We start from the raw sequence: 57,671 nt of genomic DNA, 5'->3' as shown, positions 1-57,671 counted from the left end.
TCACGCCCACCACGAACCACGTGAGCCCGATTGTCATCGAGGCGGTCACACTCTTCATCATTGATCCAGGGGCTGGGCGACAAAAGACACCAGACCAGAAACGTGTCGATGAAGTGGATCTGCTGCTCATCAATGCCCAACGGCGTAAACGGGTTGAGATCCAGACAGCGCACTTCAATATATTCAACGCCACGTGACTCCATGGCCTGAGTTGGCGTTTCATCGTGGCGCGCCACACGCTTGGGACGAATATCGCTGTAATACTCGTTTTCAATCTGCAGCATGTTGGCATTGAGCTGACGCCACTGCCCATCCACTTCAACGCCTTCGCGCTCATAGGCAGGCCATGGCGTCACAATGGCATGGCGCAGGGTACCAATGTAGTTCTCAAGCGAGTTGAAACAGATGCGCAGCTGCGACTGCACCTTGTTCTGATAGCCCAGATCGCTCATGCGAAGCGTGGATGCCGTATCCGAAAGCTCCGTTTGCTCACCATGGGGCAGCAGTCCGGCATCACGTCCTTCAAGAAAGCTGCGATCCACAGCGGGGGAGGCGCCAAACAGATACATCAGCACCCAGCTGTTACGCCGGAAGTTGCGAATCAGGTCAAAATAGCCGCGCGAGCGAAACGCCTGAGCCGACACCGCCTGCTGACCGTCAATCTCCTGCAGATGCGTCCAGAGCTCATCGGGCAGTGAGAAGTTGTAGTGAATACCGGCAATCGACTGCATGATGCGCCCATAGCGCATATCCAGACCGTTACGGTAGACCCGCTTCATCGTCCCCACGTTGGAATTGCCGTAATCGGCAATCGGCACGCTGTCGTTGCCATCGAGCTCTGCTGGCATGCTCGAAGGCCAGATAAGCTCCTGACCCAGATAGCGATAGCTGTAGCGATGCAGATCTCCCAGAAAGGCGAGCGCATCCGATGGCCGGGAGAATACCGGCGTGATGTATTCAAGCAACGACTCGGAGTAATCGGTCGTGATATAGGGATGGGTCAGCTTCGAGCCCAGAGCATGCGGATGGGGCGTTGACACAATATGCCCCCGAGAATCCACGCGCAGACCTTCCTTTTCAATGCCCCGGCGAATGCGGCCAAAAAGGCCCTGCTGCGCCGGTGCGCTCAATCCATCGATGCGGCGAGTGAATTGCTCGGACAAGGTTGAACACCTTCTCTTGCGGGAGCCCGCGCGCAGTAACCTTGTTGCGCGCATGCCGGCAGGTGGCCGGGACAGGCTCCGGAACTGTTTTCGTCGACCAACACCTGCTGACACTGCATCAGTCAGGCGTCGGCATCTGCCAATAGTGTGCTCATTATGAAGCGCGACTCGGCCCTTTCAAGCGCCAAAGTGTGCATGCTAACGAGTTTATCATGTCAACGGTTTCGATCGCGTGGCTTGCCGGCACCCGCCTTCAGCAGTGCCGCTCCCAGCGCCCCGACCGGCTCCGGTGACGAGGCAGCCTCACTGCGACGCTTTTGAGGTCTGCCCTGCTCACGGCGGCCGGCCCCTTCTGTCCTGCTGCCCTGCTCGGCCTCCGGGGTATCATCAAGGCGCATGGACAACGCAATACGCTGGCGCGCCAGATCGACGCTCATGACCTTGACCCTGACCACGTCACCGGCCTTGACCACCGAGCGCGGGTCCTGCACGAACTGGTGCGACAGTGCCGAAATATGCACCAGACCATCCTGATGAACACCGACATCTACGAAGGCGCCAAAATGCGTCACATTGGTGATGACGCCTTCCAGCACCATCCCGGCGACCAGATCGCTGACCTTCTCGACGCCTTCCTGAAACTGTGCCGCACGAAACTCGGGGCGCGGATCACGACCGGGCTTTTGCAGCTCCTTTAATAGATCGCTCACCGTCGGCAGACCGAAGCGCTCATCGACGTACTCCGCCGCGCGAACACCGCGCAGAAAATCGCTATCGCCGATCAGCGTCTGCAGGTTGCGGCGCCCGGCTTTTGCGATGCGTTCTGCCAGCGGATAGGCCTCGGGGTGGACGGCCGATGCGTCCAACGCATTGCTGCCGCCGTTGATACGCAAAAAGCCTGCGCACTGCTCAAAGGTCTTGGGCCCCAGACGGGTGACCTCAAGAATCTGGCGACGATTGTCAAAGGCGCCATGACGGTCACGCCAGGCGACGATGTTGTCGGCCAGGGTGTTGTTAAGCCCCGACACGCGGGCCAGCAGCGCCGAAGAGGCCGTATTGAGATCCACCCCTACAGCATTGACGCAGTCCTCGACCACGGCGTCCAGCGAGCGCGCCAGCATCAGCTGTGAAACGTCATGCTGATACTGGCCCACGCCAATCGATTTCGGATCGATCTTGACCAGCTCGGCCAGCGGGTCCTGCAGCCGTCGAGCGATCGACACGGCGCCGCGGATGGTGACGTCCAGCTCCGGCAGCTCGCGCGAGGCGAACTCGGAGGCGGAATACACCGAGGCGCCGGCCTCGCTGACCATGACCCGGGCAATGTCCTGCCCCTTGAGTCGATCCAGCAGGTCGGCGGCCAGCCGGTCGGTTTCACGACTGGCCGTGCCGTTACCAATGGCCACCAGCCCGACATCATGTTTTTTACACAGCTCGGTCAGCGTGACCAGCGAGGCTTCCCACTGGTTGCGCGGGGCATGGGGATAAATGGCCGTGTGATCCACCACCTTGCCGGTGGCATCCACCACCGCCACCTTGACGCCGGTACGAAGGCCCGGATCAAGCCCCAGCGTGGCACGCGCGCCGGCAGGCGCTGCCAGCAGCAGGTCTTTCAGATTATCGGCAAACACGCCAATGGCTGTAGCTTCTGCCTGCTCACGCAGCTGACCCAGCAGCTCGGTTTCCAGGTGCGTATAGAGCTTGACCCGCCAGGTCCAGCGCACCACCTCCTTCAGCCAGCGATCGGCAGGCCTGGCATGGTCACTGATGCCAAACTCGCGCGCGATCTCGACTTCGCAGGGATGAACAAGGGCCTCATCTTCATCGGGCAGCTTGAGGGCCAGACCCAGCACCCCCTCCTGGCGACCCCGAAACATGGCCAATGCTCGATGCGAGGGCGTTCTGGAAAGTTTTTCACGATGATCAAAATAGTCCGAGAACTTGGCCCCGCTGTTTTCCTGACCGGCGAGCATCGTGGACACCAGCTCGGCCTCCTGCCACAGGCGCTCCCGCAGCCGGCCGACCAGCGCCGGGGACTCGGCAAAGCGTTCCATCAGGATCTGCCGGGCGCCATCCAGTGCAGCGCGGGCATCCGTAATGCCCTGCGCCTCATCGAGATAATCGGTCGCCAGCGCTTCGGGCACCAGGGAGGGATCGTTCAACAGCGCATCGGCCAGCGGCTCGAGCCCCGCCTCTCGAGCGATCTGTGCCTTGGTGCGCCGCTTCTTGCGATAGGGCAGATAAAGATCTTCCAGCCGCTGCTTGGTATCAGCCGCCAGAATATTGGCCCGCAGCGCATCATCGAGCTTGCCCTGCTCCTCGATCGAGGACAGTACCGTTTCGCGGCGCTCATCGAGCTCGCGCAGATAACGCAGCCGGGTTTCAAGAAGGCGTAGCTGGCTGTCGTCAAGGCCGCCGGTGGCTTCCTTTCGATAGCGCGAGATGAATGGCACGGTGGCCCCTTCATCGAGCAGGGCGATGGTGGCCTCGATCTGGGCAGGACGAACCGCCGCCGCACCGGGCGCCGCACCAAGCTCTGCCGCCAGACGCGTGGCCATTGAAGAAATCTGTGTCATGAAAACGCCTTCCCTTCCGAACAGGGCGCCAGGGTATCACAAACCATGAACCGACGGGATAACGCCTGAATCAGGTCAGCCCCTGTAAAAAAATGGCGACAGCTCGAAAGCTGTCGCCATGAGGGCCTGTATATCAGCAGAAGGGGCGAGAGATACCCGAGGCGATATTCAAGCCAGACGCGTTTTAAACCGGAAGCCCTTCAAACCAGGCCCGGCCCGGCCTGGGTAATGGCCTCATCTACCCCGTCAAAGCGGCTGAAATTATCGATAAATTTCTCGACCAGAAGCCGCGACTGCTCCTCGAAGGCCGCCTGATCCTGCCAGGCCTTGCGCGGGTCCAGCAGGGTGGCATCCACGCCCGCCACGGCCAGAGGCACCGACAGATTGAGTCCGGGCAGCGTGACCGTCTCGACGTCCTTGAGCGCGCCACTCTGTATGGCACTGATGATGGCGCGGGTGGTGGGGATGCTGAAACGCTCTCCGCCCTGCCCGTAGGCACCGCCGGTCCAGCCTGTATTGACCAGATAGACCCGCGAATCAAAAGCCTCGATACGCTTGATCAAAAGCTCGGCATATTCATGCGCCGGACGTGGGAAAAACGGGGCGCCAAAACAGGTAGAGAACGTGGCTTCCAGAGCGCTGCCGGCACCAATCTCGGTCGACCCGACTCGCGCGGTATAGCCGGAGAGAAAATGATAGGCCGCCGCTTCGCGTGACAGGATCGAGACCGGTGGCAGTACGCCGCTCATGTCACAGGTCAAAAAGACAATGGCACTCGGCTCGCCGGCCCGATTGTCGGCGGTCCGCTTGTCGACGTGCTCCAGCGGGTAGGCGGCCCGGGCATTCTGGGTCAGCGAGGCATCGTCGTAGACAGGCGAGCGATCGTCATCGAGCACGACGTTTTCAAGCACTGCCGGAAAGCGAATGGCCCGATAGATGATGGGCTCATTTTTTTCGCTCAGATCAACGGTCTTGGCATAACAGCCGCCTTCGAGATTGAAGACAGTCCCCTCACCCCAGCCATGCTCGTCATCACCGATCAAGTAGCGCGACGGGTCCGCAGAAAGCGTGGTCTTGCCCGTGCCGGAAAGCCCGAAAAAGAGCGTGGTTTCACCATTGTCACCCACGTTGGCGCTGCAGTGCATGGGCAGCACGTCCTTTTCCGGCAGCAGAAAGTTCTGCACCGTGAACATCGCCTTTTTCATCTCACCGGCGTAGTGCATGCCAGCGATCAGCACGCGACGCCGGGCAAAATTGATGATCACCGTGCCGTCGGAGTGGGTATGGTCACGCTCGGGCTGACAGACAAACTCCGGCGCACTCATGATCTGCCATTCACGCTTGTCGCGCGGATTGAAAGGCTGCGCTCGCACGAAAAGATTGCGTGCAAAAAGGGTATGCCAGGCATACTGGGCCATGACACGAATCGGCAGATAATGCTCGGGATCCGCCCCGACATGCAGCTCGGTCTCAAAGGCGCCCTTATCGGCCAGAAACTCCTCGACCCGCTCCCATAGTGCATCGAAATGCTCTCCGGAAAAGGGCCGATTGACGCGCCCCCAGTCGATCTCGTGACTGGTGGAAGGCTCATCGACAATGTAGCGATCAACAGGCGAGCGGCCGGTACGACGTCCGGTTTCTGCGACCAGCGCGCCATTGGCGGCAAGCCTTGCTTCGCCGCGCGCGATGGCATATTCGACAAGCTCTGCAGCACTGGCATTGATACGAGGGGTACGCGTATTCGTTGTCATGTCTATCCCGGGCATAAGCCGTTCTCTCTCGTTAAGCGGATGGGCACTTGTTATCTGCCTCTCGCGTTATATTCCCGCAGCCCCGGGCGCCACACAAAACAACGCCTGGGCATACGGTGAAACGTATTATGACTAAATCGCTTCAAGGGGAGAATGTATCACGATGGCATGACGCACAAAGGCACAGCGCGCCGCACCTTTAAAACAGGCACAGCGCGCTGGCACGGGATAGACGGTTTTCAATGCAGCGTTGGCGAGGGGGCATCGGGCGATTCAATCAAGGCCTCGATATCTGCGGCGGTAAATACGTAGTCCGTGTTGCAGAAGTGACAGGTCGTACTCAACTCGCCCTGCTCTTTTACCACCGAGCGCAGTTCCTCGGCACCCAGCTGATGCAGCGCGCTTGCAAAACGCTCGCGGGAACAGGTGCAGCCAAAGCCGATCTGATCAGGTTCAAAGACCCGGATCTGCTCTTCATGAAACAGACGTACCAGAATCTCACGCGCCGGTAGTTCCAAAAGCTCTTCAGACTTGAGGGTATCGGCCAGCATATTGAGTCGCGGCCAGGCGTCTTCATCCTTGAGACTGTCATCTTCAGGAAGCTTTTGAAGCATCAGCCCGGCAGCATGTTCTTTTGAAGCAGACAGCCACAGCCGGCTGGGCAACTGCTCGGAACGCTCGAAATAGCTCTCAAGGCACTGCGCCAGGGAGTCCGCTTCCAGCGCAACAATGCCCTGATAGCGCTGTCCCTCGTGCGGATCCAGCGTCATGACAATATGGCCTTCCCCGACCAGCGCCTGAAGAGTGGCGCCTTCATCCGGCAACGGCTGATCCTCGGCAAAACGAGCAATCGCCCGCAGCCGCTGGCCATTGTCGTTATGGCCGGGGTTGGACTCCGCCATCAAAAGGCTGACCGGGCCATTGCCCTTGACTTCAAGGGTCAGAACGCCATCGAGTTTAATGGTCGCAGTCAAAAGCGCCACGGCCGCCAGCATTTCACTGAGCTGGCGGTTGACCACATCGGGATAGCCATGGCGATTGATGATGTCCATACAGGTGTCATCTGCCTTGACCAGCTCACCACGAACGTTGGTGTCGTCAAAGATAAAGCGTTGAATATGATCCATGAGTCGCTCAATAAGGAAAAAGGGGGATCGGCGCGGCAGGCATGGCAATAAAGGACCCGTTTACCAGAGCACCGTACATGGGCTAGGAGTCATCGTGCTGGTGACGCTGAAAATTCTGGATATCGCGACGGGCTCGACGATCGGGACGCCCCTTCGGGGGCTGCATGCTCTTGTCCATGCGGCGAATCTCGGCTTCGCGGGTACGACGTTCAATGCTTGCCGGTGTTTCACGGTAAAGCGCCTGAGCCTCGGAAGCACCGCGCCGCTTGTCGCTGACCTCGATGATTTCCACCTCAACGCGGTCCCATCCCTGTGGCAGCGCCAGCAGCGCCCCGGGTTCAACAATCTTGCTGACCTTGGTCCGCGCGCCGTTGTAGTGAACCTTGCCACCATCAATGGCCTTCTGAGCCATCCCGCGAGTCTTGAAAAACCGGGCTGCCCAGAGCCATTTATCGAGTCGAACCTGTTCGCTCATGCCATGTCTCCGCACCGTTTCTGAAGGTCAATATGGGGGCAAAAGCCATGCTCTCAAGCCCTGTCATTGCAGGGTCAGAAAGATGCTGCCCACAATACAATGCGATAATGTGTAGCACAGGCATCGAGATCACATCGGATTCGCCGCTCTCGTCTTTTGAAGCATCCGGAGGTAGAGACATGTCCCCATCAAAAAAGCCTGAAATCGGACGGCGGCGCAGTATCGCCCAAAGCCGGCTTTTTGCAGTTGAAGCGCTGGAGCTTGAATTTTCCAACGGCGAACAGCGCACCTTCGAGCGTCTGACCAGCAACGGACAGGGCGCCGGGGCTGTCATGATCGTGGCCATGCCGGACCCGGATCATGTACTTCTGATTCAGGAGTACGCTGTCGGCATCGAAGACTATGCCCTGACGCTCCCCAAGGGCGTGATCGATCCGGGCGAGGACATTATTACGGCCGCCAATCGCGAACTTCGTGAAGAGTGCGGCTATGGCGCACACGTGATCGAGCCGCTTATCGAACTGACGCTGGCGCCCAATTACATGACTCACCGAATTCATGTAGTCATGGCCACCCAGCTGTACGAAGAACGGTTGCCGGGCGATGAACCCGAGCCTTTGATTGTTGAAAAGCATGCCATCGAGGATATTGGCGCCCTGCTCACACGCGGCGATTTTCATGAAGGACGCGCCATTGCAGCCCTGTTTATTGCCAGAGAACGGCTTCGTGAAAGGCAGGAGTCGCCCGATCCCATGTTCTGGTAACCATACGGTCTGACAGAGCCTGCCCTCTGTCTACCCCACCATTACTGGTTGCCAGCAATGCAAAGGGCCCGACCGCTGACGCGGCCGGGCCCTTTCAGGTCGAGCTCAATGCAGTGACTGCATTCAACCCGGGATCATTTGGACGGGCTGGCACCATGCTCTGTGGTGTCGCCATCCTGCATGGGGTCAGTGGACTGCATCTGCGCAGAATGCCCCTGTCGGCCCGTCATGGTCGTATCAGCATTGTCGACGCTGGTGCCGCCCATCGAATCGGTGCTGCCCATGCCGTCGTCACTCATGCCTTCCATGTCGTTCATTTGAGCGGAACTGCCGTTTCCAGCCTGTCCGGTCTTGGTGACATTGGCGCTGGTCGCGCTGTGGTCCATGGTGCCGGTGGAGTCAGTGGATGCCGCGCCCGTCATCTCCTGACCCTTGTTGGCAGCGCTGTTATGAGTAGCCTCGCTTGAAGCCATGACCGACATGGCAGGCAGGGCAAGGGCGGCACAGAAAACGGTAGCGATAACTTTCTTCATGGGGTCTTCCTCCAGAACTCTGATGGTCATTCCGGCACGCAGGCACATTCAGGCTACAGCGCCGGATACACAGATACTTCCTGCAACAGGGCTCAAGCCATGTTGCAGTCTGCCTGTCATGGCATGGGAGGCAGTCACAGCGGCACTCTGCAGGATACCACTGAGTAAGTAAGCGTAAAGTTAGGGCACAAACCGCAGCCTGTCAAAGTGCTGTACAAAGAAGGTAAAGCCTGGGTAAAGAAACCTGTGCCGCAAATGCAAAAGCTCTTGCGCATCCCTTTCCGGCATTTACTGTTCGTCATGGTAAACTCACCGTACTGCGTACCCTGTCTCGAATTATCGGCTCATTTCATGTCTTCAAGGTCTTCCCATACTCCTCCCCCCCGGGATGACAATGTCTTTGCCTGTCTGGGCAGCGACCGTCTTCGCTGGGCGCTACGGCGTGTGCGCTTTCAGGAATGGCTCAAATCATCATTTCAACAACGCGTGGGCATTCCCCTTGAAGAGCTCTGGTTTCAACGCTGGCTGAAATGCCAGCCCGGCAGCGCTCAGCTTGAAAAGGCAGGCCTCCCTCGACGCTCCATCGAAAAACGTCTGGGCCATCATCTGATCGTGCATATCAATCCGCGGGACATGATTCGTGACGTCAATTTCAAGGGCGTTGGTGGTAAACGCCCCTCCTCTTCGGCCTTTCTCTGGGACGGCGAATGGGATGAAAGCCGCGGCGATTTGCGTCATGGCTCCCGCTATAAATTTATCACCGACCTGGACGAGCATCGTGACAACCTGACGCAGACGCAGCGCTTTCAGGAACATGCCGTACGTCTGAAGGCAGGCTCCCCCTGGGCATCGGCTCATGAAGGCATCCTGCTCGACAGCGAAGCGAAAATTCAGGCTTATCTGGAAATCTATCTGGGTTTTCTCGACGACATGGCCTGCCACGGATTTGACGCCAGCCGCGGCAAGGATGCGCTGGGCGTGGTCGTGACGCGGGAAGGTAATCTGCTCAAGATCAATCGCGGTCTTCACCGCCTGGCGATGGCGCAGCGTCTGGGTCTGCCGACCGTGCCGGTCACCGTGCGTGCCGTACACCGGCAATGGTGGGAAAAGGTAACTGCAGGCACTACCGGGCAGGCCGCTCTGGATCGCCTGGCCAGCGCCCTCAAGGCGTGTACGCCCGAAATGCGACCCGGCCGGCTCGATCCAAGAGCAGATCAGGGCCCGATCGAATGGCCCACGCCGCGCCGGCCGATGCTAATGAACGCCGACTGACCCTGCCTGACACAAGAGATTCCTGTTTCCGCCCGGAACCCTCTACGCTGAAAGCGCCCTCTCAAAGGAGCCTTTTATGCATCATTTTTACAACGCATCGGAACATCTGGTCAGCGAACTGCTGGAAGGGCTGGCCATGACGGCCAATGTCACCCTTTCCGATCATCGAGACGCCCGCATCGTGATGCGCGCCGACTGGCAGCCCGATCGTGAAGGTCGCCAGCAGGTGGCCCTGATCTCGGGCGGTGGTTCGGGGCATGAGCCGGCACATGCAGGTTTTGTAGGCCGCGGCATGCTGACAGCGGCTGTGGCCGGGGACGTTTTCGCCTCCCCGGGCGTGGAAGCCATTCTTGCGGGCATCCGTGCCTGCTGCGGCGCCGCCGGCTGTCTTTTGATCATCAAGAACTATACCGGTGACCGACTCAATTTCGGGCTGGCCGCCGAACGCGCGCGCGAAGAAGGCTTTCAGGTTGAAACGGTCATCGTGGCCGATGACGTGGCGCTGCCGGAGGCCCCTCAGCCGCGTGGGCTGGCCGGCACCCTGCTGGTCCACAAGATGGCCGGTTTTTGTACCGAACGAGGCGATGATCTTGAAACGGTTCATCAGGCGGCCCGTGACATGGCCACACGCGTACGCTCGATGGGCATGGCACTGTCCAGTGCCACTCTGCCCGGACAGGAAACCTCCTCCCGCAAGACGCCAGAGCTGGGATTGGGCATCCACAACGAACCCGGTGTCCGTCAGGTGACGCCCGACAGCGCCGATGACGCCGTCACCCAGGTGCTTGAAGCCCTGGGTCGTCCCGATGATGGACCATGGGTGGCGCTGCTCAACAACCTGGGGGGCTGTGCCCCGCAGGAGATGCAGATTCTCAAGCGCGCCTGTCTTGAGCAGCTGGGCCTTGCCAACGTGGCGTTGATGATGGGTCCGGCGGCGCTGATGACCTCGCTGGACATGCACGGCTTTTCCATCACGCTGGCCCCTGCCGATGAAGCCACCCTTGAAGCACTTCTTGCCCCCGTTGAAGTGCCGGCCTGGCCCACACCGCAGAAGGTGCACGAGATCGAGACCTTCTCACCACGCTTCAGTCAGCGGCCCTCGCCCGGTGAAGGCCGTCATGATGAGACGCGCAGCCATCTGATCGCCCATCTTGCGACCACGCTCAAGGACAGCGAGAAAGCGCTTGACGAGCTTGATGCCAGAGTTGGCGATGGTGACGCCGGTGCTACTTTTGCCGCGGGGGCCCGCGCGGTCCTGAAGGCGCTGGATGAGGGGCATCTCTCTACCGGTGAAGACGCACGCCTGGCCAGCGAGCTGGGGCACCTCTTTGCCACCGCCATGGGCGGCTCAAGTGGTGTGCTGCTGTCGATTTTGATGACCAGCGCGGCCCAGCGGCTCGAGGACGATGCCGACTGGCCTGATGCCCTGCAGGCAGGCATTGAGCGAATGCAGCATTATGGCGGCGCACAGCAGGGGGATCGCACCATGCTGGACGCCCTGATCCCTGCAATAGAAACGCTGGCGGACGGCCAGAACCCTGAAGCGGCGGCCCAATCGGCCCGCTCGGGTGCTGATGACACCGCCAGCATGCGCAAGGCAGGTGCCGGGCGCTCTTCGCTGGTGCCGGAGCAGGCGCTTGAGGGTGTGGTCGACCCGGGCGCCGAAGCCGTGGCCCGCCTGTTTGAAGCGCTGGCCGGACACGACCGCCAGCGCTGAACGATCCCGGTGATTACCATCCAGACCTTCGCCATCAAGCCCTTCGTCATAAGACCTTCACCAACAAAAAAGCCGCCCGGTCAGGGCGGCCTTGTCGTTCAGGTTCGGGTATCGGATCAGTCAAACACTACCTTGGCCACATCCTGATAGGTGCGAGCAAAGTTTACGGTCATGCCCTCTTTCAGGAAATCCGGCAGCTCATCAAAGTCACGCTGGTTGGCCTGGGGCAAAATCAGCTCAAAGATGGCACTGCGCCGGGCCGCGATCACCTTCTCGCGAATGCCGCCCACCGGCAGTACCTGTCCGGTCAGGGTAATTTCCCCCGTCATGGCCAGCGATCGATTGATGTCCTGCCCGCGCGCCAGTGACAGCAGCGCCGTGGTCATCGTAACGCCGGCAGAAGGACCATCCTTGGGTGTCGCCCCCTCCGGCACGTGCAGGTGGATAAAGGCCTGATCAAAGTAGCCCGGCTGTGCGCCAAACTCCTGCAGATGGCCAAGCACGAAACTATAGGCCAGATTGGCAGACTCCTGCATGACGTCGCCCAGCTTGCCGGTCAGCTTGATGCCGCGCTGCAGACCATGCACCCGTGTGGCCTCAATGGGCAGGGTGGCACCGCCCATGGCCGTCCAGGCAAGGCCCGTAACCACACCCACGCCCTTGAGCACCTTCTCCTTGCGAAAGATCGGTGCCCCCAGAAACTCCTCAAGGTTATTGACCGACACCTTGACCGTTTCCAGATCCTCTTCCAGCAGTTTGACGGCGGCCTTTCGCACGATGCGATGCAGCTGCTTTTCGAGCTGGCGCACCCCGGACTCCCGTGCATAGCCCTCAATCACATGCTTGAGCGCCGCATCGGTCAGATTGATGCGCTTTTTGGGAATGCGGTCACGTTCAAGCAGCCTCGGCCAGAGGTGGTTTTTGGCAATCGCCACCTTTTCCTCGGCGATATAGCCGGCCAGCCGAATCTGCTCCATACGATCCAGAAGGGCTGCAGGAATCGTGTCGAGCTGGTTGGCCGTGCAGACAAACAGCACCCTGGAAAGGTCCATGCGCACGTCGAGATAGTGATCGAGAAAATCAACGTTCTGCTCCGGGTCGAGCACCTCCAGCAGCGCCGAAGCCGGATCACCCTGAAAGGACTGACCCAGCTTGTCGATCTCATCAAGCATGATGACCGGGTTCTCGACATCGACTTCCTTCATCGCCTGCACCAGCTTGCCGGGCATGGCGCCAATGTAGGTGCGGCGATGGCCCTTGATCTCGGCCTCATCGCGCATGCCACCCACCGAGAAGCGGTAAAACTTGCGGCCCAGTGCTTCGGCGATCGACCGACCCACGGACGTCTTGCCCACCCCGGGCGGGCCGACCAGCAGCAGAATCGACCCACCGACATCCCCCTTGAAGGCACCTTCGGCAAGAAATTCGATGATGCGGTCCTTGACGTCCTGCAGCCCGTCATGATCACGATTGAGTACATGGCGAGCATGCGGCAGGTCCAGCTGGTCCTCGGAGGTGATCCCCCAGGGTAACGCGGTCAACCAGTCGAGGTAGTTACGCGTGGTGCCATATTCGGGTGAGCCGGTTTCCAGCACCGACAGCTTGCCAAGCTCGTCATCAATGCGGGCCTGCACACGCTCCGGCACGACCTTGTCTGCCAGCCGTTCGCGAAAGGTATCAACATCGTTTTCCCGGTCGTCCTTGGAGATGCCCAGCTCTTTCTGGATGACCTTGAGCTGTTCGCGCAGAAAGAACTCGCGCTGGCGCTCCTGCATCTGCGCGTTGACCTGCTCGGAGATCTCGCTTTGCAGCTGCGCCACCTCGATCTCCTTGCGCAGCAGTGGCAATACCACCTGCATGCGCTCCAGCACCGGCAGCGTCTCCAGCACCGATTGAAGCTCTGGACCACGGGCCGAGGTAATGGCGGCGGCAAAATCGGTCAGGGGGCCGGGCTCGTTGGGGCTGAAGCGGTTGAGATAGTGCTTGAGCTCTTCCCCATAAAGCGGGTTGATGGGCAAAAGCTCCTTGATGCCATTGATGATGGCCATCGCATAGGCCCGCGTCTCATCGGCCTGCTTATCAACCGGCTCCCTGGGGTAGTGAACCTCAACAAGATAGGGCGGCTCCTGTGACAGCCAGCGGGTAATCCTGAAACGACGCAGCCCCTGAGCGATGAACTGCAGCTGCTCCTGATTGTTTTCGGCGCGGTGAACGCGCACGGCGGTGCCATGGACCGGGAACTTTTCCGGCGATGGATCAGCACCGGTATCGCCGATAAAAATCAGCCCCACGATATGGTGCGAGGTGTTGCCGACCTGCTCGAGCGTGTCACTCCAGCGCTTGCGATCGAGTACCAGCGGCTGAACCTGAGCCGGAAAAAAGGGGCGGTTGTGTACTGGCAGCAGATAGAGCCTGTCAGGCAGATACTCACTGGCAGGCACCACGGCCTGGGTCATGGCACTCCCGTTGTCGTCAGCGGGCTCGATGGTGTAGTCGGACTGATCTTCTTCGCTCATGGGCAACCTGCTCTTCCCTGTTCGCAATCGTTCGCCGGATGTCGTGTCTGTAGACCAGACAACACATGCCTGACGTTACCTGTTGTTTCTGGCAATGCGGGCACCACACCCCGTTATCAAGTCCGGCATCGCGCCAAAGGCGCCGACCGATCAAAATGACAGCGGCTGCCAAAGGCAGCCGCGTGATGCATTCCTGACGAATCCCTGTTGTGATCAAAAGCCTAGTTCAATAGGAACCAGGGCTCATCATTGATCAAAAAGACCCCTTTTCGAATGGCGAGTTCCAGCGTGTCCTGATCAGGAGACTGGCCGGCCACCAGCGCCAGCAGCGGCGGCGCATTGTGAAGCGTGAATTGCCCGTCAAGCCGACGCTTGAACGCCGCCCGCCCCCATGAGGTTTGTAACTGCTCGACACGAGTCGTTTTGATGTTCGCGCCATCCAGCGTCAGCTCGCCATCCAGATGCATCTGTTGATCCAGCATCGGGCTTTCCAGCTGTAACTGATGGACCACCACCTGTGGGGAATCACTCATCACGGCAAAAAAGGCTTCCTGCCAGGGCGCCATCAGTGAGGCAAGGTCATGCACGTCATTCGAGTCCCTGACCTCTCCGGCGGCCGTGCCCTGCGGCCCGGCATTGTCCAGAGGGGCCTGCTGTCGGGCATTCTGCCAGCGCTGACGAATATCGCGCCCCATGATCTGTAGCAGTGCGCGCGCGGCCGGCTCATTGATTCGCCGCACCACCGCATCCAGGGAGGCACTCCCCAGCTGCTGCTCGGAAAAGGCAGCATTGCCCAGCTGTGCCTTCAATAGATAGCTGAACTCCTGGCGCTCATGATGCGTGCTGCCTTCAAGATGAAGATTGCTCAGTGTCAGGGGAAGACCACCCTGTCGTTGCAACCGGGCATCGGTGATGTCCAGACTGTCCAGTCGGCCGGGCCGACCCTCTGACGTATCGACGGTCTGCTCAGCGTCGTCGGCTGGAAACAGCATCGACCAGTGCGTTTCGCCAAGATGCACCTGACGCCGAGGACCCTGCTGCGCCAGCTCAGACCACTGGCCGTCAAGACGCAGTCCCTGTTCGTTCTCATCAAGACCCAACCGAGCCCCGGACAGGAGCAGGGTCATGCCCTGTGTCTGCGTGTTTTGACCCTGCGAGTTTTGACCCTGCGAGTTTTGGTCCTGCGAGTTTTGGCCCTGTCCGCTCTGGCCTTGATAGCGCATCGTGTCAGGGAATCTGGCGTTGAGCGTCAGGTCATGGCTCAGATGCCGGATGCGAGCATCAAAATCGACCTGTTCGCCTTTGGAAAGCTCATCGGCCAGCAAGGCCTTGCCGTCACGGGTTCTGATATCGCCCTGACCTGAAAACCGGGTGCTCAAAATACCGTAGGCGACGCGCCAGTCGATCACCCCCGCCGGCGCATCCGCGTCATTGTCGGCCATGATGACCCGGAGCGTTCCACTGGCGGAAAAGAAACCATCGCGGTCGATGGTATTGATCGCGCGAACTCCGGCCAGTGCATTGATGTCGGCGACCTGCCCCGCCATCCGGGACTGCACTTCATGACGACTCCAGGCAAGGGCGCCCAGCCAGAGCAACAATGCCAGAACGACAAGACCTGTCAGTGCAGCTGTCACTTTCCTTTTCATCAACGCTCCCCGGGTCGACACAAGAGATCATGACCGGGCCGGAATCGCTGGCACGGTTGACCGCTGCGATAGTGATACTCGCGCTTTACGTCATATTAATGTAGCCAAAGCCACACGTGCATCACACTCCAGGCATAGACCCCGGCCAGAACATCATCAGCCATGATGCCAAAACCGCCCGCGACACGGCGGTCCACCGTGCGCACCGGCCAGGGTTTGATGACATCAAAGACCCGAAAGATGACAAAGCCCCACAGTGCGGACTGCCAGGAAAACGGCACCGCCGCCATGGTCAGCCAGTAACCGACGAACTCGTCCCAGACGATCCCCGAATGATCATGTACGCCCAGGTCCTTCGAGGTGCGATCACAAAGATAGATACCAATGATGGTGGCCACGGCCAGAATCGCCAGATAGATACCCAGCGGCAGCGTCGACATCAGCCAGTAAAAGGGAATGGCCGCCAGAGTTCCGAAGGTCCCCGGGGCAAAGGGCGCAGCGCCACTACCCAGCCCGAAGGCCAGAAAGTGCACGGGTCGGCGCCAGATGCTTGCAGGCGCACGGTTCATGAGGTTGCTCCCGTGCCGCGGTGTTTCTGTGATGCACGTTCCTGCGGAGAATGATCCTGCGAGGAGTGACTTTGTGAAGAATGCTCTTGTACCGGATGTCCTTCTGAAGCAGGCACTTCTGAATGATGGTTTTGTGCATGAAAATGCTGCCAGCCCCGGCCAGTGGACACGACACCGGTAATCCCGGGCTCACTGGTAACCCGGCCGATGACGTGCAACGTACCGCCCAGCGCTTCAAGCGCCCTGCGAACCGGGCCTTCCTGGTCAGGGGACAGCGCCAGCAACAGCTCATAGTCATCCCCACCGTTGAGCGCGGCTTCAAGTGCCCCCTGAGCGCCCAGCGATTCAACCAGCGCCTGATCCAGCGGAATGGCACCCGCATCAAGACAGGCGCCCACGCTGGAGCGTGCGCAAAGATGGCCCAGATCGGCCAGAAGACCGTCAGAGATATCAAGACCGCCCGAGACCAGATGACGAATGCTCATGGCTTCACTCACGCGGGGAGCGGGGCGCAAATACGCCTTCACCAGCGGATGGCGCTCATCGCGCTGCCCGTCAAACCAGGCGCGCAGACCGCCATGGGCACTGCCCAATACGCCGGTCACGGCCAGCAGGTCGCCGGGGCGAGCGCCGTGGCGGGTAATGGCCTCGTCATCGGGCACATCGCCATGCACGGTAATGGTAATGGAGAGCTCCCGGCCGCGGGTAATGTCCCCCCCGACCAGGGCAATATCATGCGTTTGCGCCAGACCGTATAGCCCGCGGGCAAAACCTTCAAGCCACTGCTCGTCGACCTCCGGCAGCGTCAGCGCGAGCACAAACCAGCGTGGCCTGGCCCCCATGGCGGCCAGATCGCTTAGATTGACCGCCAGCGCACGATGGCCGATCGCCTCTGCCGAGGCATCGCCCGGGAAGTGCACATCGGCCAGCGACGTGTCCACACTGACCGCCAGCCGACAGGCGGCCGACGGCGCCAGCAGCGCGCAGTCATCGCCCTGCCCCAGCACGACCCCGGCGCGAGCCTGATGCGGCGAGACCTGATCCGAGCGGCAGGCGGGTTCAACGTCCTGCATGAAATAACGCCTGATGAGTTCAAACTCGCCAGGAGTGGCTGCATCGCTCATCGCCCGGACATCTCCCTGACAGGTGAAGGAAAGCGCTGATCAATGACCCTCATCACAGGCCATGCTGCGGATGGGCCATGTTCAGTCACGGCGCCTGCGTGCCTGAACCTCGGCTTCACGCAGCTTCCTGGCCAGTCGATCAAGAATGGAGTTGATATACTTGTGCCCCTCGGTGGCGCCAAACGAACGCGCCAGCTCAATGCCTTCATTGATGACCGAGATGTAGGGCACCTCCGGGCGATGCGCCAGCTCATAGGCCCCAAGACGCAGGATGGAAAGCTCGATGCGATCGAGCTCTGCCAGTTTGCGATCCAGCGCCGGCGCAATCAGATTATCCATCTCGCCGCAGTGTCTGGCCACGCCATGAAGCAGCTGATGGAAAAGCCCCAGATCAGCGATTTTCATGACCTGGACCCAGTTCTCATGCGGTTCCAGATCGTCATCGGCGGTTTGTGAGCGAAACTCGGCTTCAACCTGGGAAATCGACGTTCCCGTCATTTCCCACTGATACAATGCCTGTACCGTCAGCTCGCGCGCTGCCCTCCGGGCCTGCTGCTGCTTTGAAGGGGCCCGTTTTTGCTGGGTCACGCCACACCTCCATGATCGGCATCAACATCGTCACCGAAGGCATCGTTGCCGCCCAGCTGACGCAGCAGCGAGACCATTTCCATGGCCGCCATGGCCGCCTCAAAGCCCTTGTTGCCCGCCTTGGTACCGGCACGCTCGATGGCCTGCTCGATCGAATTGACCGTCAGCACGCCATTGGCAATGGGGGTATCAAAATCCAGTTGCAGACGGTTGAGTGCTGCGTTGCACTGGCCTGCCACATGCTCGAAATGCGGCGTCCCACCACGAATGACCGCGCCCAGCGCAATGATGGCATCCGGCTGGATACGGATCAGCGCACGCTTGACCGCCAGCGGCAGCTCCCAGGCGCCCGGGACATGAAGAATATCGATATTGGCATCGTCGACGCCGTGACGCACCAGCGCGTCCACGGCGCCCTCTACCAGAGAGTCGACCACGTGGTGGTTAAAGCGCCCGACCACGATGACATAGCGGCCATCGATCTCGTTGAAACGCCCTTCCAGTTGTGCAATCGGTTGCATATCTTGAAATCCTGTTGTCTCTGATAAAACGCATCAGCGTGTAATATAAGCCATTGGACCCGTGATGTTCGGGCCCTTCCGGAAACTGTCGTTGCCATTGATTGCTATTGTCAGTGCCGCGCCGGGCGGCTGTCATCAACGCTGCTGACCTGTTCGATGACTTCAAGGCCAAAGCCCGCCAGCGCTGAAAAGCGCCAGGGCGAGCTTAAAAGACGCATTCGACCGACTCCGAGGCTGCGCAGGATCTGCGCCCCGGTGCCGATACTCAAATAGTTGCCGGCGCCGTCTGTCTGCGGGTCCTGGGCTCGCGGACGTCGCTCCAGAAAAAGATCGAGCTGATCACGAAAATCCGTCATGCCCCGTTGGTCGGCGAGCAGCACCAGCACGCCGGTCTCGCTGGCTGCAATCTCTTCAAGTGCATCACGCGAGGACCAGCTCTGCTGGCCATCACGGCGCAGCCCCAGCAGATCACGCAGGGCATCGGCGACATGAACGCGAACGGTCGTGGCCTGATCGCTTTCCGGAGAACCCTTGACCAGCGCCAGATGATGAGAGCCCTGGATCCGGTCGCGAAAGCAGTGCAGCTGAAAGGAGCCGGCGTCCGTTTCTACCGGATGTGACTCCACATGTTCAACGGTCTGTTCATTGTGAATGCGGTAGTGAATCAGATCGGAAATGGTGCCGATCTTGATGTCATGAAGCGCCGCAAAGCGTTCAAGCTCCGGCCGCCGCGCCATGGTGCCGTCCTCATTCATGATCTCGCAGATCACCCCGGTCGGCTCGAAACCGGCCATGGCGGCCAGATCACAGGCCGCTTCGGTATGCCCGGCGCGCCGCAGCACCCCACCGGCTTCCGCCATCAGCGGAAAGATGTGGCCGGGCTGAACAACATCGCCTGGCCTGGCATCACGTGAAGCCGCGGCCTGTACCGTTCGCGCCCGATCAGCGGCCGAGATGCCGGTACTGACGCCAGTGGCCGCCTCAATGGAGACGGTAAAGCGGGTGCCAAAGCCGGAGCCGTTGTCGTTGACCATCAGCGACAGGCCAAGCTGTTCGCAGCGCGCGCGCAGCATGGGCTGGCAAATCAGGCCGCAGGCATAGCGGGCCATGAAATTGATGTGCGAGGCTTCCACGCACTCGGCGGCCATGATCAGGTCGCCTTCATTTTCACGGTCTTCGTCATCCATGAGGATGACCATTCTGCCCTGGCGAATATCTTCGATCAGCGCTTCCACGGAAGCGAAGTTGCCCGTTGACTGACTCATAACGCTTGCCGGCTAAGCCGCTCCTTTCGATGCAGGGTTGCCTGGATGAATGCCTCCCTGATGATCAGGGCGTTGAACCTGTCCTGATCAGGAGGTTTCATGATCGTTGACGGGGCGCGCGATAATACGCCAATCAGGGCCAAAGGCGCGAACATCCACGATGGAAAGCTGTCGCCGCTGGGACAGCTTCTCAAGTCCCGGCAGGGTCAGAAGCCCGCGCGCTTCATCGCCCATCAGTATCGGCGCCATATAGATGATCAGCTCGTTGACCAGTCCTGCATCCAGCATGGCTCCGCTGAGTCGCGAGCCGCTTTCAAGCAGCACTTCGTTGCACTGTTCTACATCGGCCAGATAGCGCATCAGCGCTTCCAGGTCGACCTGGCCACCCGGGCTTGACGCCAGTGTGACCACCTCGGCCCCGGCAGCCACCAGCGCTTCGCGCCGACGAAAGTGATCCCGGTTATCCAGTGCACCGGGGCCTGTCGGCGAAACGGTCGCCACCAACGTACGACCTGGCTCGGCCAGACAGCGCGCCGAGGCCGGCAGGGCCAGGGTTGAATCGACAATCACCCGCAGCGGCTGACGTACCCCTCGCTCATGCGAGACCTGAACAGCATGCGATTCCGGCCGGCTGAGCTGATCAACGCGCACGGTCAATCGGCTGTCATCGCGAATCACCGAGGCGACGCCGCTGAGAATGGCACTCGAGCGCGCGCGCAGATGCTGCACATCACGACGCGCGCGCTCCCCGGTAATCCATTTTGATTCGCCGCTGGCCATGGCCGTACGGCCATCCAGGCTCATCGCCATCTTGAGCCGAACATGGGGCAGCGAGCGCGACATGCGCGAGATAAATCCCACGTTGAGCTCGCGGGCATCCGCTTCCAGCATGCCCACGCGCGTACCAACGCCTGCGGCTTCGAGCATCGCGATACCACGCCCGGACACCTGGGGGTTGGGGTCAAGCATGGCGGCCACGACCACATCGACACCCGCCTCCGCCAGCGCCTTGGCACAGGGGCCGGTGCGCCCATAATGCGAACAGGGCTCCAGTGTGACATAGGCCGTTGCCCCGCGCGCCGCCTCACCGGCCGCGCGCAGGGCGTGAATCTCGGCATGGGGCTCCCCGGTCAGCTCGTGCCAGCCTTCTCCCACCACCTGATTACCGCGCACCAGCACACAGCCTACCCGCGGATTGGGATCGGTCGTATAGAGCCCGCGACGCGCCAGATGCAACGCGCGAGCCATATAATCCTCGGGTTGCCGTGTCACGTCCGACCTTCCCTCCATGCGACAAAAGGACGCCACTGACCCTTCTGCGCCATCCTCAATGCTCATGAGACTCCTGATCCCTGCCGGTGACGTCTGCGCTGGATGGCGACGCGGACTCACTGGAAAGGCGTTCGATTTCGGCACGAAATTCATCGATGTCCTGAAAGCGCCGGTAGACTGAAGCAAAGCGGATATAGGCGATCTGGTCCAGCGCCCTGAGCTGCCCCATCACCTCTTCGCCAATGGCCAGGGCATTGATTTCGCGTTCACCGCGCGCCCGAAGACGCTGTCGAATACGTTCGATGGCCGCTTCGATATGTTCACTGGACACCGGACGCTTTTCCAGTGCCCGCAACATGCCGGCACGCAACTTGGCAGGATCAAAGCTTTCGCGCGAACCGTCGGCCTTGACGACCCGCGGCATGACCAGTTCAGCGGCTTCATGCGTTGTAAAACGCTCGCCACAGGCCAGACACTGGCGACGCCGGCGTACCTGATCGCCATCGGCCACCAGTCGGGAGTCAGTGACTCGCGTATCCTGCGCACCGCAAAAGGGGCAATGCATGAATGTTCTCTGTCCCGTCGATGAAAGAGCCGATAATCGATGCCCCGAGCTTTTCAGGCCCTGCCTATCGCAGGGCCATGATACACCGCGGCCAGGCGGCGGCCTTCAAGGCATGACACGCCCGGCGGTGCGGCCAGGCATTGCGACATGTCGACGCATACTCGGGGACAATATTGTAACGTTTTACCCTGTATTCTGAAACGCATCCCCACGCCCGGGGCGCGAACATGCACGGTTTCCCGCGAAAACGCGATGAAAGTCTCACGTTCCATTACGGCTGCACCGCACGCCTGCCCGTCATTGTGCAGTTGAGCGCCATCGCCCACAGCGCTATTTTGAAGTCGACAATGTCTACCGACAGAGAAGGCAAATGAACATTATCTCCTGGATTTTCGCCAGCATTGCCGTGGGCATGCTGGTTAACCTGATCATTCCCCGGCGCCTGAGTGTCGGCTTTCTGGGAACCGCCGGCATGGCCGTACTGGGCGGCGTGGTACTGGCCTTTATGGTCACGGTATTCGGTTTTGCCGCCGAGCTTGAATTCGATGTTCGAAGCCTTGCCGCCGCCGTGGCCGGTGCCCTGGGCGCCATTGCCGTCATGACGCTCTGGATGGTGCGCTACAACAAGGGATAAATCGTGGCAGTACCTGATGGTCCACATGACAACAGCTCATGAAGACAGTGTCCTGCAAATAACACTTCGCAATCAGTGACATACTGCAACACTGACGACTTGCCAGTTCGCGCCTGCCCATCTAGTCTTGAAGGCAGCCTGAAGAAGGATGTTAAGGAAAAACGTTTTTCCTGGGCCCTTTTAAACTGGCAACTGCCAGACTCGATAACAGCAAGGAGCAGCTGACTATGGGTATTATCGCGTGGATCATCTTTGGCCTGATTGCAGGCGCCATCGCCAAATTTCTGATGCCCGGCAAGGATCCCGGCGGATTCATCGTCACCATTATCATCGGTATTCTGGGCGCTGTGGTTGGCGGCTGGATTGGTACGGCGCTGGGCTTTGGCAGTGTTGACGGCTTCAACCTCGGAAGCTTTGTCGTGGCCGTGGTCGGCGCACTTGTCCTGCTGTTTCTCTATCGCGTTATCAAAAAATAGCCGTGTCGTTAAAAAATAGCTGCATGGTCAGGAAACAATACGGATAGAACGGATGACCAGGCACTAGCCGAGCACCGAATCAAAAACGTCGCCCCGCAATTGCGGGGCGACGTTTTTTTATGGCCATTCGATCACAGCCATACATTTTTCAATCACTGTCAGGAGTTAGCTGGTCGTATCAATAGACTTGTCACGACGCCGGTCATGACGGCTTTTCAGGAGGCTGGCCACGGTGGTCACCACCAAAATGCCGATAATGACAGACAGGGACAGCACGGTTGAAATATGCGGCACCCAATCAAGCGGCTGACCGTTGTTGATAAAGGGCAACGTGTTCTCGACCATGGCATGCATCACCAGCTTCACGCCGATAAAGGCCAGAATCAGCGACAGCCCGAAGCCCAGATACACCAGCCGGTCCAGCAGTCCACCCAACAGGAAATAGAGCTGCAAAAGCCCCAGCAGCGCAAAGGCGTTGGTCGTAAAGACAATGTAGGGTTCCTGGGTCAGTCCATAGATGGCCGGAATCGAATCCAGCGCAAACAGCAGGTCGGTCACGCCCAGCGTCAGCACCACCAGAAACAGCGGCGTGACAACACGTTTGCCATTTTCGCGAGCGATCAACTTCTGCTCATGGAACTCATCGGTCACCGGCAGATGGCGCTGAGCAAACTTGACCAGCGCATTGGGCTCAAAATCATCGGCACCCTGTTCTTTATGCTGCGCACTCTCGATCGCCAGTTTGAAGGCGGTATAGAGCAGAAACAGCCCGAAGATATAAAAGACCCAGCTGAACTGATTGATGGCCGCCGCCCCGACAGCGATGAAAATACCGCGCATGACCAGCGCCATGATGATGCCGATCAGCAGAGCTTTCTGTTGATAGATACGAGGCACGGCAAATTTGGCCATGATGATGGCGAAGACAAACAGGTTATCGACCGACAGACTCTTTTCGGTAATAAAGCCGGCGAAATACTCCACCCCGTGATCATGACCCCACATCATCCAGAGACCGGCCCCGAAAATGGCCGCAAGGCTGATATAGAACACGGACCACAGAGCTGACTCGCGCATGGTCGGGGCGTGCGGCTTGCGCACATGAGAGAAGAAATCAAACAAAAACATGGCAGCGAAGCCCGCAATGGTGGCTCCCCATACCCAGACAGGAACGTGCATGCCCTGGTTCTCCGGCAAAGGTGATTTACCGGAGGTCTCTTCCGCCCGGCATTGGCCACGTACTCCCGTGACAACATGACCGGACCAGCGGCACCGGGCAACTGCCTGATAGCGACAGTTCACCGTGATGACGACACCGCTGTAGAAAAACGCAGGCCTGATAACAGGCGCCGCGCCCCGCAAGGGAATACTCCCCTCCTTCGACAGCGGCAAGTGTTGATCAGCTTTTACATCAGCGCAAGCTGATAATTAAGCCTTAACATTCGTTCAAACCAATACAGTTTGAATTTCCACGCTCCAGGCGCTTTGATAAGAACCTACAATAATAGATTCCGGAGTCCTGCCATGTCTGCCGCCCCCCAGGTTGTAGCGCTGTCCCGCGATGACTTTCACGCCCGTGCCGGCGCCGAACTGACGTTTGTCTATGGGCCGCAGGCGCCTGCCATTCTGCAGCGTCTGGAACAGCTGATCGCCCATCATCAAACGGACATGGCGTCCGAGCCGCGCAGGCTCTGGAGCGAGCAGACACAGATGATGATCACCTACGGTGACAGCATCATTGAAGGTGAGGACAGTGTCCCGCTGGAAGTGCTGGAGCGCTTCATGCGCGAGCACCTTGAAGACACCTTCAGTGCCGTCCATCTCCTGCCCTTTTTCACCTGGAGCAGTGATGACGGCTTTTCGGTCATCCATTATCGAAAGGTCAGCCCCGCCGTGGGAGACTGGCCTCAGGTGCGCCATCTGGCCGGGCGCTTCAATCTGATGTTTGACCTGGTCATCAACCATGTTTCGCGAGAGTCGCTGTGGTTTATCGACTATCTCTCCGACACGCTGCCCGGACGTGACTACTTCATTGAGCTGCCGGAACAGACCGACGTCAGATCCGTTACCCGACCGCGCAATACGCCGCTGCTGGCACCGGTCTCAACTCGACGAGGCATGCAGCATGTCTGGGCGACCTTCTCCGAAGACCAGATCGATCTCAATTTTGCCAATCCCGATGTGCTTGTCGAGATGGTCGGTGTGCTGCTCTACTACCTGAGCCAGGGCGCACGCCTGATTCGACTCGATGCCATCGCCTATCTCTGGAAAGAACTGGGCACAAGCTGCATTCACCTGCCTCAGACCCATGCCATCGTGCGGCTTTTGCGCGCCATCATGGAACGTGTGGCCCCCGGAGCGCTGCTTCTGACCGAGACCAACGTGCCGCATCATGAAAATCTGAGCTATTTCGGCCACGGTGATGAAGCGCACATCATCTATCAGTTCACCCTGCCGCCGCTGTTGCTGCACACCCTGACGACCGGCAATGCCCGGGCCCTGACCGAATGGGCCGCCACCCTGCCGCCGCTGCCGGCCGGATGCACCTACCTCAACTTTACCGCCAGCCACGACGGCGTCGGAGTCAGGGCGCTCGAAGGTCTTTTGCCCCGCCATGATATCGATGCCCTGCTGGAACTGATGCAGCGCTTTGGTGGCTTCATCAGCATGAAGACCGACCCCGATGGCCAGGACTCGCCCTACGAGATCAACATCACCTATTTCGACGCGCTCAAGGGGACACGGCGCGGCGCCGACCCGTGGCAGGTCGCCCGTTTCATCTGTTCCCAGACCATCATGCTGGGCCTTCAGGGGATTCCGGCGGTCTACTTCCACAGTTTGCTGGCCACGCTCAACGACCACGAAGGCGTGACCCGCACCGGCCGACTGCGGGCGATCAACCGCAAGCGCTGGCAGCGAGAAGCGCTGGAGCCGCTGCTGGAGGCTTACAGCACGCCCACGCATATCGTCTTTGAGGCGCTGACCCTGCGACTGAAAACCCGCCGTCAGGAGCCCTGCTTTCACCCCGACGTGCCGCAGAAAATCATCGATCTGGGCCCGCACCTTTTCGCCTTCCTGCGCGGCCCGCTGCCCGACGGACGGCGGCTTCTGGCCGTGCACAACGTGACGGATCAGTCGCACCCCCTGAATCTGCCCGAAGCCTGGGCCAATCATCACTGGCGTGATCTTCTCGGGCGTATTGATCCTGACCTTGAGTCGCCCGTACTCAAGCCCTATCGCAGCTGCTGGCTGGTCAGTCAGGACTAGCCCGGGGTCGGCGGTAACACCCGCTTCACCGGGCTGCAACAAGCACCGCTCAGAATGGAGGATGCCCGGCGTCTGTTCATGCCAGCCCTGTTCATGCCAGCCCGGGCCATGACAACCGACAACATTCTGCAAGGACGCCCCATGTCATTTTTCTCACCGATCGCCTCGCCCTGGAGCTTTCACCAGGAGTCTCAGCAGCTCGCTCACGGCCTCGGTAACATGACGAGCTGGACCGGGCAGTGGCTTTCACCATTCGAGTCTCTGCGCTCGCGCCTTGATAGCCTGCTCGACAGCATCACAGACAGGTTTTACCCCGAGACACCAGAGCAACCACCGGCCACTGCGGGCACACTGCTCGTGTCCGAATATGTCGAAGGCAGCGGCTACAACAAGGCGATCGAGCTGACCAACCGCGGCGGCAGCGACCTGTCGCTGGAAGGCTACCGCCTCGCGCTTTATGCCAATGGCAATACCGACGCCACTTCAGCGATGGATCTGGGGCAATATGGCACGCTGGCCGCCAGTGAGACGCTGGTACTGGCCAACGCCCGCGCCGACCAGGCCCTGCTGGATCGCAGCGATGCCACCAGCAGCGTGATCAACTTCAATGGCAACGACGCCGTCGTTTTGACCGGCCCCGATGGGGAAATACTGGACATCGTCGGCACCATCGGCGATGACAGTGATGTCGCCAGCGATGTCACCCTGCGCCGCGACGAGACCGTCACCGAAGGCAGCGATCGCTTTGAGGCGTCCCAGTGGCAGCCATACCCTCAGGACAACTTCGACGGCCTGGGCGGTGACGATACCGGCAGTGGCGACGCGCCTGACGACCTGCCGGACAGTGAGACACCGAGTGACAACACGCCCGACAACCCCGGAGACGATATGGATCTACCTCCCGTAGAGCTGATTTCCACTATTCAGGGCAGTGGCATGAGCAGCCAACGCGCCGGCGAGACGGTGAGCGTCGAGGCGATCGTGACGCTGGATGCCCGCGACGGCCTCGACGGCTTTTTCCTGCAGGAAGAGGACGCCGACCGCGACAATGACGAGACCACCTCCGAGGGCATCTTTGTCTACCTGCCTGACGATGAGCGCTTTGCCGACTTCAACGCAGGCGACCGGCTGCACCTTTCCGGCACCGTCGAGGAGTATCAGGGCAAGACACAGCTCAGCGACATCGTTGCCCTGGAAGTCACCGGCCAGGATCAGCCGCTGCCTTCTGCCACCAGCATCAGCCTGCCGATTGATGACAAATCAAGCCTGGCCGCGTTTGAAAGCATGCGCGTGAACATGCAAGGCGAAAACGGCGAGCCGCTGACAGTCTCCGATACCTTTGAGCTGGGACGCTATGGCAGCGTCACCCTCTCAAGCGGCGGGCGGCTGGCACAGTTCACCGAGGTCAACGCACCGGATCAGGCCGGCTACCAGCAGTGGCTGGACCGGATCGAGAGCCGCTCGATCATCATTGACGATGCCAGCAGCGCTCAAAATCCTGAAGAAATCCTGTTCGGTCGCGGCGGCGAGCCCCTCTCGGCGGACAATACCCTGCGCGGCGGCGATACGCTGGAGAGCGCCACTGGCGTGCTCGACTTCGCCTTTCAACAGTGGCGCCTCCAGAACAATGACGGCCTCGACTTCCAGCCGACCAATGCACGCCCCGAGCATCCCGATGCCCAGGCGCTGAATGACGCACCGCTCAAGGTCGCCTCCTTCAACGTATTAAACTACTTCGAGACGCTGGATCAATCCGGCAATCAAATCACTACCCCAGAAGGCACCGAGCACAGCCCGCGCGGGGCCAATACCGAGCAGGAGCTGGCCCGCCAGCAGGACAAGCTGGTTAATGCCATTGTGGATAGCGACGCCGATATCGCCGGTCTCATGGAAGTGGCCAACGATGGCTATGGCGAGAACAGCTCGATCGCCGGACTGGTCGAGGCGCTCAACGCCCGGAGTGAGGCACAGTGGGACTTCATTATCCCCCGCGACATTGACGGCAACGTGGTCTCCCCCGGCAGCGACGCCATCGCCGTGGGCCTGATCTATCAACCCGAAAGCGTGACCCCCGACGGTGAGGCCGCCATCAACACCAGCGGCGCGTTCACCACCGGCAATCGAGCCCCCATGCTGCAGACCTTTCAGGACAACGACAGCGGCGAGACCTTCTCGGTGGCGGTCAACCACTTCAAGTCCAAGGGCAGCGTGATCAACGGTGAAAACGCGATCGGTGACGGTCAGGGCAACAACAACCCGACCCGGGTCGAGGCTGCCGAACAGCTGGCCGCCTGGATCGGGACCGACCCGACCGACAGCGGCGACAGTGATGTACTGATCATCGGCGATCTCAACAGCTATGCCATGGAAGACCCCATCACCACCCTCATCAACGAGGGCTATACGCTGCTGGATGACGACTACTCCTACAGCTATGACGGCCAGTGGGGCTCGCTGGATCACGCGCTCGCCAGTGCTTCGATGAGGGATCAGGTCACCGGCACCACCACCTGGCACATCAACGCCGATGAACCGACAGCGCTGGACTACAACACCGAGTTCAAAAGCCCGGAGCAGATCGACTCCCTCTACAGTGACGCCCCCTTTCGCGCTTCGGATCACGACCCGATCATCATCGGCATTGACCCGGGCAGCGAGGCACAGCAGGCCGCCGGGTTCTAATCCCCGAGGCCGGATTCGCAGCCATGAAAAAGGGCGCCATGACGGCGCCCTTTATTGTTGTCTTTTTTATTGTCCTTGAGATCGAACCTATCCTGAATCGAGCGTTGTTGCTGTCGCGATCCATCGTTTCAAACCGGCGCTCTGATCAGGGTCACCGGCTTGATAAGCTGTGATCAGGCGACCGCCAGCTCGCTGCCCTGCATCTGAGTATCCACGCCCATGACCTCGGCGGCGGGCAGATCGGAGAACTCAAGACCCATGGCTGCGGCCAGGCCCTGACCGACTTCGGTGTTGTCCAGCAGCCCGGCAAAGATGTCGGAACCCGGCCCCTGAGCGTAAAGCGGCACGTTTTCAGCCGTATGATTACCAGAGCTGAAGGTAATGCCGCCGTACTCATTGAGCGTCTGGGTCAGCGCTTCGAGACCTGCGTCGGCATCCTCGGCCGACAGAACCGCCGTCAGCTCGTCTTCGGAGAGGAATACCTCACCGCCGGTCATTTCAGCCACCGCGCCCTGCATGACCCAGGCAGCACCGGCATCATCAGCACTCATGCCGGCCGCCTCGATGCGATCACTGGCCTCAACGTACATCTGCTCATAGGTGCCGGTGAAGCTCTGATAGATCGAGGCGTTGTTGTCCAGGGTGGACTGCGCCGACATGCCGCCGGTTTCATGATCCGGGGCAATCACGATCAGCGTATCCGGGTTCTCCTCGGAGAACTGCTGGGCCGTCTTCACGGCATCTTCAAAGGCCAGCGCATCATTCATGGCCCAGCCGGCATCGTTGGCATGACCGGCCCAGTCAATCTGGCTGCCTTCGACCATCATGAAAAAGCCATTTTCATTTTGTGACAGTGCGTCCAGCGCGGTCTGGGTCATCTGGGCAAGCGTTGGCTGATCGTCACCGCTTTCGCCATAGCTGGTATCCATGCCGTCATCGGCAAACAGTCCCAGCAGACGATCCCCTTCCACACTGTCCAGATCGGTCGCATTGCCCACAAAGGTGTAGCCCTGTGACTCGGCCTGGGCCAGCAGGTCGCTGCTGGCCATACCACCCTGCTCCTCGGAGGTGAAATACTGCAGACCGCCGCCGAGCATGACATCGAGCTGATCGTTATCGATAAACTGCTGGGCAATGGTAGTGGCGTCGTTACGATCTTCGACGTTGGCGCCGAACACGGCAGGCGTGGCGTGGGTGACCGAAGACGTCGAGACCACCCCGGTGGACTTTCCTGCCGCCTGCGCCAGATCCACGATCGACTCCAGGTCCTGACCGTCCGGCGACTGGGAAATCATGCCATTGTCGGTTTTCTGACCCGTTGCAAAGGCCGTGCCCGCGGCAGCGGAATCGGTAATCAGCGAATTGGCAGAGTGCGTTTTAATGGCACCGGTCAGCATGTCTTCTGCTTCCCAGGCCGGCAGCTCTTCGCCGCCCTTGAAGGTACGAAAGGCCGTGGAATAGTCGGTGCCAAAGCCGTCCGGCACCATGAAGATGACGTTTTGCGCCATATCATCGTTGGCGGGCACTTCAGGCTCGGGCATATCGGGTGACTGATCCGGCACGTCAGGCGACTGGCCCGGCATTCCATCCTGCGTGTCCAGCACATCGCGAAAGGCTTCGCTCAGCTGTCCCAGCGCCTGACTATAACCGTCCAGAATGGAGGCTGTGGCATCCAGAAAGGCCGGCACCAGCGCCGGCTCGGCTGCCCAGGGCGTGTCGTTGCCGGACCACAGGCCTGATAGCGGTGACAGGGACTGAAAGGGAGAAAACATGGCGGACGACGCGCCATTCATGGTCATCGCGTTGCTGCCATACAGTGAACCGGTGCTGCCGTACATGCCGTTGCTGTAGCCGAACATCGTCATTCTCCTGAGTCGTTATGTGCCCGAAACCGGGCCATGCGCGCTTTGGTGAGAGTGACCTTCTCCATGACAGGGCCCGGATGACGTATTCAGTGACGCCGTCCGAAAGACAGGGTCTGGAGTTCAAGGCCCGGGCACTGATCCACCCGCCCGGTTATGCTCGCCCATCACTCATGACGATTTGCCTGCATCAAGATGACCATAGCGTTCAAATTCGCAATGAATGGCAACGAAATGTAAGCCCTGCTTACCAAACTGAATAACGCTCACGAGGATATTCAAGCACCAACCGGCAGCGGCGTGTCATCGCGCGGCGGGCCGATAATGCGTCCGATCATGGTCATGGTCTCCGTCATGTCCTCGCTTGCCAGCGGCCCGGCGGCGGCCTGCAGGTTGAGCCGATCCAACAGCAGTTGACGAAAGGCATCGACATACTGAATGCGCTGATCATAAAGATCGGCACGGGCATCCAGCACATCGACAAGATCTCGCAGCCCCAGCGCCGCGCCGCGATCGGCGGCCTCCAGGTACAGCTGGCTGGAGCGGATCGACTGGGACAGCGCCTTCAGGCGAGAGAGATCGCCTTCGATACTGCGATGACGCCGCCGGATCTCTTCCAGTGCCAGCCGTTTTTGCTGCTGTACGTCTGCCCCCTGGGCCTGACGACGCAGATCCGCCTGGCGCACTTCGGCGCGGGTAGCGCCGCCCTGATACAGGTTCATACGGGCCTGAATCACGGCGGCGCGGTCTTTGCTTTCACGATAGGGATCGTCGCTGTTGCGGTCCGTCCATGACAGATTCAGTGACACCTCGGGATAATAACCGGCCTGGCGCACGGCACGCGCGGCATCGGCCACGGCCAGCTGCTGCACCGCCAGGCGCACCTGCACGTTGTCACTGATATCCGTTTCGAAGTACTCAAGCGCCTCGGGTGCCGGCCACTGCGCTTCGGAAAGCTCTTCAAGGGCGAACCGGGTAAAGTCCGGCGTCTGACCAGTCAGACGTTCGAGCCGCGCAATGGCATCGGCATACTGATTGTCGGCTACGGCGATCTCGGACCCGGCCTGATCCAATCTCGAACGGGCCGCCAGCAGGTCAATACGATCACCGATGCCCAGCTCATAGGCACGCTGGGCCTGCCTTACCTGAAGCTCCAGAGAGCGCTGCTTGCCGAACAGAAGCCGCTTTTGCTGGGCACTGTAAAAGCCGTTCATGTAGGCTTCGGCCGTTTCCAGCGCCAGCTGCTGCTCGGCGACGGCCAGCTGCAGCTGCGCGGCCTGCACCTGCTGGCGCGACTGAGCAAGCGAGCGCCAGCGCTCCATGGAAAACAGCGGCTGAGTGAGCTGTAGCTGCGCCGTGGTATCAGTGGAGTGGCCGCGGCAGCGCGCTTGAAAATCCTCTCCCCCCAGCAGTTCACCGGTCTGCGGATTTTCCTCGCAGGAGTCGGCACCCTCGGAGTAGTAGTTGTCACTATCGGTGTAACCCGCGGAGTACGTCAGATCGATCGCCGGCAGCAGGCCGGCCCGCGCGCGCGTCGTTTCAAGCCCGGTCGCCTCGGCGTCAAGCGTCTGGCGGCGCAGCTCGGCATCATGATCGCGCGCATGGGCATAAAGCGCCGGTAGTGACGGCACGATGGCCTGCTCCGAGGCGTTTTCGCCTCGCACGCCGGGTAGCTGGCCAATGCCGGCCTGTACCGGACCATACATTGTCAACGGTTCGATGGCAGTGTTTTCAGGCGCCTGCGGCTCGGCCAGCGCCACCGCCGGCAGCCACGCCGCACTCAACAGCAGGGCGCTTGAGAACCATACGCTGACAAGAAGGGGCTGATGAGAAGCACGGTCTATCATGATCATCCATCAATCCTGTCGCATGGCGCGAGCCAGCATGTCGGTCACCGGCTGCATGACATAACCCATCAAAGTCTTTTCACCGGTACGTAGCATGACCTCTGCCGGCATTCCGGAGAGCAGCTGCATCTCCTCGCCGCTCATGCTCTCCTGCCCGGCCTCCGAGACCCGTACCCGGCCGCGGTAATAGGACTCACCGGTGGATTCATCCTGGAAACTGTCGGCGGAGACGTTGACCAGCGTCCCTTCCACCACGCGGGAGCGACGCTGATTAAAGGCGCTAAAGCGGATCTCGGCAGGCTGGCCCACATGGATATTGTCGATGTCCTGGGCGGCAATGCGGGTGTCGATCAAAAACCCTTGTGCATTGGGAACAATGCTCATCACCGGCTTGCCCGGCTCGAGCACGGCACCAAGGGTGTGCGTTTCGAGACCGACCACGGTACCGGCAACCGGTGAACGCAGCTCGGTGCGACGGATCTGATCGGACAGCGCCGTCATGCGCTCGGCGCTGTCGCTGATCTCGGACTGCGCCTGACGCAGCGCCTCTCCTACCTCCTGCTGCCAGGACTGCCGCCGCGTCTCCATCCTGACGCGGTTTTCGCTGATCCGTGAGCGCAGCTGGGCAATCTCTGCCTTTGACGAAGCGTTGTCTGCATCGAGCTGCATTCTCTGACGCTCAAGCTCACGCACACGCTGATTGTTGCCAAGCCCCTCCCGAAACAGCGCCCGATAGTCATCGGCTTCGTCGCGGAGCGAGCCAACGCGACGGCCATTGATGCTCATGGTCTGCTGAAGACCGGCGATCTGCTCACGAAACTGCTGATTCTGCTCATCAAGACCGTCAAGCTCTCCCTGCAGTGCCTGGCGTCGCGACAAAAACAGGCTGCGCTGCACATCGAGCACCTGCTGCAGGCGCGCTTTTTCCTGCGCCATATCGATCAACGCCCGAGGGAACTCAAGCTGGTCCAACTGCTGCTGTTCGGCCATCAACCGGGCTTCCTGCGCGCTGGCAATGAACCAGCTGGTACGGGCAATGGCGTATTGGGAACGCGCCTGCGTGGCGTCCAGCACCATCAGCACGTCGCCGGCTTCAACGTGGTCACCGTCGTCCACATTGATCTGCGAGACGATGCCGCCTTCCAGATGCTGGACAGTCTTTTTAAAGGATTCCACCGAGACGGTGCCGGTGGCCACAACCGCCACCGCCAGATTGGCCAGCATCGCCCAGCCGCCAAAGATGCCAAAGGCGACCAGCACGATCGCAATGCCCGCGCGGCGGGCACCAAGATCGCTGGTGGGTAGCGAAGTGCTGGCGGTTGTCGAGGGAGAAGCCGTCGCGCTGGATGAGGTGCTCATTTGTTTCCTGCCGCTGCTGTCGGTGTGCCCTCGGCCATCCCGGGAGAGGTCATGGGGCGGACGGTACCCCTCTTTTGTGACTGAAGGTGGGCCACGACCTGGTCACGCGGACCGAAGGCGCCGATCTGCCCTTCCTTCATGACCAGCAGCTTGTCCACGGCCTTGAGTGTGGCGGGTCGGTGCGAGATGACAAGAACGGTCGTTTTCATCTCCCGCAGTCGAGCCAGCGCCTGAATCAAGGCGCGCTCGCCGCTGTCATCCAGACTGGCATTGGGCTCATCCAGCACGACCAGTACCGGACGCCCGTAAAGGGCCCGCGCCAGGCCAATACGCTGGCGCTGCCCGCCGGAAAGCGCCCCGCCGCCGGACGAAATGGGCGTGTCATACCCCTGCGGCTGCTGCAGGATCATCTCGTGAACGCCTGCCATACGGGCGGCTTCAACTACCTCCTCGGCATCGACAGCCCCCAGACGAGCGATGTTGTCGCTGATGGTGCCATCGAAGAGCTCGATATCCTGCGGCAGATAGCCGATATGCGGGCCCAGCTCCTCACGCGGCCATTGGGACACATCTACCCCGTCAAGGCGTACCGTGCCCACCTGAGGGGGCCAGATGCCCAGCAGCACCCGCGCCAGGGTTGACTTGCCCGACGCACTGGGGCCAATGACCCCGACCTGCTCCCCGCGTGCCAGCGTAAAGTTGAGGTTTCGAAGGGTCGGCAGACGCACGCCCGGCGGCGCCGCCGAAACCCCTTCAACGCGGATATCACCCCGGGGCTCGGGCAGTGACATTTTCTCGCGATCGGCGGGCACTTCTTCCAGCAGCCCTTCCAGACGCTGGCGTGCCGAGCGAGCACTGACAAAGCCCTTCCATGCCCCGATCATTTGATCGATGGGCGCCAGCGCCCGCCCCATCAGAATGGAGCCTGCGATCATCATGCCGGGGGTCAGGGTACCCTGTAGCACCAGCCAGGCGCCCAGCCCCAGGATCAGGGACTGAAAGGCCAGTCGCAGCACTTTGGAAAGATTGGCCAGCGTTCCGGCACGGTCGCTGGCGCGGGACTGGCGCACCAGATAATCATGATGGCGCTGCGCCCAGCGCGCCTGAATGCCGGAGAGCATGCCCATGGCGTGCAGCACTTCGGCATTGCGCAGGTTGGCGTTGGCCAGCGCCTGGGCCTGAATCTGATCGCTGCCGGCATCGGCCAGCAGTTTGCGCGTGGCGCGCTCGTTGGTCACGGCCAGTGCCAGCAGTATCAGTCCCGCCGCGATAGCAAAAACGCCAAACCAGACGTTGAACAAGAAAAGTACGCCGATGTAGATCGGCATCCAGGGGGCGTCAAAAAAGGCAAAAAGCCCGTTGCCGGTGAGAAACTGACGCAGCGTGGTGAGATCGCTCAGTGGCTGCGCCGTCTGGTGCCCGCCACGCAGCAGGCTGCGGCGAAACATGGCTCTGTAAATGCGCGTATTGGTCAGGGTTTCCAGCCGATTGCCGGTGCGTACCAGAATGCGGGAACGCACCAGCTCAAGTCCGCCCATGACCAGAAACAGAAACATCACGATCAGCGTGAGCATGATCAGGGTGTCGACACTGCGCGTCGTGATGACCCGGTCGTAGACCTGCAGCATGTAAAGCGGCGGCACCAGCATCAAAAGATTGATGCACATGCTGAAGCCGCCCACCGATATAAAAGAGCGCTGACAGACCTTCAGCGCCTGCTGCAGATCGTTAGGCTCCCTATCCCTGGATACTGCCATGCTTACCTCGGCTTTTTTTGGCACCACCATCGCTTGCTGCGGCTGCCCGTTAATGGGCACAGGGCATCCTGAGCAGAACGCATGACAGCAACATGACAATGCCCGCACGAGGCAGGCACGGCTGTGTATGTAAATGTAACGCTAGACGTCGCCAGCGTTGTCGGCTTCGACGGCGTCATACATGCGCCCGAGCATATCGGGGAACGCGGACTGCACTCGGCTCCAGCTCGGAATGAAAGGCTTGTCGCGCGGGCTTTCAAGAAAGGCAACGCCGGCCTCCATGATGCTCTGGGCGAACAGCTCCACGGCCTGCTCCTCGCTGTGACGATCGACCTTGAGGCCGTTCATCATCGCATCGTGGTAGTAGTTCTCGATGATATCGAGCGCGGTACGGTAGTAGGTGGCCTTGAGCGTTCGAAAGTGCGCCTCGCTCATGGTGACGCCCAGCGTTGCCAGCTTGCGATAAAGCGCCTTGGCAATGTCGGTGCTCATGCGGTAGAGGCCGGTCGAGGCGTCTTCCGGTGAGAGCGGCTGATGCTTGTGGTCATAGTTGTCGGCAATGTCGACCTGGCACAGCCGCTTGGTGGAGTAGTTGCGGTGCACCTCGGAGAGCACGCCAATTTCGAGCCCCCAGTCGCTGGGAATGCGGATATCGTTTAACACATCAGCGCGCATGGCGAATTCCCCCGACAGCGGATAGCGATAGCTGTCGAGGTAGTTCAGATAATCCAGCGGTCCGTGAATCTTTTTCAGCGCGCGCAACAGCGGCGTTACCATCAGCCGCCCGACGCGGCCATTGAGCTTGCCCTCGGCGATGCGGGCGTAATAGCCCTTGCAGAACTCGTAGTTGAAATGCGGATTGGCCACCGGGTAGAGCAGGCGCGCCAGCATCGAGCGGTCATAGGTGGTGATATCACAGTCATGCAGGGCGATCGCTTCAGCGCGGCCTGACGAAATGGCATACCCCGAGCAAAACCAGACGTTACGACCCTTGCCCGGTGCCTGCGGGGAAAGCGACTCGGCCGCAAGCTCTTCATCCAGCGCCTTCAGGCGCGGGCCATCGTTCCAGAGAATGCGATGACGCTGGGGCAGGCGGGAAAAGAATTCTCTGGCGTAGAGAAACTGATCCCGATCGGCGCGATCCAGCCCGATAATGATTTCACTTAAATATTCGACCTGCGAGAGCTGATCGATAATGCGCGTAAGCGCCGGACCTTCCAGTTCGGAAAACAGCGAGGGCAGAATCAGCCCCATCGGACGGCGCTTTGAAAAGCCCAGCAGGTCGCTCTCCAGTGCTTCAAGCGGGCGCCGCGTGAGGTTGTGAAAGTTGGTAATGATGCCGTTTTGATAAAAATCGCTCATGGCGTCTCTCTCCTGTCGCTGTCAGCCCAGCCAGTGATCAAGACCTTCCGACCATCCTGCCGGGCCCTTTTGTGTTGTTGTATAGAGTTGGACAGTCTCGGCGACACTGATCGGGACATCATGCTCACCGCGAATCAGCACCGCCCGGTCAACGCTTTCCAGCATTGGCACATCATTGGGGCCATCCCCCAGCCCCAGCGTCAGGGGCCGCTGCCCCTTGAGAAGGTGATAGCGATCCACCAGCCAGGCAATCGCACGACCCTTGCCACTGTTATCGCCCAGCACATGATAAAAGCGGCCGCCCCGGGTCGTTGTCAGCCCGGCGCCGATCAACAACAGACGAAAACGCTCCAGTGCCTCATCCGTATCTTCCCAGACCAGAGGCTCGGATGCTTCTCGAAGATGGGCAAGCTCGGCATCACTGGCATCAAGGCCGGTATGGTCGGCCACCTCCTCGATACTGAAATCGCCAAAGCCACGGAATTTGAACCCTTCCGTGGCCCTGACGGCTTCCAGTACGCTGCGAATTCGGCGATAGGATTCTCCCAGCACGATATCCGCCCAGCCACGCTCATCAGGCGTTTCATCCAGACACCATGAGGCCGGCAAATGGATCGAGGCACCGTTTTCAGTAATAAAGGGCGCATCAAGCCCAAGCGCCTGATGCAGTACCACGACTTCTGCCGCGGTCTTGCTGGTATTGATGATCAGCGGAACAGAGTCTTCCCTGAGCCGCTCAAGCCAGGCCATGGCGGGCGTATAGTCGTAGGTGGCATGGTCAAGCAGCGAGCCATCCAGATCCGTAAACACCAGCAGCGCTTGTTGTTGTGATGATGTCATGGCACCCGCTCTATAAGGAAAGGCCGTTATTGGCGACAAGAGCCTCAGAATAGCCGCTTTGCGCTTGAACACACCATATCGTGTCATAACCACCTGACAGGAATGGCAGGGAAAGCTGGATAAAGACCGTTGCCAGACCCCTTATACGCAAAGGGCCCATCGCAGTGCGATGGGCCCTTTACTGTAACCGATGCTCAGGCGTTGGCTACGGCATCCGTCACGATGAATTCTTTGAAACAGTCTCTGATCAATAGTCCCTGATAAACAGTCCCTGATCAGGAACACTGCTGCGGATCAGGGAAATGGATACCGCCACCGCCACTGCCGTTGCCGCCACCATGACCGCCACCCTGATGATAGCCGGAATGGCCGCCATGGTGGCTGTCGTGCCGGTTGCCGTTCCACCAGGCAACGCCGCTGCCAAGGAACAATATGATAAGAAGTGCAATGGTTGCCTGACTCATTTTCCCTGTCTCCACCGTCTAATGCGGTAAATGTGAACGAGGAGAAATATGAGGCAACATTGAGTAACAATATGTGCAGATTTGCGGCCTAATCGCGCAAATAAGCCGGCAGCATCAGGGGTCTTATCAGTTCCTTTAACCCGTTTGTGCCAAAAGAAAGGCAACCCTCCCATACCCTCTGCTGAACCAGAGGATGAGGGGTTTACCAATTGAGCAATACCAATGGATGCCATTGTTTAAAACAGAATGACACCACTAAACGAAAAATAATTAAACCATTACCTAACGCATTGATAAAAAAGGCAGTTCAAAAGAGGTTGAATCGTCATGCCATCAGCCCTGAAAGGTCGTGGCCCTTCATTGTTCGGCTTTGAGCGGTATCCAAACAGCGCCGATGGCAACCACCACCACGCTGCGCTTTTCGGCACAGTCTTCACCGAAGTGTCATCTGCCTGACGTCCTGGCGTCATGTCAGCTTGCCATCATCACTGCCAACACCCCACACAGGAGAATGCTCATGGCTTCCTTGTTGATGACAATGGCAGTGGCAATGGTGGTCTGGTGCGGTATCAGTCTATGGCTGGCCAGCAGCTTCGGGCGCACCGCTCAAATGGCAATGCGCCCAACAGGCGATGAACACGCCCTGATTATCGTTGGAGCTGCAAAACCGCGCGCCAGTGATGACAGTGCCAACGACGACGAATATGGCGCCTCATCGGCACGCCAGGCCAGACACGAATGGACAGCCCTTTAATCCGTGACCTGTCGGGCTTTCAGAAAGCAGGGATTCAAAAAAACGGAATCTGAATAAACGGGGCTTCAATAAACACGTCTGCTTATCAACTTTTGAAAAGACGTGAATTTTCCGGTCAAGAAGAGCACGCCTGAATCCGCATTTTGCGGATTTTTCTTTTTCCAACAACGCGCTTGCCTGTTCCTTTCAACGCCCTCGGCCTGATTTTCCATATCTTTATTTTTTAAAATAAATAAAACCGTTTCACATTTTTTATAAGTCCATAAACGCCTTGTCGGGACAACCTGCGTTAAAGTGCCGCACTTCTTTTGCGTATTCTTCCTGCCCATTGTTTCCTTTCACAGGTCGCCATGGGTGGCTTGCCGTTGCTGGCAGGCCCAATCCTGCAAGTCGAGACAACACTTCATGACGAAACAACTGACAGCGGCGCTGTGCCTGAATCTCTGCATGTTTTCAGGCATGGCGATGGCTGAAGAGAACAGCAAGACCATCGATGTTGCCCTGATTGGCGGCGGCATCATGAGCGCCACCCTGGGCACCTTCCTGGAAGAGCTTCAGCCTGACTGGAAGGTCAACATGTATGAGCGCCTTGACCATGTCGCCGAGGAAAGCTCCAACGGCTGGAACAATGCCGGCACCGGTCACTCCGCCTTTGCGGAAATGAACTACACCCCACAGCGTGACGATGGCAGCGTTGATGTTTCCCGCCCGCCCAAAATCACGCAGGCCTTTGAGATCACCCGACAGTTTCTGTCCTATCAGGTGCTCAATGGCGTCATGCATGATCCCGGCTCGTTTCTCAACAACACGCCGCACGTCAGCTTTGTCTGGGGCGATGACAACATCGACTTCCTGCGCAAGCGCTACGAAGGCATGCAGCAAAGCAGCCTCTACAAGGCCATGGAGTACTCGGAAGACCCCGAGGTTATCCGTGAATGGGCGCCGCTGATGATGGAAGGCCGTGACCCCGCCCAGAAGGTCGCCGCCACCCGCATGAAAGCCGGCACCGATGCCGAATGGGGGGAGGTGACGCGCCAGCTCATCAGTGCCCTGTCAGAACAGCATGACAATTTCAGCCTGAGCACCGGCAGTGAAGTGCGGGACCTTGAACGCAACGATGACGGCAGCTGGAAAGTCACCTGGGCGGACTTGAACGACAATGGCGCCGAGCACAGCATCAATGCACGTCACGTCTTCATTGGCGCCGGCGGTGCTGCCCTGCCCCTGCTGCAGAAGTCCGGTATTCCCGAAGGGAAGATCTACGCCGGGTTCCCGGTTGGCGGTCAGTTTCTGGTGACCAGCAATCCCGACATCGTGCACCGCCACCATGCCAAGGCCTATGGACTGGCCGCGAGCGGTTCGCCCCCGATGTCAGTGCCGCACCTGGACAGCCGTAAACTGGACGGCCAGCAGCGTATCCTGTTCGGACCGTTTGCCAACTTCTCGACGAAGTTTCTGAAAAACGGCGAATGGACGGATCTGTTCGGCTCCATGACCACCAGCAACACCCTGCCGATGATGAAAGTCGGGCTGGATAACTTCAGCCTGGTCAAATACCTGGTCGGTCAGGTCATGCTGTCGGAAGAGGATCGCTTCGAAGCGCTCCAGGCCTACTACCCGAACGCCAAACGAGAAGACTGGAAACTGATCGACGCCGGCCAGCGCGTTCAGATCATCAAGAAGGACCCGGTCAAGGGCTCCGTGTTGCAGTTCGGTACCGAAGTCGTGGCCTCCGAAGACGGCACCATGTCGGCGCTGCTGGGCGCCTCCCCGGGGGCCTCCACGGCGCCCTCCATCATGCTGGGCCTGATGGAGCAGGTCTTCCCCGAACAGCTGGCATCAAGCCAGTGGCAGGAAAAGCTCAAGCGCATGATCCCCTCCTATGGACTGACGCTTGATGGTAACGAACAGCTCACCAACGAGATTCGTGCCTACACCAGCAGCGTTCTGGAACTGGGTGACACCCAGCCCACCCCGGAAAACGTCGAGCGCATTGAAGCCCTCAAGGCCCGTGCCCGCGGCCAGGAAGCCGGCAGCGAACAGGCCGCTGATGGCGACGACAGCGCTGAAACGACTGCCAACCTCTGAATATCTTTATAGTGATGTAAAAAAACGGCACCCTATTCGGGTGCCGTTTTTTATACAACTCTGGAAGGTCAGTCCCCCGGCGCCAAAAACCGACGAACCACCTGGGCGGGTAAAAAGTCCTTCAACCAGACCTCCCTGATTGTCGGTTTATCACCCGACACCTTTTCTTTCAGCTTTTCTGCCAGCGCTGTTTCATTTCTGGCGGCAATTGAATCTTCAAGCTCCCCCTTGAGGATTTCACGTATACCGCCCCTGCAGTCGACCGAAACGACTGGCGTTCCGCAGGCCAGTGCTTCGAACAACACAATTCCCATACCTTCCACACGCGAGCTCAGAACCAGCAGGCGAGCATGTTTCATAAAGGGATATGGATTGTTCTTGTTGCCGGCAAAAATCACCCTGCCCTCGATTCCAAGCTCACACGCCAGCCGTTTCAGATCACTTTCCAGCGGCCCTGAACCGACCATGACCAGCTTTTCCTGCAGATTTGATATGGCATAGGCTCGCAGCAACAGCGCCTGATCCTTTTGCGGCACAAGACGCGCCACATTGACGATAAAGTTGCCTTCCGGAATATCCGGGCACTCTTCATCCATAAGATGGCGAATCTGCTTTATCGGGCAGGGATTCACGATCACGGATACCGAGGCAGGCGTGAACTTCCACACAGCCTGCGACTCTTCGATCGACGCCTTTACGCCTCCCGAGACCGCCACCAGATGCTTTTTGTGAAACAGACAGCGTGAAAACAGCTGGTACTGACGAGCATTCACATCCTGAGGCAGCGTATTTTCCAGCACGAATCTGGCGCGCTCATCATGGAAGGTCCAGACCATTTCAAAGGACCCGATGCCTCGAAAGATGATGCGATCCAACCGACCATGACGGCGCTCAAAATATTTAAGCCACACCTTGAAAAGGTACCCGCCCAGATAGCCCGTCCAGACAAAATGGGACCGCCGGATCAACGGGTTCAGCAACAGCCGTGAGACAAGCTCGATAAATAGCCCGATGCCGGTCAGACGCAACCACCAGCGCAACGGAAAGTGATGCGTTTTGACCGCCGGGTTTGCAGGCGAAAGCCCCTGTTTGCGCCGGCGAAACACCAGAAGATGGCTTTCATGACCTTCATCGGCAAAGGCATCGGCCAGATTGACGGCCACCCTTTCCATGCCACCCATTTTCAGGCTTCTTACCACAATCAGGGTACGCATGATTAAAGCGCCGCACTCTTTATTTCATATTCTTCAGAGAAAACGTCGGGGTTATCCCTGCTTTCGGCATCGGCTTTTATTTGCAGCTTCCATCGCCAGTAATGAGTAACCACTCCCCCCACCACAAGGTTGAAAACGTAAACACCGGTCCAGAATGACATATAAGATTCAATTTGATTGACGATCATCCAATACACAAAAAAGCATATGGAAAAAAGCGCCATATCGTTGGGGAGCGCTCCCCCTCGCCATGCTCGCCATGCCGCACGCCCAATCCATACTGCAAGCGCCGCAATCAAAAGCAGCCCCATCACCCCATAAGCCACCCATATTTCAATAAAGAAATTATGCAAATGGCCAAAGTTGTCCTTCACAAGGTCGGGCAGCCACGAGGTATGATCGATAACCAGTCCACGGCCCCATGGCCCCCATCCGGTAAAGGGGCGCTGCGCGATCCATTCACTGGCAGCTACCCAAGAATGTATGCGAATGCCAATGCTACTGTAGGGAATATGACTTATATCCCCCTGGGCAATTTCGGTGACGACACTTTGTTCCGTTAACCCTCTTTTGATGAGCGTATCGCCGAAAAGCCAGCCAACACTTCCCAGAACAAAAGCGATCAGAAAAAAACCTGCAAGTATATTCCTGAATACTTTTCCTATATCTCCCTGACGTATGTACCAGGTCGCCCAGAACACCAGCATCACCAGTAAAGAAAGTGTGGTCGCAATCCATATGGCCCTTGTCTGTCCGATCAACAAGGCCAGAAATATCAAGCCAACAAGAAAAACCCAAACAAGAAGACGCCATATCACCAATGTGGGTCGGCAAATAAATCTTTTTGAAAACGCAATAAAGCCAAGAGCACATACACCGTAAAACATGGAAGCATGTTGATCGTTTCTAATGCCAAAACCGGTGCGCTTTCCGTGTAAAACACCGTCAACCCAGTTATCGATCCCCTGTCCATATATAAAGGTTGCTGCAATGAAACCAATGGCTGCCATTAGCCATACCACCAGGGTATTACGCGTACTCCCCCCAAGCCACCAGGCCACCGCGATAAAAATGAACAACTTGGCCAGTCGATCAAACTGTGGGTTATCAGGCACCCACTCCGGTCGATATTGATGCATTAATATCCACGAAACACCCTGCACTGCCACTGCTGCCAACAATAACCAGATCGCGCCAGAATTGCGTAACCCCTTACCGAATATAAAAAGGGCAACCAACCCCAATAAAGCCGAAGCTGTTTCTCCAACATTACCGGCCGGCGCCCATAACACCTGAAAAAAAACGTACAGCAGGAAAAACAGGACCCCTACGGCCTTGTAATACCCGGGCGTATACCACGCCTGATCAAACTCCCAAAAACCAAATCGCCCAAACCTGTTCATTCATCGCCACTCATTAAAACCGACTACAAAAAACGCGGTGTATCAAGCGTCATGTCATCTTATCCATCAACGCTTCGATTATATCTGTCTTCAAAGCGCACGATGTCATCTTCATCGAGGTAGTGACCGGTCTGCACCTCGATCAGTTTCAGGGGTATTCTGCCGGGGTTTTCCAACCGGTGCACCGTTCCCAGCGGCAGATAGATGGACTCATCCTCGGTCACCAGCATCGATCGCAGTGAGGTCATTTCCGGATCATCCCGATCGGCTCGGGTCACTTTCGCGGTACCCTGAACCACTACCCAGTGCTCGGCGCGGTGATGATGCATCTGCAGTGACAGGGCCGCGCCCGGTGTCACCATGATCTCCTTGACCTGAAAGCCGGGCTCTCGAACCATGGTGCGATACCAGCCCCACGGTCGATGAACGCGACAGTGGGCTCGGCTTTCCGTACGCCCCTCGCTTTCAAGCCTTGCCACCACATGTTTAAGGTCCTGCATGCGGCTCCGATCCGCCAGCAGAATGGCATCCTCGGTTTCAATGGCCACGATATTGGCAAGCCCGAGCGTGGCAACCAGCCGCGACTGGCTCATGACAAAACTGTCCGTGGTGTCATGGAGCAATACATCGCCGATCGAGACGTTGCCATGATCGTCACGCTCATCGGTGCGCGCCTCAAATACCGCATCCCAGGCGCCAATATCGCTCCACGGACTCTCCAGCGGCAGCACCACGCCCTGTTTGGTATGCTCCATGACGGCATAATCGATCGAAATATCCGGGCTCTGCTCGAAGGCCGCCTGATCGACCCGGGTAAAATCCAGATCGCCCTGACGCGTTTGCCAGGCGCTTTTAACGGCGTTCAATACCTCTGGTGCATGCTGTTCAAGTGCCGCCAGACAGGTCTGTGCACTGAACATGAACATGCCACTGTTCCAGTAATACCCGCCCTGCGAAAGATAAGACTGCGCCGTCTCGCCATCCGGCTTTTCCACAAAGGCATCGATCGTGAAGCCCTCCTCAACCGGCTGGCCCGCACGAATATAGCCGTAGCCGGTATGAGGCGAGGTTGGCGCAATGCCGAAGGTCACCAGTCTCCCGTGTGCCGCCATGGCCCGGCCTTTCTCAAGCGCCTGATGAAACACCGGAACATTTTTGATGACGTGATCGGCCGGCATGATCAACAGCAGCGCATCGTCATGGGCCTCCAGCGCCTGAAACGCGGCCAGCGCAATCGCCGGGGCCGTATTGCGCCCTACGGGTTCCAGCACGATGCCGCCATGGGCCACATCAAGCTGGCGCAGCTGTTCGGCGACCAGAAAACGATGCGCCTCGTTACAGACCATAATGGGATCACTGACGTTTTTCAGACCTTCAAGGCGCAGAAGTGTCTGCTGGAGCAGGGAGTGCTCGGCATCCATCAGGGGCAAAAACTGCTTGGGATAATCATGGCGGGATACCGGCCAGAGTCGAGTACCCGACCCGCCGGAAAGAATGACGGGGATCAGTGGGTCAGCAGCGTTAGGGAGAGAATTTGACATGACGGTCTCGATCGGCAGAAGACGCTAATGAGCATAGCTGCGCCATCGTGGCCACAACCGTTGAATGTCCCGGCATTCAGCAATACCGGCCACGCGCGCCAGAGGGCATCCATGGCGCGCGCGCAGCAATGCGATCAGTCCTTGAAAGACCTCAGGCAGGTACGCAAGGCATCCCGCCAGCAAGGCAAACGAAGACCAAAGGTATCTTCAAAAACCGAGGTATCAAGACGTGAATTGCCCGGACGCGGCGCCGGTTGCGGGTAATCGCTGGAAGGAATGGCCTCGACATGCGGTATCTGCGAAGGCTCCATGAGGCCCAGTGCCGCCGCTTCCTCGAACACGGCCACGGCAAGGCCATGCCAACTGACAGCTCCCGATGATGTCAGATGATAAAGGCCTGCATCACGCTCATCCCAGTCTCGCTGTCGCCAGCCATGAAGGGCCAATGCCGTCGCATCTGCGATGGTGGCCGCCCAGGTAGGCGCGCCAATCTGGTCATTGATCACTTTCAGGTGATCGCGCTCCCGGCCAAGACGCAGCATGGTACGCACGAAATTATGACCGTGGGCGGCATATACCCAGCTTGTCCGCAGGATCAATGCACGCGTCCCTGCCGCTGCAATGGCGCGCTCACCTTCCAGCTTGGTCTGACCGTAAACGGACTGAGGCGCGACATCGTCATCAACGCGATAGGCGGTATCACCTGCGCCTGCGAAAACATAATCCGTTGAGTAATGCACCAGTACTGCATTTTGTTGCACACACGCCCTGGCAATTTCGGCCACCGCGTCGGCGTTGATACGTCGCGCCTGATCCACCATTTCCTCGGCCTGATCCACGGCCGTCCAGGCAGCAGCGTTGACGACGATCTTCGGGCACAGATCATTGATAACGGATGCCGCCATACCGGGTTTGGACAGATCACACTCCGCCCTGCCCAGCACCCTGCCTCGACCCAGCAGTTGCATCGCACGCGTCAATTCACGACCAACCTGTCCGTTGGCGCCCAGAATCAGATAATCAGGTTTATCGGTGCTCATTTGAACACCTCGGCCTGAGCCAGCAGCGGTGCGGCGCAATCCTTGTCAGAAAGTGACAGCTCACCGACATCAGGCCATTGAACATTGATCTCGGGATCATCAAAACGCACGGCTCGTTCTGAGGCAGGGTGATAATAATCCGTTGCCTTGTAGAGAAAATCCGCCTGCTCGGAAAGCACGATGAAGCCGTGCCCGAAACCTTCAGGCACCCACATCTGACGATGGTTTTCATCGGAAAGCTCTACACCCACCCACTGGCCAAAACGAGGCGAAGAACGGCGCAGATCGACGGCCACATCAAATACCCGTCCTTTCGTTACCCGAACCAGTTTGCCCTGCGGCTGCTCAAGCTGGTAATGAAGACCTCGAAGCACGCCCCGCCGGGAACGGGAATGATTGTCCTGCACGAACGTGCGGCGACAGCCTGTAGCCTCTTCAAACGCCTTGAGGTTGAAGCTTTCCATGAAAAAGCCACGCTCATCACCAAACACTTTTGGCTCGATCACAAGAACTTCAGGCAGTTCAGTCGCAGTTACTTTCATTAAACCCGATCCCCTTCTTCAGCAACCTGCTGCAAATATTGTCCGTAGCCATTCTTGGCCAGTGGCGTGGCCAGTGCCAGAAGCGCCTCGGTATCGATCCATCCCTTGCGCCAGGCAATCTCTTCCGGGCAGCAGAGCTTTAATCCCTGTCGATGTTCCAGCGTGGCGACAAAATGAGACGCCTCCATCAATGACTCATGGGTGCCGGTATCCAGCCACGCAAAACCGCGGCCCATTATCTCGACGTGCAAGTCGCCGCGCTCAAGATACGCCCGGTTGATATCGGTGATTTCCAGCTCGCCTCGCTCGGAAGGCTTGAGCTGTTTGGCCATGTCGACCACGTCACCGTCATAGAAATAAAGACCGGTAACGGCATATGAAGACTTCGGTTTTTCGGGCTTTTCCTCAAGAGAGGTGGCACGCCCCTCGGCATCAAAATCCACCACGCCGTAACGCTCGGGGTCCTTGACGTGATAGGCAAACACGCTGGCGCCCTGTTCACGCACCATGGCACTGTCCAGCAGCGGCTGAAAATCATGGCCGTAAAAGATGTTGTCACCAAGCACCAGGCAACTGGGGGCACCTGCCAGAAAATCTTCTGCAATGATAAACGCCTGGGCCAGTCCATCCGGGGAAGGCTGAACCGCATATTCGATTTTGATGCCCCACTGGCGCCCATCTCCAAGCAGCTCTTCAAAACGCGGCGTATCGCGCGGCGTCGAGATCACCAGAATTTCATCGATGCCCGCCAGCATCAGCGTGGCCAGCGGGTAATAAATCATTGGCTTGTCGTATATCGGTAAAAGCTGCTTGGAAATGGACAGCGTCACCGGATGCAGGCGAGTGCCGGAGCCCCCGGCCAGAATAATGCCCTTGCGTTTCATGTAGATAATGACCTCCCTTCAATGTTTGCCGTACTGGTGGGCCGTCCATTCGCGATAGGCACCACTGGTCACGCCCTTGACCCAGTCAGGGTTGTCAAGATACCAGGCGACGGTCTTGCGCAGACCCGACTCAAAGCTCTCCTGTGGACGCCAGTCAAGCTCACGAGCAATCTTGCCGGCATCGATGGCATAGCGACGATCATGCCCGGGGCGATCCTTCACATAGGTGATCAAATCGCTGTAACGGGCAACCCCTGCGGGGTGTTCGGGTGCCAGCTCTTCCAGCAGCTCGCAGATGCGCTCCACCACCTCCAGATTACGATGTTCGTTGTGTCCGCCAATATTGTACGTTTCGCCTGGTTGACCGGATTCCAGAACGCGTACCAGCGCACGGGCATGATCTTCCACATAAAGCCAGTCACGCACCTGCCCACCATCACCATAAACCGGCAGGGCCTGACCGGCACGAGCATTGAGAATGATCAGCGGGATCAGCTTCTCCGGAAAATGGCAGGGACCATAGTTATTGGAGCAGTTGGTAATCAGTACGGGCAAACCAAAGGTTCGATGCCAGGCGCGTACCAGATGGTCAGAGCCGGCCTTGCTGGCTGAATAGGGAGAGCTGGGGGCATAAGGCGTTTCTTCGGTAAAAAGCCCATCGGGACCGTCCAGATCGCCATAGACTTCATCGGTTGAAACGTGATGAAAACGAAATTTGTTTTGACGCTCGGCAGACAATCCCTCGAAATAGCGGCGGGTGGCTTCCAGCAGCACGCCGGTGCCGACCAGATTGGTCTGAATAAACTCGGCCGGACCATGAATCGAACGGTCAACGTGGGATTCGGCGGCCAAGTGCATGACGGCATCAGGCTGATGATTCCGGAAAACGCCATCCAGACCCGGTGCATCCACAATATCGAGATGCTCGAACGCATAACGCTCGCTTTGCGCTGCTTCACCGAGTGAGGCCAGGTTGCCGGCGTAGGTCAATTTATCGACATTAACGACCGAGTGGTTCGTCTCACTGATCAGATAGCGAATCACTGCCGAGCCAATAAAGCCGGCCCCCCCAGTTACCAGAATTTTCATGACAGACCCTTTTCTTAAATAAGCTCAGTCTACGGTTTAGCCATGCCCAGTAAAAGCCGAAAACTTTAAACCACATTCGCGCTTTATCACGCATGATAAAATTGATCACCGATGAGATACTACATATAACCATCCTGTGACCATTGAAGTGGCACCGTACAACCAATGAACCGTCAATTTTTTAGCTACGCCATGATCGGCATCCTGAATACCGGTATCCACTGGACCATTTTTTTACTGCTGATGACTGTCTCGGCAAGCCAGTCGCTGGCCAATCTGGCCGGCTATATTGCCTCTGCCAGTTTCTCCTTTTTTGCCAATGCTCGCTGGACGTTTAAAAGCGATGCGACAACGCCCCGCTATCTGGGCTTTATGGTGTTCATGGGCGCATTAAGCTGGGCATTCGGCAAGGGTGCGGATTTGATCAATCTATATCCATTAATGACATTGATCGGGTTCTCTGCCCTGAGTCTTGTACTGGGCTTTCTTTTCTCACGCTTTTGTATTTTTCGGAGCGCGGCATGATCGTGACGCTGGTGGTCCCTGTCTATAACGAAGAAGACAGTATCGAGCTTTTTTACAACGAGGTGCGTCGCCACCTGGATCATCCCGAGCAGCGCTTTGAAATCCTGTTTATTGACGATGGCAGTCAGGATAAAACGGCCCGGATCCTGGCAGAACTTGCCCAACAGGACCCGCTGGTCAGCGCCATCGAGTTTTCAAGAAACTTCGGCAAGGAAGCCGCGCTCATGGCCGGGATCGAACATGCCCGAGGCGAGGCCGTAATCCCCATGGATGTGGATCTTCAGGACCCCATCGACGTCGTTCCTCAACTGATCGAACGCTGGCAGGCAGGCCATGATGTGGTATTGGCCAAAAGGCGTGACCGCGCCAGTGACAGCTATCTCAAAAAGCGTACGGCCCTCTGGTTTTACAGGCTCAACAACACCATCAGCAGTACACCGATCGAGGAAAACGTGGGGGATTTCAGGCTGATGTCGCGCCGCGTCATTGAAGCGCTTCGCAACATGCCCGAACGGCAGCTGTTCATGAAGGGATTACTGGGCTGGACCGGCTTCGAGACGGCCATTGTCGAATATAGCCGCCCGGTCAGATCGGCCGGCACGAGCAAGTTCAACGGCTGGAAACTCTGGAATCTGGCCTTGGAGGGCATCACCTCCTTTTCAACGGTACCGCTTCGAATCTGGACCTATCTGGGCACCAGCGTTGCCATGTTTGCCTTTTGCTATGCCGGCTGGATGGTGCTCGACAAGCTGATCAATGGCAACCAGGTGCCCGGCTATCCATCAATGATGACCGCCATTTTGTTTCTGGGAGGCGTTCAGCTGATCGGCATTGGGGTGCTGGGTGAATATATCGGTCGCATTTATATGGAGAGTAAAAACCGCCCGCGATACATCATTAAAAAAACCTTGAATCTGGAAAAATGACCACTGCACCCTTTTCTGACACCTCTATCTTCAAACAATGAATATTGACATGCCCAACCTGACACAAAGAAAAAGTGTATGGATCGCTTTTTTCCTTTTTCTCATGCTGATTATAGTATCGAGACGATCGGATATTATTTTCAATGCCCAGCCCTGGGGAGAAGACGGCACGATCTGGCTGACCCAGATTTATAATAACGGGTTTATTAATTCCATCTTCCATCCTCAAAACGGCTATTTTCAAACCATCTCACGGCTGGCCTATGGCATGGGGTTACTGTTTGGTGTGGCACAGGCACCGGTCGTTGCCAACCTGCTGGCCATATCAATCCGATGCTTTTTTGTCATGTTTTTGCTGTCGACAAGAATGTCGGCCATTCCCATGAAGTATCGGATCATTGCCGCCGTCTACTTTTTAATCATGCCCAATATTGAAGAAGGGTATGTCAACATTACCAATGCCCATTGGTATCTGGCGCTGTATCTTCTGGCCATTATCCTGGCAGAGAGAGGAAAGACGCTGTTCTGGAAGGCTCACGACTACGCCGTGCTGATCATTTCGGGACTCAGTGGCCCTTTTATTATCTTTCTTGCCCTGCCGCTGATCATTCGAAAACTATCCGTTTATAAAAACCCGATCACGGCCATTAAACACATTAACGCCTTTGAAGCCGTGGCTGCTGCCCTGTCACTGATCCAGTTACTGGCCGTATTGATCACCTCAAACAGTACGCGAGTGGATGTCACGCTGGGCGCGTCCTTCGAGCTGCTGGCCAGAATCATTTCGATGCGGGTCTTTGCCGAGACGTTTTTTGGCCCCGAGCTTTCAGTCAAGGTGCCCTTTCATCCTGTTTTGTGCATGGCACTTTTTGTCATCTTTCTGGGCATTCTGGTGTATCTGCTGATCCGATCCGGCTGGAAGTTCAGGGCAGCGGCCATTTTCCCGATCATCATGCTCGGCTTTGCGCTGGCCAAGCCCATGGTCACGCTTACTGATTCTGCCTGGGAGGTGATGCTGATTCCGGGCAGCGGTCAGAGATACTTCTTCATTACCAACTTTGCCTTTTTCTGCCTGATCCTTTATGCCATCTACAGGATAATGCCTTCGCGTCTGGAAGCACCGTCGCTGGCGCTGGCGTGTCTCGTATTACTGTATACGACCTATCATGATTTCTTCATGGCGCCCGTCCCCTATCAGGGCTATCAGGAAGGCATGGAAAACTTTCAAAAAGCGGAACCAGGAACGCGGGTCACCATACCGACCACCCCGCAGGGCTGGTCCATGACGCTGGAAAAAAAATGAGCGGTCGATGACCTGCCGGGCCGTGACGCAGCGCCGAGTGCCTGCGTCACGCCCTCTTCCCACATCAACGGGCGCCTTTCACCGGCGCCCTTGCCTGACACCTTTCTCGAGCGCCCGGACCCTACCCCCAGAGCCCGGTATCGTTGGCAACAATGATGCGCCCCTCGTTGACGCCCCACTGAAGATAATGCATCAGCGGGTCCAGACCGGACGCGGCAACATCCGGATTATCTGCAAGGTAGGCGGTCGTATCCATCCAGGCAGAAGGCTCGCGCCCCTCATGACTGCCCCAGGCACTGTAATGCTGCCAGGCACTCTGAAACGCGCCCTGTTTGATGGCCGCATCCACATCCTGATACTGACTGCGGTAGAAGGCTTCATCAAAAAGCGCATTGGGATTACGGCCCTCGCTGGCGCCCCACTGTAGATAGTGGGCCAGCGGGTCCATGCCGACCCGGGCAACATCAGGATTGGCGGCCAGATAAAACGCCTGATCAAACACGAGGTTACCTGCGCTGCGCAACTCGGGACGATGGGTCAATACCACCTGATCCTCGAATCGGATCAGTTCGATGTCGATGAGCATGTCACTGCCCCGCATTGAATCAAGGTGGAGGGTATTGTTGCCCTGAGCGGTGATCAACACGGCATCGGCAGGCAGATCAACCCGCGCCACATCAACGCCTGCCCCACCCCGTAAAATGTCATTGCCAGGGCCGGTGTACAGACGATCATTGCCCCCCAGCCCATTGAGCTCGGCGCCGTCACTCCCGGCGATCAAAAGATCGTTGCCGGCAGAGCCCATGATCACCTTCAACGGCAGGCCACCCGATGACGATGACAGACTGGCCAGCACCTCATCGATCCAGTTCTGGTAATAGCTGACCCGCTGCCAGCCGGCGATCTCGCCAAAACTGCCATCGATTGCCGAGGTGCTATCCAGACGCTCACCGTTTAACGTGAAACTCGAGGTGTAGCTGGCAACGCCTGCCAGTGCGCCCTTGATAAAGGCCGGCCCGCCGCTGTCACCGGGCGCAATCGAGCCTTCCCGGCCGCCCAGGCCGGTGTCATATAGCCCCATCAGCCTGCCCAGCGTGTCATAGCGGGTGCTGCCACTGTCAAAATCCGCCAACAGCTGAGAGCCTTTGGGCACGGGCGCCAGTACGCCGCCGATCGCGTCATTGAGGGCATCACGCGTGGTGTCGATGCGGTTTTGCACCAGGGTGCGCTGCCCGGCACTGCCGGTAAAGCCGCTGATGCCCGTACCCGTGCCGCCATAGCCCACCAGGGTTGCGACCTGACCGAGTTCATCACCGGTGCGGTAAAGCTGATAGCGCGGGATATTGAGCGGGGCGGCATCCACCAGCCACAGCAGGGCCAGATCATTGGAAAGCGACGAGCCGCTTTTATAGCCGGTATGGATATGGACACTTTCTACCAGCGACCAGGTGCGCCCGGCCGCGGTATCAAATGCGATACGAATCGGGCCGCTGCCTTGATCCACGACATGGGCCGCCGTCAGCACCGCCCGGCCGCCGGCCAATAGCGTTCCGCTGCCCAGGGCAGCACTGGTCGTGACCAGTCCGACGCCATCATAGCCATCGCCGGGTCGGGAGTAATAACTGTCAGAGATGCGAGCTACGGTCGTCATTGTGTCAGCGCCATGGGAGTCGGTCAGCACATCAGAGAGGGGGGCCGACAAACACCTGCCCCTGCGTGCGCTCGGGCCTCGATCACATCACGCTTTTACGGCGTGTGTTCTCGCAACGCAGACCACCACTGAGCGCGGGACAACCTGTCGGCTTTCTCTTGTTAACGACGAAAGCCCGCCAACCTTTAGCGGCCCCGCTCTGCCCGGGCGCAAGCCTGCTGATCGACCCGGCCCTGGCTAAACCGGCACGAACACACCGCCCGCCCCTGCAGACGGCGTGGCGCACGCCACTGACACACGGCGCGTCTGATCAATTATCGAAGTCAAACACCAGCTCTTCTTCACCATCAAAAAAGCCGCCGACGGGCCGCTCGGCAGACGCCGCGGGCGGATTGACATGGGCAAGCCTGGCCAGCAGATGCGTTTGCGCCAGCGACAAGTTGACCGCATAGGCTACCGGCAGCGCACCGGCCTTTCTCAGCGTGAGATAGGTCTCATCATCGAGTGCAGCCAGCGCCCGCTCATCGATCATGTACAGGCCGTCCATGGTGATACCGGCCTGGCGCTTGAGCGTGTCGGGCCAGGGCGTGACAACGCCCGCCCGAGACAGCGCCTCGAGCATTCGCCGGGTCGACTGATGCTTGCCATGACTGGCCTTGAGCGCTTCCACACGGTGGGCCACGGCATCAAACATCTGATCGTGCTCGTCAAAAAAGGGCTCACCCGAGACATCATCGGTGAGCAGGTCGCTTGCGCGATCAAAGGTTGCGATACTCTTTTCACCCAGCGCCATGATCTCGAAGGGATAGGTATTGAGCCAGTCGGGCCGGTGATGGCCCAGCCAGACGCCTTCCTTGATAAACAGATTGTGGTTGGGGGTATTGCCGCATACCCCGACCAGCCGCCACTGCTGCTGATGTTGCACCAGCGCCAGCGGCATGGACGCCGCGGCATGGGCCAGCTCGCCCACATGCAGGGGCATCAGGTGATGTCGAGCCGCAAAGGCCAGATCCTGTGGAATCTGCCAGCGCAGTCCACGGCAGGCCGTTGGGCTCAGTACCAGCGGGTTTGCCGTCATGATGTTGCCTCCCGTGCCGGCGTGAATGCACCGGCCATGTGATGAATATTGAAAATAATGGCTCAGGGCATGGTGCCCCCAAACAGCGCCCATAAAAAACCCCCGGCCGAAGCCGGGGGTTTATACACGTGAGGATCAAATCCTCAGATAACCAGAGCCGTGGCTCAGGCCATCTGACCTGCGGACAGGTAGCCGTTGGCGAAGTTGACTTCGTCAGCAGTAACGCCAGTCAGCGTGATTTCGGTCACATCGGCAACACCGGAGCTGTTACCACCGAAGGTTTGATCTTCAACGAACAGGTTCAGGTTACCGCCCTCCTGCTGCCAGAAGATTTCCAGTGCAGAAGAGTCGCCAACATTGTTGGTGATCTGGCTGCCATCCGGAATCTGAACAAAGTTGTAACCTTCACCAAAGAAGATGCGATCCAGACCGGAGTCACCGAAGTTACCAACGGTTTGCGGAGCATCATTCTGGCTAAACAGGAATACATCGCTACCGTTAGTGGCATCGGTGTAGTCAGTGATCAGGTTGACACCCAAACCACCGTCAGCTTCAGGATCTGTGATAGCGGCACTGGCAGCTGTTACGGCGTCATCCAACTGACCGACCTCGGAATCAAGCTGATTAGCAGCCTGATAGTTTGCAATTGCTTCATTAAGATCAGCCAGCTCTGTCTGAGCTTCTGTCAGGGCTGAGCGAGCATCAAGAACGCCCTGTGCATTCGGTGCAGTTACGATGTTACCGCTGCTATCACCATCAGTTGTGTCAGTGAGGTCGACAGTAACAACTGTTTTACCATCAGTAGTCGCTGAAGAAACAACATTGTCGCCAAGATTATCGACAGTCAGGTTAGTGCTATTAGGATTTTCAATGCGAACTACTTGAAGGATAGCATTGTCAAGATTGCTTTCTGCAGTTGTCTGCGCAGTTGCAGTGGCAGTCTGAGCTTGCAGTGCAGTTAAGTAAGTATTCAGGCCGCTCAAATTGAGCCCAGTGCCCGAAACAGCTTGCCAGCTGCCATTATCATTCAGAGTTGCAATGTCAGTTGGAGTGCCATCGGTGGGAGTAAATACTACGCTGTTCTCATTTACTTCAATTGTTCCCTTGCTCTGGTTAACTGCCTGGAATTTCGCAAGCTCACCATTTTCGGCAACATCGGCAGCGTTAGCAGCATCAGTTGCAGCTTCCAACTGAGCAATACGAGAATTAACTGTATTCAGAGCAGTAAGTTCGCCACTGGCCAAGCCACGTTCAGCGGTAGTTACGCTTTGCTGGGCGGTTGTAATGGCAGCGTTACCTGCCGCACGACCATCGGCAATCAGACCAGCCTTGGTGTTTTCGCCGCCAGCAGTGAAATCATTAGCGTCAATGTTCGTGCTAATAGCAGCCAGTTCAGTATCAAGCTCGGTAGTGAAAGCGGTCAGAGAGGCTTCAACATTCTGAACTGTCGCATCACCGGCCTGAACGTCGATGCTGCCATCAGCATTGGTGTCCAGCTCCAGACCTGCCAGCTTGGTTGCCAGATTTTCCTGAGCAGTGTTCAGCGCGTTCAGCGCAGCGGTCAGCTCTGTGGCATCGATGGCGTCAGCAACGTCAGAGACCGGGGTGCCGCCATTGAAGGTGGCTTCCGGACGACTGTCTTCGTAACGGCCGTAAACGACCCAGTGCTGGTAGCCGTTGGCAAACACACCGCTTTCAACCGCCGCGGCGACGTCTTCGTTGGCGGCCAGGTAGGCTTCTTCATCAAAGCCGGCAGCGACCAGTTCCAGATTGGCACTCGGGGCGCGGTTTTCGCTGGCGCCAAAACGCAGGAAATGATCGAACGGGTTGATCACGCCATTTTCGAAGGCTGCTGCGACGTCGGGGTTCTGCGCGAGGTAGTAGGAAACGTCGAAATTGGCGTTAGGGTCACGGCCTTCAGCGGCGCCGAAGTTGTCAAAATGCGAGCGGGCGTCAGTGATGGCGCCAGAGTCAATTGCTGCGGCGACGTCGGGATTTTGCTGCAGGTAATAAGCGGTGTTGAATTGCAAAGGCATAATTTGACATCCCTATTGAATGAACGTTCTTGCATTGTTTTCTGACGGTGCAGACGACTGGGTCGTACCCCGAAGAAGCGGCAGTTTCATGGCGCCAGAGCCGCTCACGACAGAAGACGCATCCGGCATCCCCTGTTGGCAACGAACCTTGCCGCGCTACATTTTTATTACAAAAGTAATACTTAAAACCTGTTTTTTGTTAACGAATCCAATGATAACCATGCTTTTAGATTAGTTCAACATGAATTTTAAGGCTTAGTTATTGAGTGAAACCTAGTGTTTTAAATTCACACTATCAAGGGTAAAAGCGTCACCTTAATGTGTGCACACTACAATGGTATTACCCCAAAAAGGATGTCATTCATTAAAAAGCGCTCAACTATTGATGCTATTCAATGGGTTATCCGATGATGTTCCGAAGTAGACCTGGCCGCGTGACTTTCAGGCGTACGCTAAATTAAGGATCAATTAAGCGCATTACGGCGCTCTGGTTCAAAAGCACTCCGCTCGTGGCCTGAAAACGAGCACAAAAAAAGCGCACCGAAACCGGTGCGCTGTTTGCAGATTGATCACGGCCGCCCGTGGGCAGTCAGGATCGGCAGGTTAGATCAGTCGCGGGAGGAAAAGCGCTGCATGAGGGCGCGCAAGGGGGCAGTCAAGCGCCAGCTGCGGGAGCCCAGCACGTCGTGCAGCGCCTGCTGACGAGCTTCGAGCAGCCGGTCGCGCTCGGTGATTTCATGGGCCAGCATGGCATGGTGCTCATCAATGGCCTGACGATGCGCCAGAAGCTCGATACGCTGGCCCAGCAGGCCAAAGAGATGGCGCACCCGCTCGGGGCGGCGCTGATATTCCTCGGCCATGGCGCGCACCGCTGCCGGCACCTCGTCCCCAACCAGCAACACGCCCAGGCCGTGAGAGTGACAGAACTCGATATGCGGGTACTCGGCGCTGAGTTCCTTCCAGAGCTGCCAGACCCCAAAGCCCCGCTCGCGGACGTTGGTATCGTGAAACAGCACAACGCCCCGGCGAGAGAGCCTGGGGCGCCAGCTCTCAAAGTCATGGCGCACGGCGTCATAGGTGTGCAGGCCATCAATGTGCAGCACATCGATACTGCCGTCATCAAACCCGCTCAGGGCTTCATCAAAGGTCATGCGCAGCAGGCGCGAGAAGTGCTCGTAGCGCGAGGCATGCCATTCGGAGAGCTCCCCGAATACCTCGTCGGCATAATGGCCGGCGTGCTCGTCGCCTCCCCAGGTGTCCACGGCGTAGCAGCGCGTGGGCAGCTTGAACTGGGTGACGGCCTGGCAGAAGGCGCCATAGGAAAAGCCGGTATGTGTTCCGAGTTCCACCAGCATGTTCGGGCGATGGTTCGCCATCAGCCAGGCCGCAAACGGCACATGGCCGGCCCAGTTGGCAGGCTGCACAATCCGCTCGGGCTCGAACAGCATGTCATCGGAGGGAAGCATCAGCTGGTCGGTCATGGCGTGGTGTCGTTCTCGGTAGGTGAAGTATCGTCAGCGGTGGACTCGGTGCGGCGCTCAAGGCCCACATGGCGCATGGGAATGCCGACCAGACCGGTCGCGACCTGACTTGCGTGGGA

At 58.5% G+C, this 57,671-nt stretch carries 48 protein-coding genes (2 of these 48 running past the window's edge); 12 read left to right on the top strand and 36 right to left on the bottom strand.

The genetic code is table 11. The features are described 5' to 3' along the window. The 5 genes from gshA to ACUN8C_RS04495 all read right to left on the bottom strand — a co-directional run. Window positions 1-1,217, bottom strand: partial view of a glutamate--cysteine ligase gene (gene gshA / locus ACUN8C_RS04515; protein ID WP_445621108.1) — the 5' portion only. It extends 439 nt beyond the left edge of the window; only the first 1,217 of its 1,656 coding nucleotides appear in the window; the start codon lies at window positions 1,215-1,217; its stop codon lies beyond the left edge, outside the window. Window positions 1,218-1,378: 161 nt separating this feature from the next. After that, window positions 1,379-3,739 carry a Tex family protein gene (locus tag ACUN8C_RS04510; RefSeq protein ID WP_445621107.1) on the bottom strand — a complete coding sequence of 787 codons (2,361 nt, stop codon included), beginning with the start codon at window positions 3,737-3,739 and terminating at the stop codon, window positions 1,379-1,381. Between the two features lie 200 nt (window positions 3,740-3,939). Further along, the gene (locus ACUN8C_RS04505) at window positions 3,940-5,490 is read right to left on the bottom strand and encodes a phosphoenolpyruvate carboxykinase (protein WP_445621106.1); all 1,551 of its coding nucleotides are present in this window, start codon (window positions 5,488-5,490) and stop codon (window positions 3,940-3,942) included. A 239-nt stretch (window positions 5,491-5,729) separates the two neighbouring features. Further along, window positions 5,730-6,617 carry an Hsp33 family molecular chaperone HslO gene (gene hslO / locus ACUN8C_RS04500; protein ID WP_445621105.1) on the bottom strand — a complete coding sequence of 296 codons (888 nt, stop codon included), beginning with the start codon at window positions 6,615-6,617 and terminating at the stop codon, window positions 5,730-5,732. An 82-nt stretch (window positions 6,618-6,699) separates the two neighbouring features. Further along, complete coding sequence (locus tag ACUN8C_RS04495) at window positions 6,700-7,092, bottom strand: RNA-binding S4 domain-containing protein (RefSeq protein ID WP_445621104.1); 393 nt, start codon at window positions 7,090-7,092, stop codon at window positions 6,700-6,702. A gap of 179 nt (window positions 7,093-7,271) precedes the next feature. Between ACUN8C_RS04495 and nudE the strand changes: the two genes are divergently transcribed. Next, window positions 7,272-7,856 (top strand): ADP compounds hydrolase NudE, encoded by a 585-nt coding sequence (nudE, locus tag ACUN8C_RS04490; RefSeq protein ID WP_445621103.1) that lies wholly within the window; start codon window positions 7,272-7,274, stop codon window positions 7,854-7,856. A 134-nt stretch (window positions 7,857-7,990) separates the two neighbouring features. Here the strand turns inward: nudE and ACUN8C_RS04485 are convergent, their stop codons facing one another. Continuing rightward, window positions 7,991-8,389, bottom strand: a complete 399-nt coding sequence (locus tag ACUN8C_RS04485; protein ID WP_445621102.1) for a hypothetical protein — start codon at window positions 8,387-8,389, stop codon at window positions 7,991-7,993. 351 nt (window positions 8,390-8,740) lie between these two features. On the opposite strand from ACUN8C_RS04485, the gene ACUN8C_RS04480 reads away from it, so the two are divergent. Both ACUN8C_RS04480 and ACUN8C_RS04475 read left to right on the top strand, forming a co-directional pair. Beyond that, window positions 8,741-9,661 (top strand): hypothetical protein, encoded by a 921-nt coding sequence (locus ACUN8C_RS04480; protein ID WP_445621101.1) that lies wholly within the window; start codon window positions 8,741-8,743, stop codon window positions 9,659-9,661. Window positions 9,662-9,737: 76 nt separating this feature from the next. After that, window positions 9,738-11,378, top strand: coding sequence for a dihydroxyacetone kinase subunit DhaK (locus ACUN8C_RS04475; protein ID WP_445621100.1), 1,641 nt, complete (start codon window positions 9,738-9,740; stop codon window positions 11,376-11,378). A 116-nt stretch (window positions 11,379-11,494) separates the two neighbouring features. On the opposite strand, the gene lon is transcribed toward ACUN8C_RS04475, so the two are convergent. From lon to nrdR, 9 genes are all read right to left on the bottom strand, one after another. Then, window positions 11,495-13,834, bottom strand: coding sequence for an endopeptidase La (gene lon / locus ACUN8C_RS04470; RefSeq protein ID WP_445621827.1), 2,340 nt, complete (start codon window positions 13,832-13,834; stop codon window positions 11,495-11,497). 281 nt (window positions 13,835-14,115) lie between these two features. Then, complete coding sequence (locus ACUN8C_RS04465; RefSeq protein ID WP_445621099.1) at window positions 14,116-15,543, bottom strand: DUF945 family protein; 1,428 nt, start codon at window positions 15,541-15,543, stop codon at window positions 14,116-14,118. A 95-nt stretch (window positions 15,544-15,638) separates the two neighbouring features. Next, window positions 15,639-16,112, bottom strand: a complete 474-nt coding sequence (locus ACUN8C_RS04460; protein WP_445621098.1) for a phosphatidylglycerophosphatase A family protein — start codon at window positions 16,110-16,112, stop codon at window positions 15,639-15,641. Then, the gene (gene thiL, locus ACUN8C_RS04455; protein ID WP_445621097.1) at window positions 16,109-17,236 is read right to left on the bottom strand and encodes a thiamine-phosphate kinase; all 1,128 of its coding nucleotides are present in this window, start codon (window positions 17,234-17,236) and stop codon (window positions 16,109-16,111) included. Before thiL ends, ACUN8C_RS04460 begins: the two co-directional genes overlap by 4 nt. Window positions 17,237-17,317: 81 nt before the next feature. Continuing rightward, the gene (gene nusB, locus ACUN8C_RS04450; protein WP_445621096.1) at window positions 17,318-17,824 is read right to left on the bottom strand and encodes a transcription antitermination factor NusB; all 507 of its coding nucleotides are present in this window, start codon (window positions 17,822-17,824) and stop codon (window positions 17,318-17,320) included. Further along, a complete protein-coding gene (gene ribH / locus ACUN8C_RS04445; RefSeq protein WP_445621095.1) occupies window positions 17,821-18,345 on the bottom strand; it encodes a 6,7-dimethyl-8-ribityllumazine synthase in 525 nt (174 codons plus the stop codon). Before ribH ends, nusB begins: the two co-directional genes overlap by 4 nt. Before the next feature lie 110 nt (window positions 18,346-18,455). Beyond that, window positions 18,456-19,610 carry a bifunctional 3,4-dihydroxy-2-butanone-4-phosphate synthase/GTP cyclohydrolase II gene (gene ribBA / locus ACUN8C_RS04440; protein ID WP_445621094.1) on the bottom strand — a complete coding sequence of 385 codons (1,155 nt, stop codon included), beginning with the start codon at window positions 19,608-19,610 and terminating at the stop codon, window positions 18,456-18,458. A gap of 87 nt (window positions 19,611-19,697) precedes the next feature. Then, window positions 19,698-20,900, bottom strand: coding sequence for a bifunctional diaminohydroxyphosphoribosylaminopyrimidine deaminase/5-amino-6-(5-phosphoribosylamino)uracil reductase RibD (ribD, locus tag ACUN8C_RS04435; RefSeq protein WP_445621826.1), 1,203 nt, complete (start codon window positions 20,898-20,900; stop codon window positions 19,698-19,700). 37 nt (window positions 20,901-20,937) lie between these two features. Beyond that, a complete protein-coding gene (gene nrdR, locus ACUN8C_RS04430; RefSeq protein ID WP_445621093.1) occupies window positions 20,938-21,447 on the bottom strand; it encodes a transcriptional regulator NrdR in 510 nt (169 codons plus the stop codon). 370 nt (window positions 21,448-21,817) lie between these two features. On the opposite strand from nrdR, the gene ACUN8C_RS04425 reads away from it, so the two are divergent. Together ACUN8C_RS04425 and ACUN8C_RS04420 are read left to right on the top strand one after the other, a co-directional pair. Next, window positions 21,818-22,081: a hypothetical protein gene (locus tag ACUN8C_RS04425; RefSeq protein WP_445621092.1), complete on the top strand. Its 264-nt coding sequence runs from the start codon at window positions 21,818-21,820 to the stop codon at window positions 22,079-22,081. Window positions 22,082-22,308: 227 nt separating this feature from the next. Next, on the top strand, window positions 22,309-22,557 hold the full coding sequence (locus tag ACUN8C_RS04420) for a GlsB/YeaQ/YmgE family stress response membrane protein (RefSeq protein WP_445621091.1): 249 nt from the start codon (window positions 22,309-22,311) through the stop codon (window positions 22,555-22,557). A gap of 165 nt (window positions 22,558-22,722) precedes the next feature. Here the strand turns inward: ACUN8C_RS04420 and ACUN8C_RS04415 are convergent, their stop codons facing one another. Next, window positions 22,723-23,736, bottom strand: coding sequence for a TerC family protein (locus tag ACUN8C_RS04415; protein ID WP_445621090.1), 1,014 nt, complete (start codon window positions 23,734-23,736; stop codon window positions 22,723-22,725). Window positions 23,737-24,081: 345 nt separating this feature from the next. Here ACUN8C_RS04415 and ACUN8C_RS04410 point away from each other — a divergent pair, with 345 nt between their 5' ends. Both ACUN8C_RS04410 and ACUN8C_RS04405 read left to right on the top strand, forming a co-directional pair. Beyond that, entirely contained in the window at window positions 24,082-25,824 is a 1,743-nt protein-coding gene (locus ACUN8C_RS04410) for a sugar phosphorylase (protein WP_445621089.1), read from the top strand. Between the two features lie 141 nt (window positions 25,825-25,965). Further along, the gene (locus tag ACUN8C_RS04405) at window positions 25,966-28,506 is read left to right on the top strand and encodes an ExeM/NucH family extracellular endonuclease (protein WP_445621088.1); all 2,541 of its coding nucleotides are present in this window, start codon (window positions 25,966-25,968) and stop codon (window positions 28,504-28,506) included. 173 nt (window positions 28,507-28,679) lie between these two features. On the opposite strand, the gene ACUN8C_RS04400 is transcribed toward ACUN8C_RS04405, so the two are convergent. The 7 genes from ACUN8C_RS04400 to ACUN8C_RS04370 form a co-directional block, all read right to left on the bottom strand. Then, window positions 28,680-30,365 carry an alkaline phosphatase gene (locus ACUN8C_RS04400; protein WP_445621087.1) on the bottom strand — a complete coding sequence of 562 codons (1,686 nt, stop codon included), beginning with the start codon at window positions 30,363-30,365 and terminating at the stop codon, window positions 28,680-28,682. 281 nt (window positions 30,366-30,646) lie between these two features. Next, complete coding sequence (locus ACUN8C_RS04395) at window positions 30,647-32,221, bottom strand: TolC family protein (RefSeq protein ID WP_445621086.1); 1,575 nt, start codon at window positions 32,219-32,221, stop codon at window positions 30,647-30,649. 3 nt (window positions 32,222-32,224) lie between these two features. Next, the gene (locus ACUN8C_RS04390) at window positions 32,225-33,574 is read right to left on the bottom strand and encodes an HlyD family type I secretion periplasmic adaptor subunit (protein WP_445621085.1); all 1,350 of its coding nucleotides are present in this window, start codon (window positions 33,572-33,574) and stop codon (window positions 32,225-32,227) included. Further along, the gene (locus tag ACUN8C_RS04385; protein ID WP_445621084.1) at window positions 33,571-35,331 is read right to left on the bottom strand and encodes a type I secretion system permease/ATPase; all 1,761 of its coding nucleotides are present in this window, start codon (window positions 35,329-35,331) and stop codon (window positions 33,571-33,573) included. Before ACUN8C_RS04385 ends, ACUN8C_RS04390 begins: the two co-directional genes overlap by 4 nt. A gap of 141 nt (window positions 35,332-35,472) precedes the next feature. Next, entirely contained in the window at window positions 35,473-36,693 is a 1,221-nt protein-coding gene (locus ACUN8C_RS04380; RefSeq protein WP_445621083.1) for a glycosyl transferase, read from the bottom strand. A gap of 21 nt (window positions 36,694-36,714) precedes the next feature. Then, complete coding sequence (locus ACUN8C_RS04375) at window positions 36,715-37,533, bottom strand: HAD-IIB family hydrolase (RefSeq protein WP_445621082.1); 819 nt, start codon at window positions 37,531-37,533, stop codon at window positions 36,715-36,717. 275 nt (window positions 37,534-37,808) lie between these two features. Then, on the bottom strand, window positions 37,809-37,997 hold the full coding sequence (locus tag ACUN8C_RS04370) for a hypothetical protein (protein ID WP_445621081.1): 189 nt from the start codon (window positions 37,995-37,997) through the stop codon (window positions 37,809-37,811). 517 nt (window positions 37,998-38,514) lie between these two features. On the opposite strand from ACUN8C_RS04370, the gene ACUN8C_RS04365 reads away from it, so the two are divergent. Next, window positions 38,515-38,751, top strand: coding sequence for a hypothetical protein (locus tag ACUN8C_RS04365; RefSeq protein ID WP_445621080.1), 237 nt, complete (start codon window positions 38,515-38,517; stop codon window positions 38,749-38,751). 65 nt (window positions 38,752-38,816) lie between these two features. Here the strand turns inward: ACUN8C_RS04365 and ACUN8C_RS04360 are convergent, their stop codons facing one another. Further along, a complete protein-coding gene (locus ACUN8C_RS04360) occupies window positions 38,817-39,080 on the bottom strand; it encodes a hypothetical protein (protein WP_445621079.1) in 264 nt (87 codons plus the stop codon). Window positions 39,081-39,156: 76 nt separating this feature from the next. On the opposite strand from ACUN8C_RS04360, the gene mqo reads away from it, so the two are divergent. Next, a complete protein-coding gene (gene mqo / locus ACUN8C_RS04355; protein WP_445621078.1) occupies window positions 39,157-40,839 on the top strand; it encodes a malate dehydrogenase (quinone) in 1,683 nt (560 codons plus the stop codon). A 68-nt stretch (window positions 40,840-40,907) separates the two neighbouring features. Here the strand turns inward: mqo and ACUN8C_RS04350 are convergent, their stop codons facing one another. From ACUN8C_RS04350 to rfbB, 7 genes are all read right to left on the bottom strand, one after another. Continuing rightward, on the bottom strand, window positions 40,908-42,053 hold the full coding sequence (locus ACUN8C_RS04350) for a glycosyltransferase (protein ID WP_445621077.1): 1,146 nt from the start codon (window positions 42,051-42,053) through the stop codon (window positions 40,908-40,910). A gap of 2 nt (window positions 42,054-42,055) precedes the next feature. Continuing rightward, window positions 42,056-43,456 carry an O-antigen ligase family protein gene (locus ACUN8C_RS04345; RefSeq protein WP_445621076.1) on the bottom strand — a complete coding sequence of 467 codons (1,401 nt, stop codon included), beginning with the start codon at window positions 43,454-43,456 and terminating at the stop codon, window positions 42,056-42,058. A 59-nt stretch (window positions 43,457-43,515) separates the two neighbouring features. After that, complete coding sequence (locus ACUN8C_RS04340; protein WP_445621075.1) at window positions 43,516-44,997, bottom strand: mannose-1-phosphate guanylyltransferase/mannose-6-phosphate isomerase; 1,482 nt, start codon at window positions 44,995-44,997, stop codon at window positions 43,516-43,518. 134 nt (window positions 44,998-45,131) lie between these two features. Next, window positions 45,132-46,037: a dTDP-4-dehydrorhamnose reductase gene (gene rfbD, locus ACUN8C_RS04335; RefSeq protein ID WP_445621074.1), complete on the bottom strand. Its 906-nt coding sequence runs from the start codon at window positions 46,035-46,037 to the stop codon at window positions 45,132-45,134. Next, the gene (gene rfbC, locus ACUN8C_RS04330) at window positions 46,034-46,579 is read right to left on the bottom strand and encodes a dTDP-4-dehydrorhamnose 3,5-epimerase (RefSeq protein WP_445621073.1); all 546 of its coding nucleotides are present in this window, start codon (window positions 46,577-46,579) and stop codon (window positions 46,034-46,036) included. The genes rfbD and rfbC overlap by 4 nt, the downstream gene beginning before the upstream one ends. Continuing rightward, entirely contained in the window at window positions 46,579-47,463 is an 885-nt protein-coding gene (gene rfbA, locus ACUN8C_RS04325; protein WP_445621072.1) for a glucose-1-phosphate thymidylyltransferase RfbA, read from the bottom strand. Before rfbA ends, rfbC begins: the two co-directional genes overlap by 1 nt. Before the next feature lie 18 nt (window positions 47,464-47,481). Beyond that, a complete protein-coding gene (rfbB, locus tag ACUN8C_RS04320) occupies window positions 47,482-48,552 on the bottom strand; it encodes a dTDP-glucose 4,6-dehydratase (RefSeq protein ID WP_445621071.1) in 1,071 nt (356 codons plus the stop codon). Window positions 48,553-48,717: 165 nt separating this feature from the next. On the opposite strand from rfbB, the gene ACUN8C_RS04315 reads away from it, so the two are divergent. The 3 genes from ACUN8C_RS04315 to ACUN8C_RS04305 all read left to right on the top strand — a co-directional run bounded on the left by ACUN8C_RS04315 (window position 48,718) and on the right by ACUN8C_RS04305 (window position 51,306). Continuing rightward, window positions 48,718-49,077 carry a GtrA family protein gene (locus ACUN8C_RS04315; RefSeq protein ID WP_445621070.1) on the top strand — a complete coding sequence of 120 codons (360 nt, stop codon included), beginning with the start codon at window positions 48,718-48,720 and terminating at the stop codon, window positions 49,075-49,077. Continuing rightward, a complete protein-coding gene (locus ACUN8C_RS04310) occupies window positions 49,074-50,003 on the top strand; it encodes a glycosyltransferase family 2 protein (RefSeq protein WP_445621069.1) in 930 nt (309 codons plus the stop codon). Before ACUN8C_RS04315 ends, ACUN8C_RS04310 begins: the two co-directional genes overlap by 4 nt. A gap of 268 nt (window positions 50,004-50,271) precedes the next feature. Continuing rightward, window positions 50,272-51,306, top strand: coding sequence for a hypothetical protein (locus ACUN8C_RS04305; protein ID WP_445621068.1), 1,035 nt, complete (start codon window positions 50,272-50,274; stop codon window positions 51,304-51,306). A gap of 121 nt (window positions 51,307-51,427) precedes the next feature. On the opposite strand, the gene ACUN8C_RS04300 is transcribed toward ACUN8C_RS04305, so the two are convergent. The 5 genes from ACUN8C_RS04300 to ACUN8C_RS04280 all read right to left on the bottom strand — a co-directional run. After that, window positions 51,428-52,957 carry a trypsin-like serine protease gene (locus ACUN8C_RS04300; protein ID WP_445621067.1) on the bottom strand — a complete coding sequence of 510 codons (1,530 nt, stop codon included), beginning with the start codon at window positions 52,955-52,957 and terminating at the stop codon, window positions 51,428-51,430. 310 nt (window positions 52,958-53,267) lie between these two features. Beyond that, entirely contained in the window at window positions 53,268-54,035 is a 768-nt protein-coding gene (locus ACUN8C_RS04295; protein WP_445621066.1) for a SapC family protein, read from the bottom strand. Window positions 54,036-54,199: 164 nt separating this feature from the next. Beyond that, the gene (locus ACUN8C_RS04290) at window positions 54,200-56,071 is read right to left on the bottom strand and encodes a hypothetical protein (RefSeq protein WP_445621065.1); all 1,872 of its coding nucleotides are present in this window, start codon (window positions 56,069-56,071) and stop codon (window positions 54,200-54,202) included. Window positions 56,072-56,679: 608 nt separating this feature from the next. After that, a complete protein-coding gene (locus tag ACUN8C_RS04285) occupies window positions 56,680-57,552 on the bottom strand; it encodes a class I SAM-dependent methyltransferase (protein ID WP_445621064.1) in 873 nt (290 codons plus the stop codon). Next, a protein-coding gene (locus tag ACUN8C_RS04280; RefSeq protein ID WP_445621063.1) for an ABC transporter ATP-binding protein crosses the window boundary here: on the bottom strand, window positions 57,549-57,671 show its final stretch. Its footprint extends 1,287 nt past the window's final position; only the last 123 of its 1,410 coding nucleotides appear in the window; its start codon lies off the right edge, out of view — the gene reads right to left on this strand; it ends in the stop codon at window positions 57,549-57,551. Before ACUN8C_RS04280 ends, ACUN8C_RS04285 begins: the two co-directional genes overlap by 4 nt.

Source organism: Kushneria sp. Sum13 (assembly GCF_052692355.1).
Note: the sequence above shows the minus strand (reverse complement) of the source record. Positions and strands in the feature narration are given on the sequence as shown.

Excerpts from the sequence above, each read along its gene's own strand:
- ACUN8C_RS04510 (WP_445621107.1), bottom strand. The coding sequence starts at position 3,739 with ATGACACAGATTTCTTCAATGGCCACGCGTCTGGCGGCAGAGCTTGGT.
- ACUN8C_RS04505 (WP_445621106.1), bottom strand. The coding sequence starts at position 5,490 with ATGACAACGAATACGCGTACCCCTCGTATCAATGCCAGTGCTGCAGAG.
- hslO (WP_445621105.1), bottom strand. The coding sequence starts at position 6,617 with ATGGATCATATTCAACGCTTTATCTTTGACGACACCAACGTTCGTGGT.
- ACUN8C_RS04495 (WP_445621104.1), bottom strand. The coding sequence starts at position 7,092 with ATGAGCGAACAGGTTCGACTCGATAAATGGCTCTGGGCAGCCCGGTTT.
- nudE (WP_445621103.1), top strand. The coding sequence starts at position 7,272 with ATGTCCCCATCAAAAAAGCCTGAAATCGGACGGCGGCGCAGTATCGCC.
- ACUN8C_RS04485 (WP_445621102.1), bottom strand. The coding sequence starts at position 8,389 with ATGAAGAAAGTTATCGCTACCGTTTTCTGTGCCGCCCTTGCCCTGCCT.
- ACUN8C_RS04480 (WP_445621101.1), top strand. The coding sequence starts at position 8,741 with ATGTCTTCAAGGTCTTCCCATACTCCTCCCCCCCGGGATGACAATGTC.
- ACUN8C_RS04475 (WP_445621100.1), top strand. The coding sequence starts at position 9,738 with ATGCATCATTTTTACAACGCATCGGAACATCTGGTCAGCGAACTGCTG.
- lon (WP_445621827.1), bottom strand. The coding sequence starts at position 13,834 with ATGACCCAGGCCGTGGTGCCTGCCAGTGAGTATCTGCCTGACAGGCTC.
- ACUN8C_RS04465 (WP_445621099.1), bottom strand. The coding sequence starts at position 15,543 with ATGAAAAGGAAAGTGACAGCTGCACTGACAGGTCTTGTCGTTCTGGCA.
- ACUN8C_RS04460 (WP_445621098.1), bottom strand. The coding sequence starts at position 16,112 with ATGAACCGTGCGCCTGCAAGCATCTGGCGCCGACCCGTGCACTTTCTG.
- thiL (WP_445621097.1), bottom strand. The coding sequence starts at position 17,236 with ATGAGCGATGCAGCCACTCCTGGCGAGTTTGAACTCATCAGGCGTTAT.
- ribH (WP_445621095.1), bottom strand. The coding sequence starts at position 18,345 with ATGCAACCGATTGCACAACTGGAAGGGCGTTTCAACGAGATCGATGGC.
- ribBA (WP_445621094.1), bottom strand. The coding sequence starts at position 19,610 with ATGAGTCAGTCAACGGGCAACTTCGCTTCCGTGGAAGCGCTGATCGAA.
- ribD (WP_445621826.1), bottom strand. The coding sequence starts at position 20,900 with ATGGAGGGAAGGTCGGACGTGACACGGCAACCCGAGGATTATATGGCT.
- nrdR (WP_445621093.1), bottom strand. The coding sequence starts at position 21,447 with ATGCATTGCCCCTTTTGCGGTGCGCAGGATACGCGAGTCACTGACTCC.
- ACUN8C_RS04425 (WP_445621092.1), top strand. The coding sequence starts at position 21,818 with ATGAACATTATCTCCTGGATTTTCGCCAGCATTGCCGTGGGCATGCTG.
- ACUN8C_RS04420 (WP_445621091.1), top strand. The coding sequence starts at position 22,309 with ATGGGTATTATCGCGTGGATCATCTTTGGCCTGATTGCAGGCGCCATC.
- ACUN8C_RS04415 (WP_445621090.1), bottom strand. The coding sequence starts at position 23,736 with ATGCACGTTCCTGTCTGGGTATGGGGAGCCACCATTGCGGGCTTCGCT.
- ACUN8C_RS04410 (WP_445621089.1), top strand. The coding sequence starts at position 24,082 with ATGTCTGCCGCCCCCCAGGTTGTAGCGCTGTCCCGCGATGACTTTCAC.
- ACUN8C_RS04405 (WP_445621088.1), top strand. The coding sequence starts at position 25,966 with ATGTCATTTTTCTCACCGATCGCCTCGCCCTGGAGCTTTCACCAGGAG.
- ACUN8C_RS04400 (WP_445621087.1), bottom strand. The coding sequence starts at position 30,365 with ATGTTCGGCTACAGCAACGGCATGTACGGCAGCACCGGTTCACTGTAT.
- ACUN8C_RS04395 (WP_445621086.1), bottom strand. The coding sequence starts at position 32,221 with ATGATCATGATAGACCGTGCTTCTCATCAGCCCCTTCTTGTCAGCGTA.
- ACUN8C_RS04390 (WP_445621085.1), bottom strand. The coding sequence starts at position 33,574 with ATGAGCACCTCATCCAGCGCGACGGCTTCTCCCTCGACAACCGCCAGC.
- ACUN8C_RS04385 (WP_445621084.1), bottom strand. The coding sequence starts at position 35,331 with ATGGCAGTATCCAGGGATAGGGAGCCTAACGATCTGCAGCAGGCGCTG.
- ACUN8C_RS04380 (WP_445621083.1), bottom strand. The coding sequence starts at position 36,693 with ATGAGCGATTTTTATCAAAACGGCATCATTACCAACTTTCACAACCTC.
- ACUN8C_RS04375 (WP_445621082.1), bottom strand. The coding sequence starts at position 37,533 with ATGACATCATCACAACAACAAGCGCTGCTGGTGTTTACGGATCTGGAT.
- ACUN8C_RS04370 (WP_445621081.1), bottom strand. The coding sequence starts at position 37,997 with ATGAGTCAGGCAACCATTGCACTTCTTATCATATTGTTCCTTGGCAGC.
- ACUN8C_RS04365 (WP_445621080.1), top strand. The coding sequence starts at position 38,515 with ATGGCTTCCTTGTTGATGACAATGGCAGTGGCAATGGTGGTCTGGTGC.
- ACUN8C_RS04360 (WP_445621079.1), bottom strand. The coding sequence starts at position 39,080 with ATGGGCAGGAAGAATACGCAAAAGAAGTGCGGCACTTTAACGCAGGTT.
- mqo (WP_445621078.1), top strand. The coding sequence starts at position 39,157 with ATGACGAAACAACTGACAGCGGCGCTGTGCCTGAATCTCTGCATGTTT.
- ACUN8C_RS04350 (WP_445621077.1), bottom strand. The coding sequence starts at position 42,053 with ATGCGTACCCTGATTGTGGTAAGAAGCCTGAAAATGGGTGGCATGGAA.
- ACUN8C_RS04345 (WP_445621076.1), bottom strand. The coding sequence starts at position 43,456 with ATGAACAGGTTTGGGCGATTTGGTTTTTGGGAGTTTGATCAGGCGTGG.
- ACUN8C_RS04340 (WP_445621075.1), bottom strand. The coding sequence starts at position 44,997 with ATGTCAAATTCTCTCCCTAACGCTGCTGACCCACTGATCCCCGTCATT.
- rfbD (WP_445621074.1), bottom strand. The coding sequence starts at position 46,037 with ATGAGCACCGATAAACCTGATTATCTGATTCTGGGCGCCAACGGACAG.
- rfbC (WP_445621073.1), bottom strand. The coding sequence starts at position 46,579 with ATGAAAGTAACTGCGACTGAACTGCCTGAAGTTCTTGTGATCGAGCCA.
- rfbA (WP_445621072.1), bottom strand. The coding sequence starts at position 47,463 with ATGAAACGCAAGGGCATTATTCTGGCCGGGGGCTCCGGCACTCGCCTG.
- rfbB (WP_445621071.1), bottom strand. The coding sequence starts at position 48,552 with ATGAAAATTCTGGTAACTGGGGGGGCCGGCTTTATTGGCTCGGCAGTG.
- ACUN8C_RS04315 (WP_445621070.1), top strand. The coding sequence starts at position 48,718 with ATGAACCGTCAATTTTTTAGCTACGCCATGATCGGCATCCTGAATACC.
- ACUN8C_RS04310 (WP_445621069.1), top strand. The coding sequence starts at position 49,074 with ATGATCGTGACGCTGGTGGTCCCTGTCTATAACGAAGAAGACAGTATC.
- ACUN8C_RS04305 (WP_445621068.1), top strand. The coding sequence starts at position 50,272 with ATGGGGTTACTGTTTGGTGTGGCACAGGCACCGGTCGTTGCCAACCTG.
- ACUN8C_RS04300 (WP_445621067.1), bottom strand. The coding sequence starts at position 52,957 with ATGACGACCGTAGCTCGCATCTCTGACAGTTATTACTCCCGACCCGGC.
- ACUN8C_RS04295 (WP_445621066.1), bottom strand. The coding sequence starts at position 54,035 with ATGACGGCAAACCCGCTGGTACTGAGCCCAACGGCCTGCCGTGGACTG.
- ACUN8C_RS04290 (WP_445621065.1), bottom strand. The coding sequence starts at position 56,071 with ATGCCTTTGCAATTCAACACCGCTTATTACCTGCAGCAAAATCCCGAC.
- ACUN8C_RS04285 (WP_445621064.1), bottom strand. The coding sequence starts at position 57,552 with ATGACCGACCAGCTGATGCTTCCCTCCGATGACATGCTGTTCGAGCCC.